The following is a 57,671-nucleotide window of genomic DNA, read 5'->3' as shown; positions in this document are numbered from 1 at the left end:
GCAATGGTTTCGCTCGTGGCACAGTCGGCGGTGCTTGGCGCCGCTGGACGTGAGCAGCGATTGGCAACTCTGCGCTTGATTGGTCTCTCCAACGGGGCAGTTACACGCATGGTAGTTATCGAAACCCTCGTCTTGGCAGCTGTTGGGCTTGTGGTGGGCACGTTGTTGTCGGTTGCCACCGCGCCATTCTGGGCGATGATCAAGTTCGACAATGACTACCTGGATACCTGGGACATGTTGCTGCCCTGGTGGGGCTATCCGCTGGTCTGGGTTGCCGTGGTGCTCCTCGCGCTCTATGCGGCTGTGGTTGGTTTGCGAAGGGTGATGATTTCACCACTCGGCGTTAGCCGCAAGGAAGTGCCCAAGTCGATGAAGGCATGGCGCATGATTGTGGCCGTTGTTATCGGTGCGATCGTCCTGTACGTGATTGCCAACTCCAATATCGCGGGTGGAACCGTCACTGCCACGCTTGGTGTCGCAGCGATGATGTACCTGATGGTCTGGGCAATTGGCCTGGTGGCGCCTTTCTTTATCCAGCTTGTTGCCCGCATCTCCAGCTTCTTCGGTACTTCAAGTGATTTTGTGGCGACGCGACGAGTCGCGACTAACGCTAAGGAATCGTGGCGTCGAGTAAGTTCCATGGCCTTCCTGTCCCTGCTGCTTGGCTACACAATGATGGTGCCTGGCGAAGACAAGATTGAAGAGGTTGCAGATGTCACATTCGCGCACGATATTGCAACCGGTGTGACTATCACTTTCGTAATCGGTTTCATTCTGCTGCTGGTGTCAACGCTTCTGACTCAGGCCTCAGCCGTCTATGAAGAGGCATCGCTGACAAAGGCGCTGGACTTCATCGGGACGCCAATCAACTTCCACCGCACGGTCACTTTCAAGCAGACATTCTTTCCCATGCTTGCGACCAGTATCTTCGGCTTTGTCATGGGTGCGCTGTTGGGAGCCACCATGTTCGGACCGATTGCGAACGAAATCACGTTTGGTCAACGCTCCCTTGTAGTTGCGCTGGCGTACCTCGTGGGAGTTGTATCAGTTGGCGCTGTGACCTTGGCGGTTGATCCGCTTCGCCACAAGTTGCTGGGTCGACAGATTCGCCATAACGACTAGTTGCCATTGCAATGACTAGTTGCCATTACTGAAGACAGTAGAGAGGCCGGGCAGCGGTGCTCGGTGCTCGGCCACTTCCTTAGGGTTCAACTTGAGGATTAGAGCCTGTAACCAACTGTGGTTCATCTGATAACCAAGCATTCATCTCACAACCACGTAATTTCTACCTCTGACTTTTAGCCTGAGGGCATGCGTACCTACGTGCTTGATACCTCGGTCCTGCTGTCCGATCCCCACGCCACCAAGAAGTTCGATGAGCACCAAGTTGTGCTTCCGCTGGTCGTGGTGAGTGAGTTGGAGGCCAAGCGCCACCACCCAGAGCTGGGGTGGTTCGCCCGAGAAGCGCTCCGTTTCCTCGAAGAGCTGCGTTACCGCTACGGCCACCTGGACCGGCCTGTGCCCGCCAATGATCTTGGCGGGTTTATGCATATTGAGCTCAACCACTCCGATCCCTCCATCCTTCCCGCAGGCTTCCGCACCGCCGAAAACGATCACCGTATTCTCGCTTGCGCCCTTAATCTTCAGCACGATGGACATGATGTCGTGCTGGTCACCAAGGACATTCCGCTTCGCGTCAAGGCTGGTGCGGTCGGCTTGCCTGCCGACGATTACCGCGCCCAGGACGTCGTTCTGACTGGGTACTCGGGAATGGTGGAAGTAGACGTCGACCCGGAGGAAATTGATCGTCTCTTCGCCAATGGGTTCCTTGAGCTCGAGCAGATCCAGGATCAGCCGCTGCACTGCGGCGTGCAGCTCAGCGCTGGTAGCCAGTCTGCGCTGGCACGGGTGAGCGCCCCGGGCGTCGTCAAGCTTGTGCGGGGCGATACGGAGGCGTTTGGCCTGAAGGGGCGGTCGGCGGAGCAGCGTGTGGCGCTTGACCTGCTGTTGGATGACTCGGTGGGGATTGTGTCCCTCGGCGGCCGAGCCGGTACGGGTAAGTCGGCGCTTGCGCTGTGCGCGGGACTGGAGTCGGTGCTGGAGCGCGGACTGCATCGCCGGATTGTGGTGTTCCGTCCGCTCTACGCGGTAGGTGGTCAGAACCTTGGCTACCTGCCAGGTAGTGAGGACGAAAAGATGAACCCGTGGGCGCAGGCTGTTTACGACACCCTGGAGGGATTGGTTTCAGACAACGTGATGGATGAGATTGCCTCGCGCGACATGCTGGAGGTACTGCCACTGACACACATTCGCGGTCGTAGCCTGCATGACAGCTTCGTGATTGTCGATGAGGCACAGTCGCTGGAGCGCAACGTACTGCTGACGGTGCTGTCGCGTCTTGGTAGCAATTCCCGAGTCATCCTTACGCACGATGTGGCGCAGCGTGACAACCTGCGCGTCGGCCGCCATGACGGCGTGCAGGCGGTGATTGAAAAACTCAAGGGCAACGAGCTTTTTGCACACATCACGCTGAAGCGCTCGGAGCGCTCGAAGATTGCGGAGCTCGTTACGGGACTACTCGATTAAGAGTAAGCTTGTGAGGCAGATACGTAGGAGCTGTTCCTGCGGTTACTTTCACTCGGATCGTTCGGCACGTACCTGCCGATGAAAGGTTTGTATTCACATGGCTACTGTGACTTTTGCTGATGCCACTCGCATTTACCCTGGTGCGACGAAGCCTTCTGTGGACAAGTTCAACTTGGAAATTGCCGATGGCGAGTTCCTGGTTCTGGTGGGCCCCTCCGGTTGTGGTAAGTCCACAACACTGCGCATGCTTGCCGGTCTGGAAGAGGTCAATGAGGGCAAGATTTTCATTGGAGATCGTGATGTGACCAATGTCTCGCCCAAGGATCGCGATATTGCGATGGTCTTCCAGAACTACGCCCTGTACCCGCATATGACGGTGCGCGAGAACATGGGCTTCGCGCTCAAGATTGCTGGTGTGGACAAGGACGAGATTGACCGTCGTGTCGAAGAAGCTGCGAAGACCCTGGATCTAACTCAGTTCCTGGATCGTAAGCCTAAGGCTCTATCCGGTGGTCAGCGTCAGCGTGTGGCAATGGGGCGTGCGATTGTGCGCAAGCCGCAGGTGTTCCTGATGGACGAGCCGTTGTCGAACCTGGACGCGAAGCTGCGTGTTCAAACCCGTACTCAGATTGCGGCCATGCAGCGTCGGATGGGTGTGACCACCATGTATGTCACCCACGACCAGACTGAGGCGCTGACCATGGGCGACCGCATCGCGGTCATTAACTTCGGTGTTCTGCAGCAGGTCGGTACCCCGCGGGAACTCTACGAAACCCCGGCAAACGAATTCGTCGCGGGCTTCATTGGCTCGCCTGCGATGAACCTGGGCACGTTCAACGTCTCTAATGGTTACGCCACGTTGGGTGAGGCCAAGATTAAGCTGCCGGAAGCCACACTTGCTGCAATCGTGCCGGAGGATCAGAACCAGATTATCGTGGGCTTCCGTCCGGAGGCATTCGACCTGGTCGAGGGGCCGGGCGATGACGTCATTCCGGTGCAGGTTAACTTGGTCGAGGAATTGGGCTCCGATGCATTCATGTATGGCGATCTCGTCGGTGGCGGAGCATTGAGCTCCGGATCTTCCTCTAACCCGGACGAAGAGGAACACGGTCAGGTGGTTATTCGTACCGCCCCGCGCACCGCGCCGCAGTTGGGCTCGGTAGTTTACGGCAAGATTCGTCCGGGCATGCTGCACCTGTTCTCGAAGTCGACTGGTATGCGCCTTCCGGCCTAAACTCTTTCGTTTAGATGAAATGAGTAGCTGGTAGGGCAGTGGGACAGTAAGACAGTTTTAGGAGCCACCGTGTCGGAAACTATGAAAATAGCCGCGACAACGGTGGCTTCAAAGCTTTTGCGCCTTCCTTGGCATATACCTCTGGAACAGTGGCCAGACGATTTGTTGGCCGCCCTACCTCAGGGAATTTCGCGGCACATTGTTCGATTCGTCAACTTGGATGACCGCGTCATTGCAGTGAAAGAAATTGGTGAGTTCACTGCTCATCATGAGTATCGAATGCTGCGTGACCTGGTCAGGCTCGGTGCTCCATCGGTTCGCCCGCTCGCGGTCATTACTGGCCGCAAGGATCCAGATGGCGAACCGTTAACTGCGGCACTCGTCACAGAACATCTCGAGTATTCGCTGCCGTATCGTGCAGTTTTTTCTCAACAGGTCACCCGCGAAACTGTGGTCCGCCTGATTGACTCGCTGGTAGTCCTGCTAGTTCGGTTACATCTCCTTGGTTTTTACTGGGGCGACGTGTCGCTGTCGAACACGTTGTTTCGTCGTGACGCAGACGCTTTCTCCGCCTACCTTGTCGACGCGGAAACGGGAGATTTGCAAGGCACACTCTCAGATTCCCGCAGGCTTTACGACGTTGACGTTGCCCATACCAACATCATCGGAGAGCTCATGGATCTGCAGGCCGGCGGATTCCTCGATCCTGAGTTGGACGTAATTGCGGTGGGTAGGCGCATTATTGAGCGTTATGAGGACCTGTGGCAAGAGCTGACGGGGGAAGAATCTATTGGTGTTGAGGAGCCTTGGCTTGTCGATGAGCGGATTCGCAGGCTCAACGACCTCGGTTTCGATGTTGGCGAGCTGAAAGTCACCAGTGATGGTGGCCGCGTTGTGTTCCGACCACGAGTGGTTGACGCAGGGCATCACCATAGGCAGTTAATGCGACTGACGGGGTTGGATGTTCAAGAACGGCAAGCGAGGCGGATGCTCAATAGTATGCAGACCTTTCGGTTGGCGGAAGGTCTTGAAGGGGTTCCGCTAGAGCAGGTTGCGCACCGATGGCTGCGTGAAGTTTTCGAGGCCACAATCCTGGCTGTGCCCGAGGGGCTGCGTGGAAGGCTGCAGGATGCGCAGGTTTTCCACGAGGTCTTGGAGCATCGCTGGTACATGGCAGAAAAACGCCGTGCGGATGTGCCGCTTCAAGAAGCGGTGCAGAGCTACGTAGACCGAGTGTTGCCCGGGCATCGCGACGAGTCCGTATATCTTCCGGCGAGCGATGAGGTCGAGTAGCTCTCTAGAAGCAGACTGTCGAGCGTACGATTATTTCAAAAGTGACAAGTAAACGACTCGCCAGGATATTATAAAAATATACATTCACGCCAAACAGGGGTGCTTTTGGTGGTCGGGTGGTTGTCGGGTCTGCGTGTGATTGTCGCGGCCAGGTGCTTACTTTGGTGCCGGTAGGCGGCTCTGTTCAGCGAAAACAGCTCGAAAACAGCTCAAATTCTAGGTGTGCTTTCGAGAGCTTTTGCTATTTTTCTCCTTTGCATTTGTTCACAGCTGGCTGAAGGCCAACCTAAATTGGTTTTGGTCAAGTAAGATTTTGGTGAGACCGAATACCCGCGTGGGTGGCGTCGAAGTTCGCATGAAAGGCTACTTCTAGCCGCAGGGCGGGATAATCCAATTAGGCCACGGCTGCTGGCAAATATTCGTCCGAATTGCTCGGAGGATGCCATTGAAGTGGCCTTTCTTCTCAAGGGAGAAAATATAGTGAAGAACTTCAAGCGCCTTTCAGCTCTGTGTGCAGCAGGCCTGATGGCAACCGCTGGTTTGGTTGCGTGCTCGAGTGATGATGCGGTTGCAGATGGTGGTGTCTACTTCCTTAACTTCAAGCCGGAGCAGGATGCCGCATATCAGAAGATTGCGAAGGCATACACTGACAAGACTGGTGTCCAGGTCAAGGTCGTTACTGCTGCTTCGAATTCCTATGAGCAAACTCTGAAGGCCGAGATTGGTAAAAAGGACGCGCCAACACTGTTCCAAGTCAATGGTCCGGCGGGCCTGCGTACTTGGCAGGAATACATGGCAGACATGTCTGACACTGAGATCGCACAAAACCTCAACGAGGGCATCGAGCCGCTGAAGGGCGAGGACGGCAAGGTATACGGCGTCCCGTTTGCAGTCGAGGGGTTTGGCCTGATCTATAACGAAGAGATCATGGACAAGTACTTCGCGCTGCCCGATGCCAAGGCCAAGAGCATCGACGAGATTAAGGCCTTCGGAAAGCTGAAGGAAGTTGCTGAGGACATGCAGGCCAAGAAGGACAAGCTGGGGATTTCCGGCACCTTCGCTTCCACCTCGCTTGCATCCGGTGAGGATTGGCGCTGGCAGACACACTTGGCCAACGGACCGGTTCATTATGAATTCGAGGACCTTGGCACCAAGGAAACCGCTGATGTGAAGTTCAAGTACAACAAGGAGTTCAAGAACCTCTTTGATCTGTACCTGAATAACTCCACTGTCGAAAAGACTCTGGCCCCGTCGAAGGCTGTGTCCGACTCGATGGCGGAATTCGCCCAGGGCAAGGCCGCTATGGTTCAGAATGGCAACTGGGCATGGTCCCAGATCAACGATGTCTCCGGCAACGTGGTCAAGCAGGACAAGATTAAGTTCATGCCTATGTACATGGGCCTGAAGGACGAGGATAAGACCGGCATCTCGGTTGGTACTGAGAACTACCTGACGGTCAACTCCAAGGCTTCGGAGGCTTCCCAAAAGGCAACGAAGGACTTCGTCAATTGGCTGTTCAACACCGATGAGGGCAAGAAGTACGTCGTCGAGGATCTCGGATTCATCGCTCCGTTCCAGAACTTCACTGAAGCCGACACTCCGAATGACCCGCTGGCCAAGGAAGTGGCCGCAGCAATTGAGAACGAGGACCTGACCACCATCCCGTGGGACTTCCAGTACTTCCCGTCGCAGCAGTTCAAGGATGATTTTGGCGCAGCGCTGGCGCAGTACGCTTCCGGAAAGATGCCGTGGGACAAGGTTGTCGAGACTTTCGCCGACAGCTGGAATGCGGAATCTCCGAACAATTAAATACCAGCAAATCAATGGTGATCCATTCCATCGGTGAGTGTGAAGCGAAAGCTTCTCGCGCATGAACAACCGACGGAATGAGTTCATCCAATGGCAAGGCGGAGCTCGGGGCTCGGTGACCTGTTAAACCGGTCTCGAGGCACCGGGCTCCGCCTTTAGCTTTAGGAGCGGTGTTGTAGATGCAAGCAACATTGAAAAAGTATTTCCCAATTTTCGTGCTACCCACGCTGATTGCCTTTGCAATCGCGTTCCTGGTGCCGTTCGTTATCGGTTTCTTCCTATCATTTACTGACTTCACAACCATCACTAATGCGCAGTGGGTTGGTATCGAGAACTACCAGAAGGCCTTTAGTGAGCGCGAGGGCTTCGTCGCCTCCTTCGGATTCACTCTCATGGTGGTTGTTGTTTCCATCATTACTGTGAACTTGTTCGCGTTCTGGATCGCATGGATTCTGACGCGCAAGCTGAAGGGCACGAACTTCTTCCGCACAGTCTTCTTCATGCCGAACCTCATCGGTGGCATCGTGCTCGGTTACACCTGGCAGTCGATGATTAACGCAGTGCTGGCATCGTACGGTACGACAATCGTGTCCGACTGGAAGTTCGGTTACGCCGGTCTGATCATCCTCATCAACTGGCAGCTGGTCGGTTACATGATGATTATCTATATTGCCGGTTTGCAGAATGTCCCGCCGGAGCTCATCGAAGCTGCGGAGATTGATGGCGCTGGACGCTGGGAGATCCTGCGGCACGTTACTATCCCGATGGTCATGCCATCGATTACCATTTGCCTCTTCTTGACCCTGTCGAACACTTTCAAACTCTTCGACCAAAACTTGGCCCTGACCAATGGTGCGCCGGGTTCAGAGACAGAAATGGTTGCTCTGAACATCGTCAACACCATGTTTAACCGAATTGGTGTGGAGGGCGTTGGTCAAGCCAAGGCAGTAATTTTCGTCGTCGTGGTCGTAGCGATCGCGATGCTGCAGCTGCGTGCTACTCGCAGCAAGGAAGTGGAGGCATAAATGTCTGTCGACGCTGCAATGACCACTGAAACGGCCACCAAGCTCCCAAAGACCAAGCCCGCTAAGCAGGACGAGGCCAAGGTGGGAGGCGTATCTAAGGTCATCATCTACGCGATTCTGGTGTTTTTGACCGTCGTGTTCTTGGGGCCAATCGCGTTCATTATCTTCAACTCGTTCAAGTCCAAGTTCGCAATTTCAGATAACCCCTTCCAGCTGCCACTAGGTGACATGTGGGTCGGGTTCGAAAACTACGCCGTCGGCCTGATGAAGGAGGGCTTCGGCTGGGCGATCGTGTGGTCCTTTGTAATCACGATCCTCTCGGTTATTGCGATTGTGTTCTTCTCTGCGATGACGGCTTACTACATCACGCGAGTGAAGACGTGGTGGACCTCGCTGCTGTATTACCTGTTTGTGTTCTCGATGGTCATCCCGTTCCAGATGGTGATGTTCCCGACCGTCAAGATCGCCGACATGCTGCATTTGAACAACCCAATCGGCATCGTGGTTCTCTACTTGGGCTTTGGCTCCGGCTTGTCGGTCTTCATGTTTGCAGGCTTCATCAAGTCCATCCCGATTGACATCGAGGAAGCCGCGATGATTGATGGCGCATCTCCGATGCAGAACTACTTCCGCATCGTTTTGCCCATGCTCAAGCCGACTGCAGTGACAGTCGCCATTCTGAACGCAATGTGGGTATGGAACGACTACCTGCTGCCGTACCTGGTCATCGGCCTGTCCACTAAGTACAAGACCATCCCGGTTGTCGTGCAGAGCTTCGTTGGCTCCAACGGTAACCGTGACCTTGGCGCGATGATGGCAATGCTGGTGCTCGCAATCATTCCGATTGTGATCTTCTACGTCGCCACCCAGAAGCACATTATCGAGGGTGTTGCTGCGGGTGCCGTTAAGGGATAGCTGCCTAAGCGTTAGCGCATAGGGCACCAAGCACCGCGTTTTACGAAAGCGAAAGCCTCAACCGCGTAGGTTGAGGCTTTCGTCTGTTAATCAGCCTTTATTAGGATATGAACCCGTGGATAGATTTTTCAGCACCGATACAAAGTTCTACGCAGCCTGGTCGCTGTTAGCAGACCTTGTAATCATCAACCTGCTGATGATCGTCGCATCCATCCCGATAGTCACTGCAGGCGCCGCAACTCGCGCTGGGGTAGTGGTCGCTCGCGACATGGTCCGTGACGAAGGCTCAAGGCCCGTACGGCGCTTCTTGCGCGCACTGTTGGACAATTGGCGCACACCAACCGTGTGGTGGCTATTCACCTTGGTTCTCGCCAGTGGCATTGGCTATGAGTTTTACGTTATCTCCCGCGCGGACCTCGGCACTGTCGGCCTGATCTTCGCCGCAGGAGTTACCTCCGGGGCGCTAATCCTGCTGGGAATTACCGCGTGGGTCTACTCGCTGTGCTCGCTTTCCGACGGTCAGTCGTCGCTACGCCGAACCCTGGCAACGGCCACCAGCATGACCGTCAAAAACCTGCCGCGGACTGCGCTCGCAGTTTTGGCGCTTCTCATCGTGCCCGCGGCCATATTCTTTTTCCCGGCGAAAATCTACGCGATTGCTACCTATGTCTTCCTCATCGGGTACGCGTTGAGTTGGTACTTGGTGATGCTGGCGCTTGAGCCCGTTCTGCCAGACAATGCTGGGTAGGTTCTCCCGCTGGCCCCACTGGCCCGGCTGGCACTGACTTAATCGGTGCCAGCTCGCACACCAGGCTGTTGACAATTCTTAGCCCGCGTACTCTTTCACAGAGGGAAAATCCTCCGCCTCGACCATCTCCAGCAGTTTTTCGCGACGTGCAAAAGCGGAGCATGCGCCGACCGCCTGTACAGCTGCTGCGCCTGCTGCGGTGGCCAGGGGTACGGCGTCGTAAAGCGAGGTGCCCTTAGCCAGTTCCGCGGTGAGCGTGCCGACGAACGCATCACCGGAGCCAGTGCCGTCGACAATCTTCTCCTCTGGCAGCTTGAGCGCGGGGTGCTCGTAGATTGTCGGCTCGTCGTCGAGACCGTCGGAGTGCTGTGCGAAGAGACAGCCGTGGTCGCCGCGGAGCATGACGACGCTGGGGCAGTACTGCAGAAGCGCCTCGAGCTGTGCGCGGTAGTCGGTAGCGCGGATGCCCTCGGCGATGTCCAGGCGACGGATTGTTTCCCAGGCGCCCTTCATGTTGACGATCAGCGGATCTGCATGGTCAATCAGGGCAGGTGTAACGGTTACGACCGGATTGAGGTTCAGCACCAGTCGCGCGCTGTACATGGATGCGACGGACGCGATGGCCTCAGTTGCTTCCGGGAGGAGCTCGCCCTGCGCGAGCACGACATCCGCTGATGCGAACTCGTCGACGAAATCGGTGGGGTCCGTCAGTGCGTCGGCACCACGCTGGACAAAAATCACCGGGCGACCCTTGCGGTTCGTTGCGACGAAAGCGCTGCCGGTCGGCAAATCCCAGGAAGTCTGAATGGAGTGGACATCTACGCCGTGTGCGTTGAGTTCCTCGACCACGAAATCCGCTGCGCGATCCTCACCAACCGTACCGGCCATAATCGCACGGACACCGTTATAAGCGATAGCAACGGCCTGGTTGGCGCCCTTGCCGCCCAGCATATTAGTGCCGTCATCAACGATGAGCGTGCCACCTTCTGCGGGTACGCTATCGACCTGTACCAGGGTATCTAGGTGGATAGATCCACATACAACAACTGTTGGATTCTCATTCAGGTCAGGAATCGGCTGCATAAAAATATAGGATAGTCGGGAATTCAAATCCGTGTTGGCGGCCCGAGTTTACAGCCGTCAGAGCCCGCGAATCGATGCCCTACAATCGATGGCTATGGCAAAACTGTACTTCCGCTACGGAACCATGAACAGCGGAAAATCCATCGAGGTCCTCCGCGTCGCCCACAACTACCGCGAGCGCGATATGCGGCCGTTGATCGCCAAGCCGGCCGTGGATACTTTGGCTGACGGCGACGTGCACTCTCGCATCGGCATCGCGGAACGCGCACACCTCATCCACGATGGCGATGACCTCTCCTCGCTTGCCGACGGCTACGATTGTCTAATCATCGATGAGGCACAGTTTCTTACCCCTGACCAGGTCGATCAGTTGCTGGGAATTACCCTTCGCGGTACTCCGGTGCTCTGCTACGGTCTGCGTACCGACTTTCGCACGCATGCCTTCCCAGGCTCCCAGCGCTTGCTCGAAGTTGCCCACACCATTGAGGAAATCAAGACAATTTGCACCTGTGGGCAGAAGGCCATCTTTACTGCACGGTTGAATCCGGACGGCAGCATTATCCTCGACGGCGAAACCGTGGAAATTGAGGCACTCGAAGCGCCGAAGTACATCTCCCTATGCGCCAGCTGCTACAACCGGATGTCGGGTAAATGGGCGTGAGTAGAGCCCAGAGTTTTTAGTGCCCCCACCAGGGCTCGAACCTGGGACAAAAGGATTATGAGTCCTCTGCTCTAACCGACTGAGCTATAGGGGCAAGGATTGGGCATTGTGAAGTGACAATTAAGCACTATGAACCAGTGCCCAAAACCTCATAGCATCATAGCAATCTGCCACCGTGCGGTGATAAAAGCCCTATACCCAGCGGGTTCGGCTGCCATTGCGTGGGTTCAATGAAGCTAAGTGTTTCCGTGTCGACGAAGGTAATCCCCGTTCTCAACGAAGCTGATCTTTCCGCAAAGTTACGACTTTCGGTTGATGAATCAGCCCTAGGACACTTCTAGCATTAATCCTATGAGTACAAAACCTTCCTTGAGCAGCGCCGACGTCTCAGTCGACGCACAAACCGGTGCCACAGCGAAAGCGAAGGGCACCCCCGTCATGGCAATCGCCAACGAGGATCAGATTGCTGAGTTCGGGGCCTCGCCACAGCGGTGGTGGGGGTTGCTCGTGCTCGCGGTTGGCCTCGGCATGATTGTCCTGGACGGCACCATCGTTGGTGTTTCATTGCCGACCATCATTTCGGAGCTGGGCCTTGACATCGTGGGCGCGCAGTGGATTACCACGATCTACTCGGTCGTTTTCGCCGCACTACTCCTGACCTCTGGCCGCGCTGGCGACCGCTTCGGCCGTCGAACGCTTTTTCTCGTCGGTCTGGTCATCTTCACGGTCGGCTCCGTCGTGGCCGCACTTTCCACAGCCTTGGCGCCACTGGTCATTGCCCGCGTCATCCAAGGCATTGGTGGCGCGTGCATTCTGCCATCAACACTGTCCAGCGTGAACGCACTATTCCGTGATAAAGATCGTGCCACCGCATTCGGCATCTGGGGTGCGGTCATGTCTGGTGCTGCAGCAGTCGGCCCACTCCTGGGTGGCGTGCTTACGCAGTTTGCTGGTTGGGAAGCTATCTTCTGGGTCAACGTGCCCATCGCCGTCGTGCTTTTCGTCCTTGCGCTGCGCTGGGTGCCGAACACCGCAGGCGATACCAATGGCGCGGGTCGCTTCGATGTCCTTGGCCTGGTGTTGTCTGGAATTGGCTTTGGTGCCGTGGTCTTCGGCATCATTCAAGGCGCCAAGATAGGGTTTGCTTTTCCCTCCGCACCCGTCGTCACGCTCTTAGTTGGTGCGGTGGTGCTTGTCGCTTTCGTGCTGTGGGAAAACAGTCGTCGGAAGAACGCGGATCCTGCGCTGTTGGACGTGTCGATGTTCTCCTACGCCACGTTCAGCTGGGGGAATACCACGGCGATGCTTGTCGCGGTGGGTGAGTTCGCGCTGGTCTTCGTGCTGCCGCTCTACCTGGTGTCGGCGATTGGCTTATCGACGATCGCAACCGGCCTGGTCCTGGCAGCAATGGCTCTCGGTGCGTTCTTCGCAGGTGCCATGGCGCGTCATCTGGCAGCTCGGATTACCCCGGCCGGTGTGGTGATTGTGGGCCTTGGTCTCGAGGTCTTTGGTTCGCTGCAGTTGGCGGCCGAAGAGCGCGTTGACCTGCCGCTGTGGCTGGTTGTGTTTGCATTGATTGTCTACGGTCTGGGTCTTGGTCTGGCATCGGCGCAGCTGACCTCGTTGGTGCTTGGTGATATTCCGGTGCGGCTGTCGGGGCAGGCATCGGCAACGCAGTCGACGATTCGGCAGATTGGTTCGGCGCTCGGTGCTGCGCTCGGTGGTATGGCGCTGACGATTGGGCTGGATCGTGAGATCGCGAAGCTGTCGCCGGGCCTGGAGCAGATGGGGCAGGGGCTGAAGGATTCCGCTGGCTCGATGCTGATTGGTCTGCGTGCGCAGGGTGCTCCCGACGGTGTGTTGGTGCCGCTGACAAATGCGTTTGCACATGCCACGCAGTTTGCGCTGTATTCCGCTGTCGGCGCGTTGACTATTGGCTTCCTCTGCTCGCTGAAGGTACTGCAGTTGCGCAGGCAGGCTGAGAAATCGAATTAGCGATGTGGAATATTCGGGTGAGGGGCCGTGTTGGAAATTGGTGTCACAACATCAATCGTGGCAGTCTTATCGTTTGTCTCTTAACCGGACTTGCTAGATAGAAATGACCAACATGAAAATGCTCACAAAGCGGCGTTGGCTCGATTACGGCCGAATCTCCACTTCCTCCTGTCGCTAAACACTTCGGAGCTTCCGCCTCGCTGCGCCTGTCTCTTCGAGGCTGAGCTCAGCGGCCTCGGATCCCGTCGCGCGCATTTGTCAGACGGCATAAGGCGCGGCACAAGTGTTTTCAGAGAAAGAAATATCCAGGAGGAAAAGTGAATAAATTTAAATGGGCGACCGGCTTCGGTGCCCAAGTTGTCTATGGCCTGATTATTGGTCTCATTTTGGGCTTCATGGCCCGCAGTACTGGCGATGACTCCTCGTTGCGCACAGCGCTCGACGAGGTCGGCAGTACCTACGTCACGCTGTTGAAGCTGCTCATCCCACCGCTGGTGGTCACCGCAGTCGTAGTGTCGATTGCCAACCTGCGTCAGGTCGCAGGTGCAGCCAAGCTGGCTGTTTCGACGCTGATTTGGTTTGCCATTACATCCTTTGTATCGGTGGTTATCGCCATCGTGCTGGGCTTGGTCATCAAGCCAGGCGTTAACTCTGGCGTGGATGCCTCGGCAGCTCAGGAGCCGAGTTCCGTGGGCTCCTGGTGGGGATTCCTGCAGAGCATCGTCCCGCAGAACTTCCTCGGCCTTGGCGTGAAGATCAGCGAATCTGACGGTGCTGTATCCGGCTCGCTGAACTTCAACGTCCTGCAGCTGCTGGTCATCGCGATTGTCTTCGGTGTCGCCGCAGTGAAGGTTGGCCCGAAGGCTGAGCCATTCATCGAGTTTTCCGGCTCTCTTTTGACCATCGTGCAGAAGGTCCTGTGGTGGGTCATCCGTCTGGCACCAATTGGTACCGCAGCCCTCATCGGCCACGCCGTCGCTGAGTATGGCTGGGAAGCGCTCGGCAGCCTGGGCAAGTTCGCCATTGCCATCTACATTGGTCTGTTCCTGGTCATCGCAGTTGTGTACCCAGTTGTGCTGAAGATTCATGGCATTAGCCCAATCGACTTCTTCCGTCGCGTCTGGCCAGTGACCTCGCTCGGCTTCTTCACCCGTTCGTCTATGGGCGTCATGCCGGTCACTGAGCGCGTTGTCTCCCGTCGTCTGGCAGTACCGGATGAGTACGCCTCCTTCGCCGTACCGCTGGGCGCCACCACGAAGATGGATGGTTGCGCCGCCATTTACCCGGCTATCGCGGCTATCTTCGTCTCGCAGTTCTACGGTGTGTCGTTGGACTTCACGGACTACCTGCTCATCATCTTCGTCTCCGTCATCGGTTCGGCTGCAACTGCTGGCACCACCGGCGCTACTGTCATGCTGACCCTGACTCTGTCGACCCTTGGCCTGCCACTCGCCGGTGTCGGCCTCCTGCTGGCTGTCGAGCCGATCGTGGATATGGGCCGCACTGCGGTGAACGTTACCGGTCAGGCCGTGGTCCCGTTGGTCGTCGCAAAGCGTGCGGGAATCTGGGATAAGGACGAGTGGGACGCCAGCGCCAACGCCGACCTGTCGCCAGCCGACGAGTCGGACGACGAGTCTGCAGACGCGCCTGCTGAGAAGTCCGATTCCGCCGAAAAGTCCGAGTCCGCCACGCTTGCGTAGTCTTGAGGACATGACTTCTTGGAAGCCCTCTGTTCTAGCGCAAGTTGACCAGTGGCCAGTCGACGCGACCGCAGCTGCCGTGCGTGCCGACGATGGCAGTTGGCACACCCACGGTGATAGTGGCCGAGTTTTTGAACTGGCCAGTGTGACCAAGCTGTTGGCGGCCGTGGGAATGCTTGTGGCCGTCGAAGAGGGTGCGCTGGAGCTCAATCAAGAGCTCACGCCACCCGGTCGTGGTGCGACTGTGCGTCACCTACTGGCGCACGCCGGCGGGGTGGGGTTTGCCAGCCGTGAGCTGGAAAAAGAGCCAGGGGAGCGGCGTATTTACTCCTCCGCGGGTTTTGACATCATCGCCGATGTAATCGCCGCGGAGGCAGACATGCCGTTTAGTGAATACCTGCGCCAGGCTGTGTTTGAGCCGCTAGGGATGGCGGATTCCGTGCTGGATGGATCGGCAGGGCATGGCGCGCGTAGCAGCGTCGCTAATCTCATGGCCTTCGTCGATGAGATTCTCGCCCCGACTCTTCTGCATCCCGATACCGTGACCGAAGCGTTGACGGTGCAGTTCCCGGGCCTGAATGGTGTTGTGCCTGGCTATGGTATGCAACGTCCGGCCGATTGGGGCCTGGGCTTTGAAATCTTCGGGCACCCCGATTCCAAGCAGGGGCTGTGGTTTGGTGCCTCGATGCCCAAGGATGTCGCAGGCCATTTTGGGCAAGCGGGCACATTCCTGTGGCTGCATCGTCCAACCGGACGGGCGGCAATCGCGCTGACCGACCGAGATTTCGGCGAGTGGGCAAAGCCTCTATGGGCCGACTTCAACGACGAACTCTGGAGTGAGCTGGAAGAACACGCTGAGGATTAAGGGGATGTGGAGTAAGCCGGCGTCGCTTGCGGCGCCGATTTTTCGTCTCAGCGTTAAATCACATCTGGGGGATTAAGGACAACTTGAGGGTTGCCAGCAGCCGTCTCGGAAATAACAATCATAAACACGTGCAACGTAAACCTCAGAAGTGTTGTTTTACCGCAGTGCTTTTTCTGCAGTGTGGCAAGTGTCGTTGGATGAGTTCGTAGGGGAAGACGAATCTCGTCTTACACCAATTGACCGCAACTTTTCCGAGGACCTTCGTCTATGCGCACCCAACTTTCAGGCGTTCTGTGGATTCACAGCATGCCAGGGCCGCTGCAACCACACATCACGTGGGCGCTGGCCCGACTCAGCATGCCCGATGGCACTAAGCCAGGCCGGGATATTTGGCGTGCGACCGACCAGGATGCCACTTTGTGCGCCGAGGTGCCTTTCACTGCAAGTGCTGACACCATCGCCACACTGGTGGACAACCTGGCTAGGTGGCCGCGCCTCTATTTCGAGCTGGCGCAAGACCCAGCCGTGGATGATGACGGCTACGCCATCGACGGTATGCGCTACTGCCATACCCCGCAGCTGGGGACTTTCGCCGGACAGACCGATGCCGCCGGAAACATCGTGGTCAACGAAGACGCACTGCGTTCCATCATGGCGCGCGGCGGCGATATCAAAGGTGCCCTCGACGCGGCCATCGGTGGGCCGTGGGACCGCGTGTTAGAGCCGATGCGCATGATGACGGCAGGCTACGCCCCCGAAGACTGCTTTACGACGTCCACCCCTGCCGGGACCGACAGTGCCAGCGGCAACTCGACCGCCGGCAATGCAGACCTCGGTTGGGTAGAGGCAGCTAACGTGCTGCAGCTCTACCCGCGCCGGGCGGCGATGTAGTCAACTACATCGCCAAGGGTCTTAAACGAGGGAATGTCCTCGTCCTCAATGCGAACTCCCAGCTCTTCCTCGCAGCGGACGGCCAACTCTACGACGCTCAAGCGGTCAAAGCCGTAGTCGGTCAGCGAAGTGGAGAGCTCCAGGGACTCCACCTCGTCGTTAGCCATCTTTTTGACGATTGCCGCGACCTCGCCGTGAAGACCTGCGGGCAGGTCAGCGTCGGCGGAACCCTTCTTCGAGCCCGCGTTCGCTGCATTGGGCGAGGCATCGTCAGCGTCACCGGCGCCGGTGACCTGTGTGCCCAGTAGGGCGCTAAGCTGATCTCCAAGGCTAGAGGTCATTATTCAGCGTCCTGAGTGGTTGCGGTTGGGTCGGTAATCTGCAGCTCTTCGGCTGCTTCCTGGGCGACACTCTTGTCGAGCTTGCCAGCGCGTGCCAGTGCGGCCAGGGCCGCAACAGCGACTGACTCGCCGTCGGAGTTGAAGTAGCGGCGAGCGGCCGGACGGGTATCCGAGAAGCCGTAGCCGTCGGTGCCGAGGACGGTGTAGTCCCCCGGAACCCACTTGCGAATCTGCTCCGGGACCGCACGCTGGAAGTCAGTCACTGCGATGAATGGCCCATCGGTGTCGGACAGCTGGCGGGTTACGAAGGCGTCTTCGACCTCTTCAGCCGGGTTGTGCAGACGCTCAGTGTCACGCTCGTGTCCATCGCGAGCCAGCTCATTCCACGACGTCACCGAGTAAATCGAGGAAGCCACGCCGTAGTCTTCCAGGATGTCTGCGGCACGCAGCGCCTCCTGCATGCCAATGCCGGAAGCCAGCAGGTTGACATGCTTGTCGCCCTCGGCCTTGCGGAAGCGGTAGATACCGCCAAGCAGCCCCTCGACATCGAGATCTTCTGGGACAGCCGGCTGCGAAGTCGGCTCATTGTAGATAGTCAGGTAGTAAATGACATCTTCGCCGCGCTCCGGGCCGTACATGCGGTCGATGCCATCGCAGACGATGTAAGCAATCTCGTAGCCGAATGCTGGGTCGTAGGAGACCACGGACGGGTTCGTAGCTGCCAGCAGCTGGGAGTGACCGTCCATGTGCTGCAGGCCTTCACCTGTCAGCGTCGTGCGGCCAGCTGTCGCCCCGAGCAGGAAGCCGCGGGACATTTGGTCACCAGCGGCCCAAATGGAGTCAGCCGTGCGCTGGAAACCGAACATCGAGTAGAAGATGTAGAGCGGAATCATGGCCACGCCATGGGTGGCGTACGCCGAGCCGACAGCGGTAAACGACCCCACAGAGCCCGCCTCGGAAATGCCCTCGTGCAGAATCTGACCGTCCTTCGCTTCCTTGTAGGACAGCATCAGTTCATGGTCGACCGGAGTGTAGTTCTGGCCGTGCGGGTTGTAGATCTTCAGCGTCGGGAACCAGGAGTCCATGCCGAAGGTGCGGGCCTCATCAGGGATGATAGGCACGAAGCGGTCCTTGAGATCCTTATCGCGCATCAGGTCCCTGAAAACACGCACCGTCGCCATAGTGGTGGCAACCTTTTGCTTACCTGATCCCTTGAGGAGGTTTTTCAGGGTTTCCGGCTTTGGCGTTGTCAGTGGTTCGTAGCTAGTGCGACGCTCCGGCACGAAACCGCCGAGTTCCTTGCGGCGCTCCAGCATGTACTGCACTTCCTCGGACTCTGGGCCCGGGTTGTAGTACGGCGGCAGGTAAGGATCCTTCTCCAGCTCCTCGTCGGAGATCGGAATGCGCTGGTTATCGCGGAAAAGCTTCAGATCATCGAGCGTCAGCTTCTTCATCTGGTGGGTCGCGTTGCGGCCCTCGAAGTTATGGCCGAGGCCATAGCCCTTAACCGTGTGCGCCAGAATGACGGTCGGCTGATCCTTGGTCTCCAAGGCCTTCTTGTAGGCAGCGTAAATCTTGCGGTAGTCGTGGCCACCGCGACGGAGGTTCCAAATCTCCTCGTCGGTCATGTCCTCGACCAGCTTGGCAGTGCGCGGGTCACGGCCGAAGAAGTGCTCGCGCACCCAAGCACCGTCGTTAGCCTTCAGTGTCTGGTAATCGCCATCGCAGAACTTATTCATCAGGTCGACTAGTGCGCCGTCCTTGTCCTTAGCGAAGAGCTCGTCCCACTCGCGGCCCCAAACGACCTTGATGACATTCCAACCAGCGCCGCGGAAGAACGACTCCAGCTCCTGGATGATGCTGGTGTTGCCGCGCACCGGACCGTCGAGGCGTTGCAGGTTACAGTTAATGACGAATGTCAGGTTATCCAGGTTGTTCAGCGCCGCATGCTGAATGGCGCCACGAGATTCCGGCTCGTCCATTTCGCCGTCACCGAGGAAGGCCCAAACGTGCTGCTGGGAGGTGTCCTTGATGCCGCGGTCATGCAGGTAGCGGTTGAAGCGTGCCTGGTAGATGGCGTTGAGCGGACCAAGGCCCATGGACACCGTCGGGAACTCCCAGAATTCTGGCATGCCATGCGGGTGCGGGTAGGAGGGAAGGCCATTGCCCTCGCCGAGGGAGACTTCCTGACGGAAACCGTCGAGGTCCTCTTCGGTCAGACGCCCCTCTAGGAATGCGCGGGCGTACATACCCGGCGAAGCGTGGCCCTGGAAGAAGACGTGGTCACCGCCGCCTGGGTGGTCTTTGCCGCGGAAGAAGTGGTTAAAGCCGACCTCGTAAAGCGGGGCGGCGCCCGCATAGGTGGAGATATGTCCGCCCACGCCGATACCCGGACGCTGTGCGCGATGGACCATAATTGCCGCATTCCAACGGATCCACTTGCGGTAGCGGCGCTCAATGTCCTCATCGCCAGGGAATTCCGGCTCCATCTCAGTCGGGATGGTGTTGACGAGGTCTGTCGAAGTCAGTGGCGGTAGAGCTACGCGCTTTGCCGTGGCACGTTCCAGCAGCCGCAACATGAGGAAGCGTGCGCGCTCCGGACCTGCCTCTTCTAACAGGCCGTCGAGAGACTCAAGCCACTCCTTGGTCTCTTCAGGATCTGCATCCGTGAGATAGGAGGCGACCCCATCGCGAATAAGGGCAAAGTTTGACTCATCAGAGTGGGCTTGTGGCGTACCCGACGAGGTATCGGACATTGTGAGCTCCTTTCAGTCCCTGAAGGAAAGGCAAAGGTTATTTTTCTCCACTCTACGTCTGAATCGTTTGTTGTGCCCCTAGCCGTTTCTTGCACACGCTTTCACCGAACAATCCGCTCCGCTTTACGACGAACATTGCGAAGAACACTGCGAAAACTGCACCTTTTTGGGGAAATTCTTATTTTGCAGCTGTGAAAAATGTATTTGAGCGGTAAAATTTCTCCACATAGCTCGAAAAATCGAGCTGAATATTTTTTTCTAGAGGAGGAAAAGGGAAGTGGTCAACGCCACAGGCGCTGCTCATGAATATGCGAGCAGGCTCGGCATCAAGGAAGGTCAGCTAGTCCAGGAGGTTGGCTGGGATACAGACTGTGACTCAGCAATCAGTGAGTCGGTCGAGAATTTCCTGGATGCAGACCTGCTCGACGAAGACACGGATGAAGTTGTCGACGTCGTATTGCTGTGGTGGCGTGAAGAAGACGGCGACTTGGTCGATGGTCTTGTGGATGCTTCCCGCCCTTTGGAGGATGAAGGTCGCGTTTGGCTACTCACGCCGGGCGCTGGTCAGCCGGGTGCCATTGATCCTGGCGTGATTGACGAGTCCGCACAGCTGGCAGGTTTCTCCAACACCTCGGCGCTCCGGCTGGGGGATTGGCAGGGCAATTGCCTGGTGCAGCGCTCTAGTTAGCCGGCTTTAGCTGTCTCGTTTGAATCGGCTACTAGCTGAGCTGTTGAAACAATCTACATAAACGCTGTTTGTAGTGCGCAATTGGCAATCTATGTTTGCCGTGTGTTAGAGTTTCGCAGCAGCGCGGCGATAGCTCAGCGGTAGAGCTCTGGTTTTACACACCAGCGGTCGGGGGTTCGAAACCCTCTCGCCGCACAGACATAATCCGCCCGGATTCTTGTAATGGAGAATCCGGGCGGATTTTGTTTGTGCTAAACTTCCGGTCTGTGCGTTTTACAAAATCGCTTGCCACCATTGTTTTTGTCGGATCTCTGCTCGCGGGCGCTCCCGCCTACGCAATCGGCGGGGATGGTAAACCGATAATCGATTCGGCCACCTGTAAAGCAATGGTCAAGGCTGCAGATGCGGGAGAGCCGGTGGATAATCCGTCGATTCTCCATCTCTCGGATCAGATGCCTTCCTACATTGCCGACGGCACTTTGGATTACGTTGTTGCCCCGGATTTTCCGTACCGCGCACAGCTAGATGCTGCTACTCAAGAGTGGAATGAAAAGCTCGGTGGCAAGGTAGTGCTTCGGGAAGTGACCAAGGACAAGGCTGATTCGGATACTGTGAACGTTCGCTATGTGCCAAGGCCGGACTCGCGAGTCTTAGCTTCTGCATCGGAAATTAGTAAGGAGATGACGGTTTTCGTTACTTCCACTCTCTATCCCGATGCAATTCGCAGCACTCTTGCCCACGAGTTTGGGCACTTGCTCGGTATCCGGCACACTTGTGATTACACCTTGATGGCTGCATCGCAGCACCGCCATCCGGCAGCGCATGTCACTCCGCTCGATGTCGCAGCCGTTCTGCAGGGACAGTTTGATTAGATTGCGTACACATGCCAGAAGTCGACACCTCTGGCGGCGTGGTGCGGCTATCGCAGTGGGGTATGCACTTGACCGCATTTTCGCAGACCCCACCAATCACCATCCGGTGGCCCTCTACGGGCAGGCCGTCAGCAAACTTGAGCGCCGAATCTACGCCGACTCCAAAGCGCGCGGAGTGGCGTTCACCGCAATCGCCGTGGCCACACCGGTAGCGCTTACCGCCGCAGTCAGCACAGTCGCACCGAGTCTCACGCTGGCTGCCGCCACGTGGGCTTCGCTCGGCGGCACCACTCTCCGCCGTACTGGCGAGCGCATGACTGACCGACTCACCTCCGGCGACATCGATGCCGCCCGCGAACTTGTGCCGTGGTTGTGTTCGCGTGATCCGGAAGCTCTCGACGCTGATGGCATCGCCCGAGCGACCGTCGAATCGCTCGCTGAAAATACCTCCGACGCAGTCACCGGCACTCTCATGTGGGGTGCCATTGCAGGCGCTCCTGGTGTGGTCGCTCATCGAGCGGCTAATACCCTCGACGCGATGGTGGGGTACCGCAACGCTCGCTATCGACAGTTCGGGTGGGCCAGTGCACGGCTTGACGACGTCGCCGGGTTCTTCCCCGCGAGACTTACAGCTGTCGCAACTGTGGTTGCAGGTCCGGACCGTCGTCAAGCATTGGTAGCGTGGCGACGAGACGCCGGCAACCACCCAAGTCCAAACGCGGGCGTCGTGGAGGCAAGCGCTGCAGGCGCGCTGGGGCTGCAGCTGGGCGGCGCGACGGTGTATCCCAGCGGAGTGGAGATGCGCCCGGTGCTTGGCAGTGGTCGGAGGCCTGCGGTGGCCGATGTGCGGCGTGCCGCAGGGCTGAGCAAGCGAGTGCAAAACATTGTTGCGCTCAGCTGCGCCGGAGCAGCAGTAATTGCCGGATGTATCCGACGCGTGAAAGCGCGAGCTGAGAGTTAGAAACGCTCGTCGTATCGGTTATCGCGATAACCTGCGGCGCGGTGGCCAGTGTTGCCGTAGCGTTGCGCCATGCGCTGACGGTGCAGCTCGGCGGCGCGATCCTCGTCGGACTTAGCCGGCGGAGGCGTCGGAGTGGCGTCGTCGTCCGATTCGGGTGTTGCGGCCTCGGTGGCATCAGCGTCATCTACTGGTTCCGCGGCGTCGCGGAGGTTCTTGGCCATCTCCTCCTGCTCCGCGCGGTCTCGTCTGCGCTCGACGATTTCAGCGCGAATGAACCAGACGACGGCAAGCGGCACGAGAGCGCCGAAGAAAATCCATTGAATGCCGTAGGAGAGGTAGGGGCCGGACTCCAGAGTGGGCAGCGGAATGGCCTCGATGACGGCATCGGATTTGTCCGAGAGCTGAAGCCAATCGGGGTTGAGTTCGGTGTCGACTAGCTCGGACACTTCCTTGGTATTGATTCCGTAGACCTGCGGCGGGGTGCCGGCGATTGGAGCGGTCTCGGCGGGAATCTCGTTTCGGCGGGTAAAGGCCGAGATAGTCAAGGTGCCCTTCGGGGCTGGCTCAACATTGGGGGTGCTGGAGTCTGTAGGGCGTACAAAGCCACGGTTGACCAGGTAGTTTTCGCCATTGTTAGCGACGAAGACATCGAGTACCTGGACAGCGGGTGCGCCATTTACTGGGCGGTTACGCAATAGTACGCGGGTATCCGGCAGGAAGGACCCGGTGGCGGTAACGCGACGCCATTCGTTGCCCTCGACGAAGCCTTTGCCCTTGGGCATTAGCTCATTGACATCTACGGGGTCGAGCTCGAATGAGTGCTCAAGCTGCTGATTGCGATGCTGCGTCGCGGTGTTCTTACCCAACTGCCACGGAGCCAGAACAGTAAATGCGAGATAGGAAAACGCAATGGCGACAATCGCAGTGAGAACCCATCCAGGGGTCAGAAACTGGCGCACATTCTTAAACACATTCATTGAGCTTACCCGGTGCTGTGGCTGGCACTAGAGCGGATGGCACTGTTGCGGCGGGTGGGCAGTGGCACCTGTTTTAAAAGTGCATACCAAATGAGCACAGTGCTGATGAGGCGATGAGGGGGAGGAAAAGGCTGATTGCCGTGAGGGAAATCTCGCTTTCACAACGATTCACCTGCGCGGAGATTGAGTGAACTTCGGGTAAAGTTGTTTGAGCGTATTTGACGGGGAATCTACCCGGGATAGATGGAAAGAGAGGTGTCGTGGTGGGCACGCAAACAGCGAAATCTTCGCCTTCACGCCGCTTCAGCACAGTCTCGCGCCAGTTCATCAAGTTCGGTCTGGTCGGCGGCACAGGTGTGGTTGTCAACCTGATTGTCGTGATTATTGCCCGCAAGTTGGGTCTCAGTCTGGGCACCAATGAGCACGACGTGTTTATGAACTTGTTCGGAACGCGGTGGAATATCCGTTACTCCCACGTCTATGCAACTCTGGCGTTTGTCGTGGCTAACATCTGGAACTTCCAGCTCAACCGGTCCTGGACTTTCCGAACTGACAATCGCCCGAACTGGTTTAGACAGTTCTTCCCGTTTTTATTTGCAGGTATCTCAGCGCTGATTGTGAACCTGGTTGTTATCACGCTGCTGACTAACCCCACCTCGCCGCTGGCACTGCCGGTGGATATTTTCGACGACTCCACCGGCTTTAGAAACCGCCTCTACTGGGCAAACCTTATCGGCGTTATTTTGGGCACGCCCGCTAACTTCGTCTTGAATAAGATTTGGGCGTTTCGAAACCGGGGCAATGCCAGCAAAACAAAAGAAAAGGTTGTTTTGAAACCTTAGCGCTCAGAGGCCAGCACCAGAGTCTCACGCAACCATGCGATGATTCCCGGCGTCGCGGCCTCAATTTCGTTTCGAGTGCGGACGAATCCCTCCGGGCCGCCGTAGTAAGGATCGGCCACGACGGCCCCCTTCGGGGATGCCGGGTCGAAGGAACGCATCAGGCGAATCTTCTCTTTTGGCACGCCAGCGTGGAGTAGACCATTGATGTGCGATTCATCCATGGCGATGAAAAGCGTTGCATCCATGTGCTCATCGCCCAGCTGTGCCGCGGTGTGGTTCGGATCGTAGCCAGCATGTTCCAGCTCGGCTTGTGCCCGCTCGTCGGCGGGTTCGCCGACATGCCAGCCGCCGATTCCGCAGGAGGCGAGCAGGACATCGTCGGCAAGCGCATTGGCTTCAACTGCGTCACGGACGATGATTTCAGCCATGGGGGAGCGGCAGATATTTCCGGAGCAGACAAACACGACGTACACGGACTCAGTACGATGCGACGAGTTCATAAGCATAATAGGCAAAACCAAACTTCTCGGAAAATAAAAATAGGATTGTCACTAATCGTTGACGAGTCTTAAAGATACAACATTTCCCGCACAACACGATTCAGGTCCCCAGGCGACGACGCCACCGCCGCTGCCGATGCCCACTCAGATTCCGAGCCGTAGCCCCATTTAACAGCGATGGCGGGGATGCCGAACTGTGCGGCGCCCTCAAAATCATGGATGCGATCGCCAACCATTACGACCGAACCGTGCGGACGCACTGCTTCATCGGTTTCAATGCCCAACTCCTTGAGCGTGTACTCAATGACCTCGGTCTTTGTCTGTCGTGAGCCGTCGTCGCTGGCGGCGCCGATGAAGTCAAAGGCGTCGAGAAGCCCGAAATTGTCCAAGGTTTTACGGGCGAAGTAGTCGCCCTTGGACGTCGCAGTGGCTAGTTGGACACCAGCTGCCCGCCAATCGCGCAGGAGCTCCGGCCAGCCGGGGAACATCTCGGCACGCTGCCAAGCACCGGCGTGTTGATGCTCCATGTACACAGCGAAGGCTCGGTCGACTTGTTCGTCGGAAAGCCCGAGGGATGCGAGTGTCTCCACCATTGGCGGGCCTGGGATCGTGTTGATAAAGCTCTCGGGCGGAAGTGGGTGGTCAATTGCCTCCAACGCAAGGCGGAATCCATGTGCGATTGCGGGGAGAGAATCGGCGATGGTGCCGTCGACATCAATAAGGACAGTGGGACGATGGCCAGTGGACATATTGTTCATCCTAAAAGGTCATTAGGCTGGATGGCATGTTAGACGACCCGCTGCGCTATCACGGCGATCAGGCCGCCCATGGCGCTGACCTGGACTTTGCCGTCAATGTTCACGGCACCACACCGCAGTGGCTGCAGGACTCGCTTGCCACGTCCCTTGGAGAACTTGCCGCGTATCCGTCTGCGCAGCTCGATGCCGACGTCCGCGCCGCCATCGCCGCCAATCACAATCGCAGCGCCGACGAGGTTCTGCTTCTTCACGGCGTCGCCGAGGGCTTTTCGCTCTTGCCGCACCTGGGCTTGCCCGCCACCATCGTCCAGCCGCAGTTCACCGAACCTGAAGCCGCGTTCCGCGCCGCGGGAGTCGGGGTGGATTCGCTGGTACTACCGTCGCCGTACACGCTCACGCCTACGCTTGCCGACGTCCACGAGAACGCCTCCTCCCCGCATTCCCAGCAGCTTGACGGTCGGATGGTCATCATCGGCAATCCGACTAACCCCACCGGTGTTGCTCATTCAGCGGATGACCTGCGGGGGCTCGCCAGCCGTTGTGGGATCTTGGTCGTGGATGAGGCATTTATGGACGTCGCCGATGGTGAGATTATTCGGCGGTGCTCGTTAGCCGATTGCAGGCCGGGGGAAGCGAACAGCATCCCCGATAATGTCATCGTTTTCCGCAGCATGACTAAGACCTGGGCAATCGCAGGCCTGCGCTGTGGTTACGCACTGGGAACCCCTGAGCTCCTGGCGAAGTTGGGGCGACTGCGTCCGCACTGGCCACTGGGCACGCTGCAACTTACCGCTATGGCGGCAATCGCGCGTCGCGAGGCAGAGCTGTTGCCACAAATCCGCGCTGAGATTGGTCAGCAGCGCGAGGCTATGACACAGCTGTTAGTAGCCGCCGGCTGGCAGGTGTTGGATTCCAAGGCTCCCTTTGTGCTGGCACGCCCGGGGGTTGCCCTGAGCACGCATGATGGTCCGGGCGCTGCGGAGGTTGACGTCGTCAAGCACGAGCGTCTGAGACAGCGGCTCGCTGCGCGTGGAGTAGCCGTGCGGCGTTGCGACACCTTCGCCGGTTTGGACGGTTCGTGGTGGCGGCTGGCTGTGCGAGACGAGACAAGTGTGCGGCGGCTCATTGCGGAAGTAGCGGATTTGCTGTCGCAGAACTGATGGGTCGGGGCAGAGTTCACTACGCTGGAAGAGAAGCTGGAGAGAAATGCATGTTGAAGGGATGGATGTATGACGGACTCTGCGCAGACCCGTGCCGAGGGCAATAACACGGTGGTGACCGTTGCCGACGTGCGTGCGGCGATGGACGCGGCCTACCCGCCGGCACTGGCGGAGAGCTGGGATAAAGTTGGCCTGATCTGCGGTGACCCGCAGGATGAGGTGCGTCGCATCGCGTTGGCGCTGGACTGCACTGACGAGGTTGCAGATCGCGCGATTGCCTCCGGTGCTCAGATGCTCGTTGTGCACCATCCGCTGCTTCTGCGTGGTGTGAATTCCGTGGCGGCGGATACACCGAAGGGTCGGATTATTCATAAGCTGATTCGGGCAGGTGTGGCTCTCTTTGCAGCGCACACCAACGCTGACAGCGCCCGACCGGGTGTCAACGACCAGTTGGCCACGGTTCTCGGAGTTGAACCGGGTGCGCCGCTAGCTCCGCAGCCGGCTCCCGGCTTGGATACCTGGACAGTGAAGGTTCCGGCAGATCACGTCGATAAGGTCGCGCAAGCCATGTTTGAGGCGGGCGCGGGCACTATCGGCGACTACGACAGCTGTGCGTTTCGCATTAACGGCTGCGGCCAGTTCCGCCCGCTGAGCGGGGCGAATCCCTTCATCGGTGCCGAGGGGCAGATTGAGTATGTCGAGGAAGTACGCCTGGAGATGGTCGCGCCACGGTCCGTGCGCGCGGCGATTGTCAAGGCTCTCGTTGCAGCGCATCCGTATGAGGAGCCTGCCTTCGACATCGTGGACAATCAGGCCACCGGCTTGGATCCGCAGCAGGCTGTGGGCATTGGGCGAGTGGGCACGCTGGATACGCCGATGCCATTTAAGGAATTCGTCGCCCGTGTGGCTGAGCGCCTGCCTGCAACGGCATGGGGCGTGCGAGGCGCAGGCGATCCGGAGCGGATGATTCGCACGGTTGCCGTCGCATCTGGTTCAGGTGACTCTTTCCTGGACACTGTGGCAAAGATGGGCGTCGATGCGTTCGTTACCTCTGACCTGCGGCATCATCCTGTCGATGAGACACTGCGAACCGCGGACTTCTGCGTGGTGGACACGGCTCACTGGGCCAGCGAGTTCCCCTGGTGCTACCAGGCCGCAGAGATCCTGGCCGAGAGGCTCGGGGTCGCGACCGAGGTCCTTGAGGTGCGCACCGATCCCTGGACAGTGGCAGAATCGTCGACACAGGCAAGGAAGTGAAGACCATGAGGCTTAGTCCACAAATCCAAGTTGCGATGTTGGAAAAGGCGGAAAACCAAACTCTGTTGGATGGGCTCACCGCCCGCCAGAACGTTCTGCCCGAGCGTGCCGAGTTGCAGGAGCTGCGCAAAAAGCACAGCCGTCAGGCCAGTGAGGCAGCGCGCTCCAAGCTCAGCGCCTCCGATATCGGCCGCGATATTGCCAAGCTGGAATCGGACATCAACAAGCTGAAAGCCCGCGAAAAGGCTGATCGTCTGTCGCTCGGTGCCGCAGAAGACGCATCCACGCGCCGTGACCTCGAGCACGACCTGCGCTCCACCAAGCGCCGCCGCGAACGCGCTGAACAGGAACTCCAGCAGTACGAGCGCATGCAGGAGGCCTATCAGGTCGACGCTGAGCACGAATACGACGCCGACGAGGCGCACGATGACATCGTCGCCGCCAAGCAAAGGCTTAACGACGCCGAGGTTGACCTCATTGCGCGCATTTCCATCGCTGAGACCCGAATCGAGGAGGCTGACAAGCTTATTGATGGTTCGGCAGCCAAGCTTTACCGTCGTCTAGCGCTTGCTAACGGCATCCCCGTTGCACGCCTGAACGGACGCACCTGCGGATCCTGCTTCATGGAGCTCGATGTAGGAACCGTGCATGAATTCACCACGCTTGCGCCGGAAGAAGTGACGTTCTGTCCTGAATGTGGCGCGATGATTGTGCGTGCGGAAACGCTGGGAGCGGTGAAAGGCAAGTAGATGAGCCAGGCTGCAGACAAGCGCGATAGCGCGCCGGGCTGGACGGGTGCGACTACGGATCCCACGCGGTTGGTGCTGCTGCGCCATGGGCAGTCGCCAATGTCGATTCGCCGGGAGTACTCGGGAAGCCGTTCGAACCCCGACCTGACAGAGGTGGGCAGACAGCAAGCGAAAGCGGCAGCACGTCACCTGGCGGCGCTGGTCGATAGCGGCAACATGAGTTTCTCGGCGATTGTGGCCTCTCCACAGCGTCGTGCACAGCAGACCGCAGAGGCGGCTGCCAAAGCGCTCGGGCTGGACATCCACGTTGAAGAGGATTTGCGCGAGACCGACTTTGGGCAGTGGGAGGGCATGACTTTCTCCGAGGCTCACAACGCCACCCCTGAGCTGCACAGTTCCTGGCTTGCGGATCCGGCCGTGGCGCCACCGGAGGGGGAGGATTTCCGCGCGGTCGATAGCCGAGTGAGCGCCGCGCGTGAGCGCATCGCTCAACAATTCGGTGCCTCGGATGTGCTGGTAGTCAGCCATGTCACGCCAATCAAGTCGCTGCTGCGCCAGGGGCTCGGCTGCGGCTTTGAAATCTTCACTCGCCTGCACTTGGACCTGGCCAGCCTCTCCATCGCGGAGTTCTACGCAGATGGGCCGACATCAGTGCGGCTGATTAACGACACCAGCTACCTGCGTGGTTAGCAGCCGAGCACGGCGGGTTATTTGAATTGCGGTTGTGGCGGGTACACTAACCATTCGAGCGAGCCGGCCGGGTGATCGCGGCAGTTAACGGAACCGGACGCCTCTTTTACAGAGTGTGTCCAGGCCGCTGTCGAGGAAAGTCCGGACTCCACTGGGCATGGTGGTTGCTAACAGCAACCCAGGGTGACCTGCGGGAATAGTGCCACAGAAAATAGACCGCCGGGCGCACAGCCGATGTCTTTGACGTAAAGCTGTGGAGATCCGGTGAGGGTGAAAAGGTGCGGTAAGAGCGCACCAGCGGGGCAAGTGATTGCACCGGCTAGGTAAACCCCACCAGGAGCAAGGCAAAATCGCGCATGCTTCGTCGTGCGCGTGCGCGAGTGTTTGAGGGCTGCCCGTCCGATACTCGCGGGTGTGCTGCTTCAGGCTGTCAGCAATGGCAGACCGAGATGGATGATCGCCACCCGGCGCTTTCCGAAAGGAGCGCCGAGGGACAGAATCCGGCTCATAGGCCGACTCGTTCACACAAGCTTTATTACTCGACCACCGCGCCGGCCGCAGTGTTCTCCACACGGATGGTCTCGGAACCGCCGTCGTTAAGCGCGGAGGCAATCCGATCGGCGTCGTCGACGTGGGACCACATCACCAGCGACGCACCCGGGCATGGCGCACAACGGGCAATCTTCTCGCAGTCAATGGTGTCGGTCAGCTCGGCAATCTGCCCCAGCACAGAGCTTGCCGACGGCGCGGAGCCACGCTCACTGACATCGCGCGAAACCCCTGCGATGGCTGCTTGAATATCGCTGTGACGGATGTGGCCGATGACTGCGCGGGCACGGTCGGAGGATGCGTCGGCTTCGTCAAGCCACTGAATGGCACGGCCGATGGTCGGGATGTCTTCGTCGTCCGGGTGCACCTCGTGACGAGCACGCACCCAGTCCGCGACCCGCTCCTGTGAGTCGGGGAGGCTAGCGAGAGTCGGCACGCCAAAAGCGGCGCAGGCTTGCTGGAAGAACTCGTAGCGCTCCTCGTCGGGCGAACCGCCGGTGACATCGGGGGAGTAAGCGACAGTCAGCGCCAACGACTGCGGGAACGCCGTCTGCGTGACTGCCTCATCGGAGTGGTTGATGCACAGTAGGCTGTCCGGGCGGCTGCGCAGCGCCGTGGTGTAGGGGTACAGCGGCCACGACTGTCCCTTAATCTGCACCATGGTCTCGTGGATAGCGGTGGCAATACGCGTGCGGGTGGGCACATCATCGCGGTCGCCAAAACGCGCATTGAGAGCCAGCGCGAGAGCACACTGAATTGCCGGAATCTCTCCAAAACCGCGACCTGGCGCGATGGTGGAGGCAATGGTGACCTTCAGGCCGTTGCTGTTGCGCGGAACGAGATGCAGCGAGTGTTGCAATGCGACAATGGCAGCCGCGACAGCGGTCGGCACCTGAGAAAAAGCGGCGGGGACGCTATCCGGGAAATCCATCTTGGTAGTTTCGCGCTTGTACACGACAATGAGCTGCTGCTCGTCGATTTCCTCGATACCGACCGCAGCATAGGCCGGAATGGCGGTGGCTAGGAGCATGCCGCCGGAGGACGCGCAGTCCTCACCCAACAGGTTGATGGAACCCGGGGCGTATGCAACTGAAGCATTGGAACCGACGGCATCGAAGACGTCGTTTACGACAGCGGGTGCGGCGGGCATGGGTGAAACCTCTCCAGAGATCGGACTCATAGTGCTGGTGTGCAGTGTTCGCGTTCAACGCTTGTGTTCTAAGGTGAACAATTCCGTCGATAATACCCGGGTCGGGGGACAGTGACAAACCTATATACTGGGGTTTTATGTCGCCGCAGCGCACATGGCAGGCAAATGGTTGCCTCTCTGCAAGTTTGCTTATGTGTGGAGTTGGCGGTGGCAGAACCGCTTGATAACTCGACATGTTCTCGATGTGGAAGAGGAGAAAAATCGTGAGCGACAACAGCAGTAAGTGGTACTACCAGCCGTCGACGGGCACGGTGTTTCAGGGGAAGAAAACCGGTTGGGACGACCGAATGGGCCCCTACGATTCCGAAGAGGAAGCCCGCGCTGCCATGGAAAAAGTCGCCGAGCGCAACAAGGCGGCCGACGACTGGGATGAAGAAGATGACGACTGGGGCGTAGCTGAGAAATAAGGCTTTGCCTTTAGGCCTTCTTGCCCTTCTTAATCTTCTTTTCCATCTTGCGGAAGGCCTTGAAAACCTTTGCCACGGCATCGTCGTACTCAGTCAGGGCCTTCAGACCGTCGTAGTACTCCATCTGGTAAAGCACGCCGTAGCCGAAGGTGTCCCTGCCCGCACGGGAGGCACGCTTAGCGCGAGCCAGCACGAAGTCGCGCGCAGTACAGGTGTCCTGGAAGTCACCGAGAACTGACTGCAGGTTCTTGCAGGCAGCGTAGAGCTTCTCGGTCGGCAGGTCCGCGTTCTGAGCAGCTTCCGCGCTGTAGCGGAGCTTCTTCGCAGCCTTGCGGACATCGTGGTAACGCTCGTCCAGATCTGCCTCTGGCAGGTCAGCATCCTCGCGGCCATCGAGTACCAGGTTGTGGCGACGACGGAACTTCGAAAACGCGCTGCGCAGGTGATCGAGCAGCACCGCAGTGGTGTCGAGTTCCTTCGGTGCCGCTACCTTCTCCGGTGCGGCCTTGTCTGAGGTCGTGGAAGCTGCTGCATCGGCGGCTGCAGTATCAGCCTCAGCCGCGACCTCGGAGTCGGCTGCCGAAGAATCCTCTGCGGCTGCGTTCTCCGCGCCGTCGACAAGCGAATCATCCTTCTTCTTAGACTTCTTTTCCCCAGCCTCGGCCTCGTCCGCATTTGCGGCAATTGGCGGATTGGCGAGGAACTCATCGAGATCGTCGAGAAGTTGCAGGTACTCGCTTGAATTAAGTGCGAAAATGACGCGCTGATGAGCGCGGTCGTAGTCCTTCTGGACATCTTCGACGAGATTCGCACGCAGCTCCTCGCCCAAAGCGGCGCTTTCGCGATTGGCCAGCAACTCCTCCCAGCGCATAGCGACGACCTCAGCGTCACGAGCCACGCCGAGAACACCCGCCAGCTGCTTGAGGTTGCTCTCCAACTCAGCGACCTTATCGCCCACAACAATGCCGTGGAAGGTCTGCATGTGACTGCGTAGCTCGCGAGTGGCGACGCGCATCTGATGCACCGAGTCGAACTCATCGCGGCGTACCTTCGGGTCGTACTCGACCATCTTGGCCACGTTAGCGGCCAGCGCATCGACCACAGTGCGCCCCGGAGTGCCCTTCGGCAGCTTCGCTGGAACCGGCGGCAGGGGAGCGGAGTCGATGGAGTCACCCAACGCCGTCGCCAACTTCGATGGGCTTTCCGACGGCACGGCGCCAGCCACCTCAGCGACCTTGGACATCGCTGCCATTACGGCCTTACCGTCCGGGTGATTTGCCCAATCCCCGAGCAGCTCAATCTCCCACTCACGCCAGGTAGTGGTTTCGCCGCCATCGAGGAAGGAAGTCGCCGTGACGTGATCATCCGCAAACTCCGCCATGGGCGTGCCATCGAGGGCAAACACCGTGGTGACGTGGCGCTCATTGTCTACCTGCGCGATTGGTTGCAGCGGGTGATTGCGCACAATTGCGCGCACGGGAGCAAGCAACTCGGTAGGCACGATGTAGTCAGCATCGCGGCCTTCACCGTTAACAGAGCCCTCTTCCAGGCCGACGCCATATTCGAGGCGACCGCCGGTACCCGGCGCCTTCAGATGCCACCCCTCATCGGGGCCGCCCGTTCGGCGACGCAGAGTGTGCTTGGACCGGGTCAGACGCAGGTCCGCCGTGTCCAGGTAAATCGCGGAGAGATTTCGCACCTCAGTGGTGGTGGAGCCAACCTGTGGAACGAAATCGAACGATGGGGCTACCACTTCTGGGGTAGCTGAGAACTTAGATTCCACCTCCAACGCCGCAGTTGGAGTTTTGGACTTAGAACCAGACTTAGATGCCATAACCACTAATTCTACCCCCGAATCGAAGAGCTAACCCGAAAAGTTCTGCGCCTCAGTAGGGAACTCGCGGGAGTGCACCTGGTCGACATACTGCTTCGCTCCCTTGGTCAGCATCTCGCCGACCTCTTCGAACACCGAACTAAACGACGGCCTGCGGCCATCGGCCGGAACTGCAAAGGCATCCTGCCAGACGAGAACCTGGCCATCGCACTGGTTACCAGCGCCAATGCCACAGGTTGGGATGGATAGCTCGCGGGTAATCTCGGTGGCCAGATCCGCAGGCACCATCTCAAGGACCACGGCCGCGGCACCAGCATCGGCTACCGCATGGGCGTCGGCACGCAGCTGGTCCGCCCCCGCACCGCGCCCCTGGACCTTGAAACCGGACAGCGCGTTGACGGACTGCGGGGTGAAACCGATGTGCGCCATGACCGGAATGCCGGCGTTGACCAGCGCACGGATGCGCGGGGCGATACGCACGCCACCTTCAATCTTGATCATGTGTGCGCCAGTTTCGCGCATCATCTTCGCGGCGGACAGCACGGCCTGCTCATCGGAGGCCTCGTAAGTGCCGAAGGGTAAATCGGCAACCACAAGTGCGTTGCCAGCGCCCCGGACGACACCGCGAGCAAGCGGGATCATTTCTTCCAGCGAGATCTCGGTGGTGGTGTCGTAGCCGTAGACAACGTTTGCTGCAGAGTCGCCGACCAACAGCAGCTCGACACCGGCGGCGGAAAAAGCGCGCGCGGTGGAGTAGTCGTAGCAAGTCAGCATTGCCCAGGGGCGAGACTCAGCCTTCCATTCGGCCAGATTATTCAGACGAATCTTTTTTCCGCTCATGTCAATAGAGCATGCCATAGTCACCCGCAATTCGAGGCCACGAGGGCAGCGGTTATGACACGGGCGCGGCAGTTGGCTAGCCACGCCGGATGGTCAAAATGTGTACCGCGAATCCGGGCACCTGGGTAACGTTGGAAAGTATGAACAGTCAGCAGGAATTCGTCCTCCGCGCAATCGAAGAGCAAGATATCCGTTATATCCGCCTCTGGTTTACCGACATTTTGGGGTATCTGAAGTCCGTTGCCGTCGCACCGGCTGAGCTCGAGGGCTCCTTTGAAGAGGGCATCGGTTTCGACGGCTCCGCGGTAGAGGGCTTTTCCCGTGTCTCCGAGGCTGACACTATTGCGCAACCGGATCCCTCGACGTTCCAGGTCATGCCGCGCCTACATAAAGAAGACACAATCACGTCCGCGCGCATGTTCTGCGACATTGTCATGCCCGACGGGCAGCCGTCGTGGGCAGATCCACGCCAGGTGCTGCGCCGCCAAATTAAGGCGCTTGCCGACGAGGGCTTCCACGCGTTCATCCACCCGGAGATTGAGTTTTTCCTCGTAGAGAGTCTGGCTACTGATGGAAAGCCGCCGGTGCCAACGGACAATGGCGGTTACTTTGACCAGGCGGTCTACGACCGCGCACCGCGCTTTCGCCAAGAATCGATCACGGTGTTGGAAGACATGGGAATCCCTGTGGAGTTCTCCCATCACGAAAACGCGCCGGGCCAGCAGGAAATCGATCTGCGCTACGCTGACCCGCTGACTATGGCGGATAACGTGATGTCTTTCCGCTACATCATTAAGCAGATCGCAATGAAAAACGGTGTGCAGGCGACATTCATGCCGAAACCTTTCCAGGATTTGCCGGGCAATGGCATGCACACTCATATTTCCCTCTTTGAAGGGGACACTAATGCATTCCACGACCCGGATGATGAAAACCAGCTCTCCGACACCGCAAAGGGTTTCATTGCCGGCATTCTGACTCACGCCAGCGAAATTTCCGCTGTGACCAATCAGTGGGTCAACTCCTACAAGCGCACGGCATTTGGCGATGAGGCTCCGACGTCCGCGACATGGGGCATGGCCAACCGCTCGGCTCTCGTGCGTGTGCCCATGTACTCACCGGGTAAGGCACATTCGCGCCGGGTGGAAATTCGTTCCTTGGACTCGGCCTGTAACCCGTATCTTGCTTACTCGGTGATTTTGGCCGCCGGTTTGAAGGGAATTAAGGAGGGCTACCAGCTTCCGGAGCAGGCAGAGGACAACATCTCCGAGTTGACCAAGCGGGAACGACGTGCGATGGGCTACCGCGATTTGCCGACATCCCTGGAGGTGGCGCTGCAGGAGATGGAACGCTCCGATCTGGTGGCCGATGCTCTCGGTGACCATGTCTACGAGTTCTTCCTGCTCAATAAGTGGCGCGAGTGGCGCGAGTTCCAGCGTCAGGTGACGCAGTGGGAGCTGCGCACAACTCTGGATTACTAGTTTCCCCGTACCGCCCCCTTCCTTTTTCGTCTTTAATTTGTTTTTTGGGTGACCAGTTTCAATGGTGATGAATCGACCTCGCACATCTCGCCAATCAGTGCCGCGGCCCGCAGCGCTGGGCTTGCGTAACGACGATCGGACGCGGGCTGACCTGGAAGATTTGGGGTGGTACAACGAGGAGTCCCTACATCTGTTGTGGGGTCTTGCCGGAGCCAGCGACCCCAAGCTGGCGCTTATGGCGCTAGTGCGGCTGAAAGGCGCTCTCGACGAGCTGGAGCAGCAGGGAAAGCTGGAGAACTGGGCCACCTGGTCCGGTCTCGATGAAGCCATGCGCGAGCAGGTGCCGCTACGTACGCGTATGTTTGCGCTGCTCGGCGGCTCGAGTGCACTGGGCGATCACCTGGTTGCACACCCAGAAAAGTGGGTTCTGCTCCAAGCTGAGTTTCCAACTGAGGCAGACATGTTCCGCGAGATGCTCTCCAGCGTCGGGGCTGTGCCCGAGGTCATCGAACTCACTGATGAGGCCAGTCTGGAAAAGCAGGAGGATCCCGAGTATCGCAACCCCGTCGTTGCGCCCGCCACGCTTGAAGGCCCCGGTTTGTACCGTGCGAAGCTAACCGGCCGTGAGGCCGAAGTTGCGATGCAGTGCGCCTACCGCGACTTGATTATGCGTATTGCGTGCTACGACTTGGCTGGCACGTACCCACGGGGCCCTCGCCGTCCGGGACAGCCACAAGTCCCATTCCGTCAGGTCTCGGAGGCACTCAGTGATCTGGCTGATGCGGCGTTGACGGCTGCACTCTCTGTCGCGGTGCAACAGGTCTTTCCTTCGTCGCCGGTCTCAACACGCCTGGCCGTAATCGCCATGGGCAAGTGCGGTGCGGAAGAGCTGAACTACATCTCCGATGTGGATGTCATTTTCGTCGCAGAGCCGGCGGATGCCCGAGCCACCCGTTTGGCCAGCGAATTTATCCGGATTTCTTGCCACTGCTTCTTTGAGGTCGACGCGAATCTCCGACCGGAGGGTAAGTCGGGTGCACTCGTACGCACCGTGGATTCCCACGTCGCCTACTACAAGCGGTGGGCTGAAACCTGGGAGTTCCAGGCGTTACTGAAGGCGCGGCCGATGACAGGCGATATCGAGCTGGGCCGCGAATACATCGATGCTCTAGCTCCGATGGTGTGGACCGCCTCTCAGCGGGAATCCTTCGTCGATGATGTTCAACGCATGCGCGCCCGTGTGGTCCAAAACGTCCCCGAAGAGCTTCGCTACCGAGAGCTCAAGCTCGGTCGCGGTGGTCTGCGTGATGTCGAGTTCGCGGTGCAGCTGCTGCAGCTGGTCCATGGTCGCTATGACGATAGCCTCCGCGTGCTGCCAACTGTGATGGCACTCGACGCACTTGTCGAGGCTGGCTATATCGGTCGCGAAGACGGTGCCGCGCTGATTAACGCCTACGAGTTCGTCCGTCTGCTGGAGCACCGCCTGCAGCTGCAAAAGATGCGGCGGACGCATTTGTTGCCTGCCGACGACGACACCGAAGCTCTTCAGTGGCTCGGTCGCGCCTCTGGCATCGTCGGTGAGGGCGGCACCGATGCCAGCAAACCGCTGGCCAAGCAGGTTCGACTGGCCAGCTCACAGATCCGCTCCCTGCACAACAAGCTTTTCTACCGTCCACTGCTGAACTCCGTGGTGGAGCAGGACATTGGAACCCTGCAGCTATCGGCCGATGCGGCAAAGCGCCAGCTAGCCGCGCTGGGCTATCAGTACCCGGATCGCGCCTACGAGCATCTTTCTGCGCTGGCGGCGGGCACCTCGCGCAAGTCGCGTATTCAGGCGATGCTGCTACCGACGCTGATGGAGTGGCTATCGTCGACGCCAGACCCCGACGCGGGTCTGCTCAATTATCGCAAGCTCTCTGAGAAGCTCCACGACGAAACGTGGTTCCTGCGTACGCTGCGCGATGAGGGCGTCGTCGGCCAACGGCTGATGCGTGTGCTCGGTTCTTCGCCGTACGCGTCTGATCTGATTATGAGTGCGCCGGACGTGATTAAACGGTTCGGCGACGGTGCATCCGGGCCGAAGCTTCTGAATACCGACTCCGATGCAGTCGGGCGTGCGCTGGTCGCAGCGGCTGCCCGACACAACAGTCCAGCTAAGGCCATTGGTGTGGCACGTGCGTTGCGCCGTGCAGAGCTCGCGCGCATTGCCTCCGCAGATCTCTTCGGACTGATGGATGTGCAAGAGGTCTGTCACTCTCTGTCGATGGTGTGGGACAACGTGCTCGAAGCTGCCCTCGCCGCCGAAATCCGTGCGTGGTCGCTGGAGCATCCTGACTCGGAGGTCCCGGGCGTTATCTCCGTGATTGGTATGGGGCGACTCGGCGGTGCTGAACTGGGCTACGGCTCTGATGCCGACGTGATGTTCATCTGTGAACCCCGCAAGGACGCCGATGGAGCGCCGCTTGTCGACGATTCCGAGGCGGTCAAGTGGGCAACCAGGATTTGTGACTCGTTGCGTCGTCGGCTGGCAAAGCCAAGCCAGGACCCGCCATTGGAGGTCGACGTGGACCTGCGCCCAGAAGGACGCTCGGGCCCGATTGTCAGGACCCTGGATTCCTATGTGACCTACTACGAGCGCTGGGGTGAAACCTGGGAGATTCAGGCACTGCTACGTGCTACCTGGATTGCCGGCGATAAAGACCTGGGCACCCGCTTCCTTAAGGCCATCGATCCGCTGAGGTACCCACAGGGCGGAGCTGATGCCAAGATGGTCCGCGATGTCCGTCGTATGAAGGCGCGTGTTGATTCCGAGCGGCTGCCTCGCGGAGCTGATCGGCGTACCCACACCAAACTCGGTTCCGGTGCACTGACCGATATTGAATGGACTGTGCAGCTGCTAACCATGCTGCATGCCCACGAGGTGCCGGAGTTGCACAACACTTCGACGTTGGAGTGTCTGGAAGTGCTGAAAGACCGCGGAATTCTAGATGCGGAGGATACCGACGCACTTCGGGATGCCTGGCTGATGGCGACGAATGCTCGTAACGCGCTGGTGCTCACCCGTGGTAAGCGCACGGATCAGCTGCCCCAGCCGGGGCGTCAGCTGACTCAGGTCGCCGGTGCGGCGGGGTGGGAGGCATCGGATTCCAACGGTTTTATTGAGCACTATTTGCGTCTAACTCGTCACTCCAGCCGTGTCGTCAATCGTGTGTTTTGGGGTGAGGAGAACCCCGACCACGAGTAGACCGGGCAGAGGTCTGCCGAACCTCGCTGCGAGGCTGATTATGTGGCAGTGGGGTGCAGCCTTTGTCTTAGCACGGCGACCGGGCATAATGGTGGGCTATGGAACGCAACGTCGATTACTCGGTACGCCCTAGGTATGAGGATTTCATTCTCAACCTCGATGGCACCGACCTGCGTTTTTTATTGAGCCGCACGTGCCCAGCCGCTGATACCTCAGCTGCTGGGCAAGAGGCGGTGGAATTGCTGATGTCACAGGATTCAGCGCATACAGCGCTGTCTTTTTGTGATCCCGATGTTCTCGATGTGGCCCACTTAGTTCATATTCTGGAGGATTCCGCATCGCTGGATACCCTCACAGAAGTGGCTTATTGGGCATCGGATGCGGACGTGATGGCGCACGATACGCCGAAGGGTGTTGACCGCAAGCGTCGTCGCGTCGGCAAGCAGCAGCTTGAGCATGTGCTACGCCGTGGCCAGCGCCAGGGGCTCGTGTGGGAGGAACCGGCGGGCGTGTGGCATGTGCCGCCACATGTTTCGGAGGTGTTCCCGGCGGAACCGAGCCTCAGCTTCCGCGTCGCCGACTTGGTGGCGAATATGCCAGCGGATGTGCTGAGTCGCCGTATGGAGCGCATGGGGCTGGAGCCGGATAACGCGCCGGGAGAGGGCACATCGCGAGCTCTGAACGCCAGCGATTTAACGGTGCGGAATGTGCAGGCTCGCCAGGTGGAGCACATTGCAGGCTTCCTCTGCGATCCGGTGAAGGTGCGGGCTCTGGTGATGACAGCTCCGGTGGATATTCGCAATGAGCTGCGCTGGATGGCAACCGACGAGAAGTACTTGCCCTCCTATATGTGGTCTGAACTACGTGCTGACGCGGTGCGCTGGGCCGAAGAGCGTCTGCTGCTGACTGTGCTAGAAGAACCGGCGATGCCGACATTCGAGCAAGAATCGGAAGCACGCAACGAATCGACAGTGGTTGCCCGCCTGGTGGGTGCAGTCGCGCTGGCGCTCAAGGGCGACATGTGGTCGATTCGTAAGCCGCATCCGACGGAGTCTTTCCCGGCAACGCTGGAGTCAAAGGAATTGACCGAAGCTTCGGTGGCTGCGGTGGCGTTTGCTTCGGCGTTTATGGATGCTGCGGGCAGCGGCGACGGGCGCCTGAAGGACCCGTTGCACATGTATGAGGAATCGAGCCTGCTGTGGATTCAGGACTTCGCAGCGTCAATAGGGGCGAGCGCTTTCGCGGCGCCCTGGATTGTGGAGATGCTGGTCAACGCGGGATTGATTCACGCTGACAGCGGGCATCCGACGCCGCGCGCACTGCAGTACTGGTACAACGCTGATGCCTCGACCCGATGGGCGTATCTCGCGGCGGGCTTCCTCGTTGGTCGCGGTCCGTGGCACGGCGAGTTTCCGTGGGTGACTATGGGTGTCGATGATTTGTCGCATGCCACCCTTGCCTACGGCTACCCGTATGCCGCGCGTGAAGTAGTGTCACTGGCCGCGCAGCTGGAGGAAGACCAGAAGTTCTATGGCTGCTGCGTCGAAGGGCATATGGCTTGGAATGTCGACAACCTCTGCGCTCGCAATGGCGCCGATGGGGAAGCGATGGTCGGTTGGCTGCTGGAGCAGGCCGGCATTTTGGGCATTCTCTACCATGGGCACGCCTCCTGGCAGGCCATGGCTATCATGTATGCCTTGCACGACATTTGGCTGACTGATCAGCACGTCGGTGCTCAGCGCATGGCCGAACTCATCGCTGAGTATGCCGCTGGTCAGGTGCCGACGGCGGAGGCAGTCCAGATTGCCCGCCTGTTCAAGGATGCCGCACCTAACGAGCGCCTGGCTGCCACACTGGATGGCGTCGCCAGCAACCAGGTTGCCCTCGCGTTGGACTTCATCGGTGACCGCGAAACCTGCGCGGAAACCTCCCGCTGGATTATTTCCGAGGAGAGCCTGCGTCGCGCATGCCTCGCGGTTGACGGTGATGTCGATGTCCTGTTTTCCCAGCTGGGGCCACTGGTCAATAGTTCTATGAAGCTGGTCATCTACGCCGAGCTAGTTCGTATTACCAAGACCGAGAAGCTGCAGGAAATGTATGAGCGTGAGGCCGTAGCAGCAACGCCTTCGCTTGACGACGTCCCGGAGAACGCAGCCTCCGAAACTGACACCGGTGAGCGCGTTTCCCATGGTGCTCAGACTGATGGCAGCGAACGCACGGAGGATAGCGGCCACGCAGACTCCTCCGAGCAAGCGGAGGACTCGGAGGACTCGGATGACTCGGAGGGACTGGAAGGACCAGAGCAGCTTTCGCTGTTCTAGCCGCTCCGTCTCTCGACTTCCTGTAGTTCCTACTCCGTAGGTTCCAGCTCAAAACGGCTCTGCTGGGCGACAAAGCGTGCCGCCGCACGCTTTGCAACCAGCAGGCCAACGAAACCAATCACCCACACACCGACGACAGCCAACCAGCCAATGCGGAAGGTCTCCCAGGTGTAATTTCCATCGGGAGCTGCAATATCCAGCAGGAAGCCGACACCTTGTGCAGCGAGCATGGTGGCCACAAAACCGCCCATATTCGCCAACCCAGTGCCGGTGGCGAGTACCTTGCGATCGACCTCTTCGCGCACTGAGTCAAAGCCGAAGTTGGACATTGCACCAAGACCGGCCATTAGGATGTTGACTACGATAATTGCCCAGTACGCTGGTGGGTTGCTCGGTGCCAGGAACACAATCCAGACGGCCATGTTGATAAACGCGATTGCGACAACAACCTTGATACGGTCGCGGCCGGTGCGTGCCGAGACCATGCCCATCAACGGCCCGGCGATAATTACTGACAGCGTGTTAACGACCAGCACCACACTGGCCTCGGAGGGCTTAAGACCCATACCTAGCATCATCAGAGGCATGCCCCACAGCAATGTGAAGATGCACTGATGCATCAAACCAGTCCAGTGAGTGAAGAAACCCTGCCAGCACACCGGGTGAGTGGTCACAATCTTCAGAGTCTGGCCGATAGTTAGTTTCTCATCGGCTGCGGCAGAGGCTCCGCCATCGGCAGCCGTTTTCGCGGCCTTCTTGGCGGCGCGGCGTTTACGAAGTGACATCTTGGCTGTGGAGGAGTTTTCCGGGACGTCGGCAAGCGCGATCATGCCTACGATAGCGATGAGAAGACCCGCGGTGCTCAGCGACAAGAACGCGGGCACCCACCCCGCGGCGTGCAGAATCGCGAGGAACGGGACCGCAGAGATGAACTGGCCGAGCTGGCCAAGACCAGCCGTGAGCTGCGTGAACAGCGGAGTGACGCGCAGTGGGAACCACGCGGGAAGCAGCCGCATAGCACCGAGGAATGCGGTGGCATCGCCGGCGCCGATGAATACACGAGCGATGACAGCCAGTGGATACGATGTCGTAAACGCGATGATGACCTGGCCCAGCGCCATAATCAGTGCGCCCACGACCATGGTTTTCTTGGCGCCGACGCGGTCAATGATGATGCCCGTCGGAATTTGTGCCAGAGCGTAGACGCCAACCTGCACGGCGGTGAACAGCGCGAGTTGGGAGGCGTTGATATGGAAGCGATCGAGCGCCTCGACGCCAGCGACACCCATGGAGGTGCGGCCGACGATGGCAACGATGTAGGTAATCAGCGCCGCCAGCCAGACGGCAATCGCGCGGCCAGTGACGTGCTCGCGCGGGTCCTTTGCCACCGCTGTGGCGGGCTGATCTGTTGATGAAATTTGATCTTTACCGTTACGCTGCTTTACCACTCGCCACATTGTAGACCCCATCAACCAACCGGCCTGAAGTTGGGTCGCACCGGGGGTTCTAGGCAGCCCGATTATGCCTGCGGCAATCTACCTTTGTGCCTTAGCCAGAACTTCCTTCACGAAGTCCGCAACCACCAGCCGTGAGACCTTGAAATCAATTACGGCAACGGAGGCCTCATCGGAGTTGGAAACGTCATGGAAATAGGCGTCGAGCTGGGCAAAGTCCTCAGGTGTGCCGACACTGAAACCGTGAGCGCCATAGGCACGTCCGACTGCGGCGAAGTCGTAGTCGGCAATCTCCATGGACGAGGTGTCCAACCCGACATCGCCAAACTGGTGCAGCTCCGCGCCGTAGGCAGCATCGTTAATGAACACCACGCAACCGCCACGACCACGTCGCAGCTGCTCAATCGCCGCAGGTAAATCCGCAATACCCATCGTGCCGCCACCGTCACCGGCGACTAGCACGCAATAGTCCTCGGGCCGCGCTGCCGCGAGGCCGACAAGCGACCCCATCCCCAAACCAATTGACTGAATCGCCGTGCCCACAATCACTTGCTGCTGCGGACCAGGCACATCGAGATACTTCGGTACCCACCCCAGGAAATGGCCACCGTCAGTACACACAGCGCGCTGATTGGGCAGGATACGATTCAGATACTGCAGGCACGCCCGCGGATCCAACCGGCCATCCGCGCACGTCAGCGACTCGACCTCCGCTGTCGTCGGCAGTGTCTTCAACTCCGCACGCCATGTGCTTGACGACGCCCGGGGCTTCTCCAGCTGCTCTGCCAGTACGGGCAGAAGTTCCTCCAACTTAGCCAATAGCGGTGTCACGGACGGCTGAGCGGCGGGATGGGGTTCGTCGACAACCTGGATAATCTTCGCGTCCGGTGCAAACATGTTGCCGCCACGGTTTTGGAAAGCGTTGAAGCTTGCTCCCAGGAACAGCACCACATCGGCCTGTCGAGCTAGCTCCACCTGCCACGCGTGCGCAAAACCGCCCACGGTGCCAATCTGCCACGGACTGGAAAGCACATGACGAGCCATCGCTGAGTGCATAAACAGTGCCCCCGCACCGTCCCCGATGCGGCGAACTAGATCTGCGGTACCAGAGAGCAACACACCTCTACCAGCAATAATGAGTGGGCGACGGGCAGTTTGCAGTTCCTCGGCCAGCGACGCGACAGTTGACTCCAACCATTCTGGTCGGCCGGTGTGCAGATGCTCCTGATTAGTCGACTGTGTTTCAGACGCAGATGCCGTAATCGGTGCTTCTTGGATGTCATAGGGGAGCAGCAGCACGACAGGCTGCCGAGAACTCAGTGCGTGCTGGACCGCAAAGTTTGCGTCGTCAAGCGCGGACTCGGGAGTAACGGTGCGATGACAGACGTCGAGGGCGTCGAGGAGCGCCGCCTGATTAAGGTCAAAGGGACGTGGGCGTTCCGGGTGCGTGCCGACGACAAAAATTAGCGGAATACGGGCTACTCGAGCCTCGGCCAGAGTGGTTAGCGCATTGGTAAATCCTGCGCCGCAAGTGGCGGTCGCGATGGCAAGCCCTCCACCTGCACGGTGGAATGCATCGGCGGCCCCGACAGCAGCCGATTCGTGTCGGACGGAGGAGTAGCCGAATCCCGATTCAGTAAGGGCTGACGTGAAGTGGGAGTTCGCGTTGCCGATGAGACCGAAGCAGTGGTCGCAGTGCTGGGCCAGTGTGTCGGCCAGCGCCCGCGAGACCGTGGTTGTCTTTTGGGAACCTTCCTGCGGGGAAGATGCGGGCGCGTGGGGCATAGGACGGCTATTAACTCGAGTGAAACTCATGTGAACAATTGTGAGGTAATCACGGGGGTAATAACAGCCCTATAGCCCAAGATAATGCCGTTTGCCCTTAAAAAAGAGGGCACTATTCCACATCGCTGCTGCGCGGATGGGGGGGGAGGTTGGGCTATGCCCGGTTTTAAGCCACGTTGTCGTCGATGAACTTCTTCACCACATCGACATCATTCGGCAGCTCAGTAACGCGGCGCGGGGCATTCATGATGTCCGCGAAACGCTCCGGGCAGTCCGGCTCGCGTCCGGTGGCCTCCAGGATGGTCTCGGAGAACTTTACCGGCAGAGCGGTCTCCAGGCAGACAATTGGGGTGGATACCTGGTCTACCAGGCCGCGGGCGACGTGGATGCCGTCAGCGGTGTGCGGATCGACCATGACCTCTAGGCGCTCCCAGCAGTCCTTGATGGTCTCGACGCGGTCAGCGTGAGTCGAGCGACCGGAGAGGAAACCGTACTGGGCAGAAGCCTCCGGGAAGATCGGATCAGCAGTAAGAGAGAAGCCGCCCTCCTTGACCTTGACACCAAAGAGGTCTGCAGTGCGCTCAGCATCGCGCCCCAGCAGATCGAAGATGAAACGCTCGAAGTTAGACGCGCGGGAGATATCCATCGATGGGGAAGAGGTAGCCTGAGTCTCCGCAGCGCTGCGCACGCGGTAGGCACCCGTGCGGAAGAACTCATCCAAGACATCGTTTTCATTGGTAGCCACAATCAGGCGGTCAATTGGCACACCCATCTGGCGCGCAATATGGCCGGCGCAAATATCACCGAAGTTGCCGGTCGGCACACTGAAGCTGACCTTCTGCGCGTTGTTCGCCTCAGCACCGTTGCCGCCAGTGACACGAATCCACGAGGAGACGTAGTACACGATCTGAGCCATCAGGCGAGCCCAGTTGATGGAGTTGACTGCGCCAATGTGGCGGCTGGCCTTGTACTCCAAGTCACCGGAGACCGCCTTAACGATGTCCTGGCAATCGTCGAAGACACCGTCGAGGGCGACGTTGTGAATGTTGGCATCCTGCAGACCAAACATCTGAGCCTGCTGGAACGCGGTCATTCGACCAGCCGGAGTTAGCATGAACACGCTGATTCCCTCACGGCCGCGCATTGCATACTCGGCCGAGGAACCCGTGTCACCAGAGGTGGCGCCGAGGATGTTCAGGGTCTCGCCACGACGAGCCAGTTCATACTCGAAGAACTCACCGAGCAGCTGCATCGCCATATCCTTGAATGCCGCTGTGGGGCCCATGGACAAGTGACCGATGTAGAGCTGATCTTCCAGCTTCGTCACCGGCACAATATCCGGATCGGAGAACTTCGGGTAGGTGTACGCCCGTGCACAGATACCGCGCAAATCCTCCAGTGGAATGTCGTCCACAAAAAGGCTGACGACCTCTGCAGCCAAGGCTGCGTAACCGTCGTCGACAAGCACGGAGCGCCAACGCGTCAAAGTGGCATCGTCAACCTGTGGGTACTCGACCGGCAGGTAGAGGCCACCGTCGTTAGCGAGACCTCCCAGGAGAATGTCTGAGAACTTGTGCGGCGTGCGCTCTGGGTCGCGAGTCGAAATGAAGTCCAAGGCGGGCCCCTTACATGTATGCCAACACCCGCCGCATCGGCCCATAAGAAGGCCTTTTGAAAGATTGCGACGGGGTTGACCGGTGGATGTTTTCTTTAATTTTTACATATGCACCGAAGCCAGTTAGGCCTCGGTTGTGGAAGATGCGGAATTGGCCTCTTCAGCGTCGAAGCTGAGCTCTTCGGAACGGTCGATGACATCATCCTTGGCAAAGCGGTTAACAATCATGGCAATTGCACCGTCACCAGTGACATTACATGCGGTACCGAAGGAGTCGATGGCGACGTAGGCGGCAATCATCAAAGCGACCTGCTCCTGATCGAAGCCCAGCATGGACTGCAGCACACCGACCGCGGCCATAATTGCGCCACCCGGAACGCCCGGAGCCGCAATCATGGTGATACCCAAAGTGAGAATGAAGCCGATGGCCATGCCCGGCGAAAGCGGCTTGTCCGCCATGAACATCACCGCAAACGCGAACAGCGTGATCTTCATCATCGAACCGGCCAGGTGGATGGTTGCGCACAGCGGCACGGTAAAGCCAGCGACCTTCTCCGAGACACCATTCTTCAGCGCGGCCTTGTACGTCACCGGAATGGTAGCGGCCGAGGAGGAGGTGCCGAGTGCGGTGACGTAAGCCGGCAGCATGTTCTTCAGGGACGTCCACGGGCTACGGCCAGCGATGGCGCCAGCGATGGAGAACTGGATTGCCAACAGGAGCACGGTGCCGATGACTGCCAGAAGCAGCACCTTGAAGAACATCGACAGCGTCGTGGTCAGGTTGCCGTTCATGCCCATAGACAGGAACATGCCAAAGATGTAAATCGGCAGCAGCGGGATGATAAACGCCGAGATGATCTTCATAATCACGTCGCGCAGCTGCGTCGCACCGCGGTAGAGCGAGTCCGACTTCACGGTGGTCATCGCCACACCGACCGTGAAAGCCAGCAACAGGGCGGTCATGACGTCAAACGGCGGTGGCATCTCCACATTGAAGAAGCTCTCCAGCGCGCCCTCATCAATATCCACCGATGCGCCGGCTTGGTCAGCGCCGAGCAGCCAAGGGTAGAGCCCCTGGGTGGCGGCGTAGGCCAGCAAGCCTGAAAACACCGTCGAGCCGTAGGCGATAGCAGTGGTAATACCCAGCCACTTTCCGGCGCCGCGGCCCAGGCTGGCAATCGCCGGCGTGATGAGGGCAAAAATCAGCACCGGGATAAAGAAGCCCAGGAAGTTACCAAAGAGGCCATTGAAAGTGACAAAAATTCGAGCCAGCCATTCCGGGAAGAAAAAGCTGCAGACAATGCCCAGAATAATCGCGACAATAACGCGGAATAGGAGCGTTTGCGTAAAACGCATTCGGGTACTCATAGTCAATCCTTGTTCGGATGGAATTTACTTCTCTAGCGTGCGGTATTTACGTTATGCAACGCAAATAACCGGGTGTGGTTTTACGCCTTTTCGGCTACCTCTTCTGCAACGGTCTCGTCGGCAAGCACACTCGCCGGGCGATTTGCGCGCTGCTTTCGCGTGACGACGTCAATTGCGTAACCAATTACCGTCGCTGCCAGAGTTGGCAGGAACCATCCGAACTCGATGGTCTGACCAGGTACGAGACTGAGGAAGTCCGCCAAAGCAGAACCACCGACACCCAAACCGGAGAGCACCGAGATACCCGACCAGATGGTGGCAACCCAGACGCCCAGGCGGTAGGTGTAATGCAGCTTGAAGGAGTAGGAAATGACCGGGTCGAGAAGAGTCAGTGCAATCAGCGTGATAGCCGGCGGGTAAATAAAGGTGATGATTGGCGCGGCAATCGCCAGTACCTGAGACAGCCCCTGTGTTGCCATTACGAAGGACATGACCGTGAAGATAATCGCCCATGCCTTGTAACTGATGCCCGGAAGTAGCAGGTTGAAGAACTCGCTGGTGGCGGCAATCAGGCCGACAGCCGTGGTCATACATGCGAGCAGAACGATGAGGCCGAAGACGATTTGTCCGACCTGGCCCATGGCCAGCTTGGAAGCCTCTGCGAGAATGCCCGAGCCGTTATCGAAGGAGGCGGCATTCGGCAGCACCTGGCCGACATAGCCCAGACCCAAGTAGATGATGGCCAGCAAAATGCCGGCGAACAGGCCTGAGATCATTGTGCCGCGAACCATACGCTTGCCCTCTGGGACACCGCTGACGCGGAGGGCAGAAATGACAATGATGCCGAATGCCAGGCCGGCGATGGAGTCCATTGTGAGGTAGCCCTCGACCAGGCCGGAGGCAAATGGGGTAGAGGAGTACTTCTCAATTGGCGCAGCCGGAGCGGCATCGAATTTGAATGCCGACATTCCAACCAATACAACCAAGAGAATTAGCAGAGCCGGGGTGAGGATCTTGCCCAGTTTGGACACAATTTCATTCGGATTCCACGCAAGTGCTAAGGCGATACCGAAGAAAACAAAGTAGAAGGCCGCAGCGACGGCCAGTGAATCACTGCCGAAAATCGGCTGGACACCGGTTTCGTACGACACGGCACCGGTACGCGGCAGAGCGTAGAAAGCACCGATGGAAAGGTATGCGATTACCGGGAAGCCTAAGGAAAAGATGCGGCCCGCGCGAAACGCTAGGTCACGCAGGTTGTTGCCTGAAATGGCGATGGCGATGATGGCCAGAACTGGCAACGCCACACCGGTGAGCAGGAAGCCGGTGATTGAGGGGCCAAAATTGGTACCGGAATCCACTCCGAGCTTCGGCGGGAAGATGAGGTTGCCCGCGCCGAAGAACATCGAAAACAGCATGAGAGCTGTAACAACGATAATGGAAGCGAAAGACTTCGGGGACTCCACTCCGCTCGACTTGGTCATGAGAATTGTGTTCTTTCTAAATTAGTGTCGCCCGTAAGGTCAAGGGCGATGCTGCAAGCTGCTGTGGCGACGCCGTTGTTGCCTGTGCTGCGGTGGCGCAAACGCCCGTTACAACAGCGCAATTGCAGTTCGTGTGCCCATGTAGATGAAAGGCCACGATGTCGAAAACTGACACTCTTAATGTGAAATTGTGAATTTTCACGGGCTGGGTGGAGCCTGATGCGTGAATTAAGTTGCGGCTTGTATGAGCCGTCTTTATTGGAATTATTAAGGGGCTTCGACGGCGTTGGTGGTGCCGACGAAGGCACTCTATTTATCCTAATGGGGCGTTCGAGAGAGAGAAAATCAAGAAATTTCCCAGAAAATTTGCTGCCTGTGATGGGGCAGCGAACATAAGAGAAAGAGCCTGGCGCACACGTTTACGCTGACAGCGTGTGTACGCCAGGCTTAGTGCTAATTCCGTCGCTCTACAGCAGATCCTTCACCTTCGGATCCACCAGCGCGGTCACTGCGGCCTTCGCATCGGCCGCAGTTTCGGCATCGACAGCGTATGCTGCCATCTGCTGGCAGGTAGCGCGGTCGTGGAGGCGGAGAGCGGCGCGGACGGCCGGCACCTTCTTGGAAGCCATGGACAGCGAGCTCACGCCGAGGCCCACCAGGACCAGTGCCAGCAGCGGGTCACCGCCGGCTTCACCGCAGACACTAATGGGCTTGCCGGTAGCATTGCCGCCCTTGCATGCGGACTTAATCATTTGCAGCACAGCCGGCTGCCATGGCGATAGGAGATCCGCCAGAGCCCCCTGCATACGGTCGGCCGCCATAGTGTACTGCGACAAGTCGTTAGTACCAATGGAGGCAAAGTCCACAATGGACAGCAGCTGCTTCGCGCGAATTGCTGCTGCGGGGACCTCAATCATGATGCCGACCTTCGGCAGGCCACGCTCCCGTGCCTTGTCTGCAAACCACTTTGTTTCTTCGACCGTTGCGATCATCGGAGCCATAACCCGCAGGTCAGCCTTACGGCCGGTGGCGTCAAACGCAGCGGCGAGTGCATCCAGCTGCGTATCCAGCAAATCTTCCCGAACCTGCGACAGGCGCAGTCCGCGGCGACCCAGCGCCGGGTTTTCTTCCTCGCCTAGGTCGGCAAAGCTCAGCGGCTTATCCGCACCCGCATCCAGCGTGCGCACAACCACGCGTCGCTCACCGAATGCCTTCAGCACACGAGTGTAGGTTTCCGTTTGTTCCTCCAAACTCGGAGCCTTGTCGCGGTCGAGGAAAAGGAACTCAGTACGGAACAGGCCGGTGCCCTCATTATCTTGCGCTGCTGCAGACTCACCATCTTCCGCCGTACCAATGTTGGCCAGCAGATTCACGGGGTACCCATCAGCGGTCTTGCCTGCGCCCACAGACTGTGCCAGGGCTGCTTCCCGGCGTCGAGCGCGCTCTTCTAACGCGGCGACCTCATCGGCGGTCGGATTCGCAATTACCTCACCGGCGCCGCCGTCAATGGCGACGAAGGTACCGGCCTCGAGTTCCATGACGCCCTTCGCCTTAACGACGGCTGGAATGCCCAGCTGTGCTGCGAGGATAGCCGTGTGACTGGTCGGCCCGCCACCGGCGGTGGCAATGCCTACGACAAACTCGGGGTCAAGACCCACGGTTTCGGCGGGCGCGAGATCGTCGGCAAGCAGAATAGTGGGGGTGGAAACATCCGGGACGCCCGGTTTTGGCAGGCCACGCAGCTCGCAAATTGTGCGGTCGCGAACATCGTAGAGGTCGGTGACACGTTCAGCCATGTAGCCACCGAGACTGGTTAGGAGCTGCGCGTAGTCTTCAACGGCATCGTGAACGGCCTGGGTGATGCCGGAGCCTGCCTTGAGTTTCTTCACCACGGCCTTGGCGAGCGCCCTATCGGAAGCCAGTTGCGCAGTGGCCTCCAGAATCGGGCGTGCCTGCGGGCTGGAGTGCTCAGCCTGCTTCTTCAGCGACTCTGCGACGTTGGCCATCGCCGCGCGGACGCGCTCACCATCGGCGACGGGATCGGTCGACGACGGCTCTTGAGTATCAACTCCCGGGGCGGGGAGTACCTTTACTACTTCAGCGCTGGCCGTACCGGTCGAGACACCGATGCCATAGATGACAGTGTGCTGCTCGTTCATTGCTTCCGATCTCCTTTTCGGGACCTCTGCGGGGATACTCGTCGGTCGTGGTGTGCCGTGGTGTTATCCAGGAGCGTTCTAGCTGGGCTTACTCGGCATCAAGGTCGCGCTCGAGCATGGCTGCAAGCTCGTCCAGAGCTGCAGCTGCGGAGTCGTCCTCGCAGCTCAGCGTGACTTCGTCGCCGTGCTTAGCGCCGAGGGTCATGACCTCCAGGATCGAGGCGGCATCGGCCTCTTCGTCGTCAAGGGAAATGACAATGTCGTAGTCGTACTCAGCAGCAGCCTGAGTGAACAGGGAAGCCGGGCGAGCGTGCAGGCCTACGGAGGAACCGATGGTAGCGGTACGAGTAATCATGGTTGAATCCTTTCGGGTCGAATATGTGAAATTTTCTGACTCAGGCACAGTGCCTGTACACCCCACCGCTGGTGCTTGCTTAGCATCAACGTCGCGCACGCTCCGGGAAACCCTGGAGGCGGTGGGAGATACAGCCGCTGCCTGCACAATGCGTGCAATGTGCAGGGTGAGGTAGGAAACTTCGTCTTCCGTCAGCCCCGACCCCAGACGCAGTTCAATGACTGCGGAGATACGCTGTGCGCAGCGAAACGCCTCTGGGGCGGAGTCACGGATGGCCTGGCCAATAGCGGAGGAGTTATCTTTCAACTGCTCATGCTTGGCAATCCGGACGAACAAGTAGCGCAGGTGCGTGATGAAGCGCCCTACATTGACAGTCTCTGGCTCCAGCGTGATACCAAAATCACTTTCAATGATTGTGAGCAGCTGCTGCAGCACGCCCGTCATGGTGTAGGTGAAGCTCAAATCACCCGTGGCAAACCCGGCGTTGACCAGGTGCAACGTAATAGCCACTGCTTCGGAACGGGGCAATGGTGCTATACGACGGTCATTGAGAGCGTGATTGATATGCGACAAAATCGCCTGCGCCTGCGCGTATTCTTCACTATAAAGTTGGCTGACTTCCGCGAGCAGCGGGTAATCTGCTCGCTGCCCGTTAGCTGCCCTCATGATGGCGAAACCAATGTGATCGGCTAACGCCACAAGGAGGGAAGCGTTCTTCGTCATCGATTCCGGCAGGCCGGCTGCGGTTACCGCATCGGTCACAAGAGTCATGTGAGCCAGCGGAATTTCTGTGAGCATCGTGGCAATATGGTCCGGATCACGGCCTTCCGCTGGGACAAAGATGCGAACAACTTTGCTCGAATCAACCGGCTGCCCCGGGCGGGCCTTGAAGCCAATGCCGCGGCCGGTGATGATTTTCTCGCCGGTCGCGTCCTTGGCCAGGACCACGTTGTTATTGAATACTCTCAGGATTTCCATGTCGGTAACCGTGAACTCCTCCATAAGTTGAGGGATTTCAGGCCGGTATGCCTTCTAGAAATCAATTATGGCTGAACTTCGATGACCGTGTCGCCGGCTTGGACGGAGATGCCGGTGACCGGGGAAACCTCGGTCAGCTTCTTGGTATTGGTGATGGTCATCAGTGTCGTGGTTGGGTAACCAGCTTCCTTGACCTTGTCGAAATCGACCTCGGCAAGTACATCGCCGGCCTCGACGTGCTGCTTCTTGGAAACCTGGACATCGAAGCCTTCACCGGCCATCTTGACTGTGTCGATACCGACGTGGACGAGTACCTCTACACCGTCATCGGTCTTAATACCGAAGGCGTGACCGGTCTTTGCCACAGTCATCAACGTGCCCGATACGGGTGCGACCACGGTAGAACTGGTTGGCTTGATACCGACACCGTCACCGAGAGCACCGGAGGCAAAGACCGCGTCGCCGGCCTCGGCAAGGCTGACAACCTCACCGGCAACCGGGGCCTGCACCTGTACAGGCTTGGTATCAACGGCAGTTGCGACACCACCGGCGCCAGCTGCCGCAGCAGCCGGTGCGGCAGCCTCGGCGTTGGTACCAGCGTCACCGGAAGCCTCAGCTGGAGCCGAATCGGAGCCACTGGTGGCAGCGTGTGGGGTGGCGTCGCTGGGTTCGTCGTCAAGCTCTGCGGCGCGTGCGGCCTCGGCCTCAGCCTTCTCTTCCGGCGTGCGGTAGTCGGTGAGAATGATGGCGAACATGGCGACGAAGAATGCCACGGCGACGGAAATCAGGTAGACCCACATCGGTTTGAACACGACAGTGGTGATGAGGGAGGTGAAGACGAAGGCGTTGGTTGTCACACCACTGAACGGAGCCGACAGGATGGCGATAGTCAGACCGCCGGCAAAACAACCGAGCAGCATGCGTGGGTAGATCCGCTTGAAGCGCAGGTGAATACCGTAGAGGGACGGCTCGGAGATACCACCGAAGAGACCGGCAGCGAGTGCACCCGTTGCAGTTTGGCGCATCTGAGTGTCGTGGTCGCGCATGGAAAGAACCAGCACACCGGCAGTTGCTCCGAAGCAGGCGAAGTTCCAGGCACCCATCGGGCCTTGGATGAAGTCGTAGCCGAGAGTCTGGATATTGACCAGCATCAGCGCATTCAGTGGCCAGTGCAGACCCAGTGGCACCAGGAACGGGTAGAGCATCGGGATGAGAATTGCGAACACAAACGGTGCGTTCGAGTTCATCCATGCCAGGCCGGAGCCGATGCCGTTACCCAGCCAGATTCCCAGTGGGCCGATGAGGAAAGCGGTCAGCGGAATCATAATCAACATGGAGATAAACGGCACGAAGACCATCTGCACATTCTCCGGGAAGATCTTCTTCAAACCGTGGTAGACCACTGCCAGGATGGCGACCATGATCAGCGGTACAAAGACCTGTCCGCCGTAGTCATTGAGCTGCATTGGCAGGCCGAAGATGTTGGCGGTGAAAGTTTCGGTACCGAGTTCCTCGTTGACTGTCTTGATGGTGTCCGAGAAGCGATCGGTATCCTGCAGACTCATAAACTCCGGCGTCATTAGGGCAGCCATGATGGCTGCGCCCAGCCATGGATCTACCCGCAGCTTCTTCGCTGCGTTGTAGGCGACCATGATTGGCAGGAAGTAGAAGACGCTGCGCCACATGGCGTCAACAAAGATCCAAGTAGCGGACTTATCCTCAGCGCGGAAGTCGACGATGTTCAGACCGTCGAGAACCGCGGCAATAGCGATAATCAGCGATGCGCCCAACAGCACGCCCAGGATTGGGCGGAACGAATCGGAGAGGTACTCGAAGAAGTTGTCCAACCAGGAGTACTTGCCGCGTGCCTTCGAGCGAGCTTCTGCCTTAACGTCTGCGTCGGACTTAGTGGCGACTGCGCCGGCGCCCTTCATTTCCGGTAGATGCTTAATTGCCGTGTACATCGATTCGACGCCACCGCCACAGATGACCTGGTAGCGGTTATCGCCCTGGTGAACGACACCGAGTACGCCCGGCACCTTGTCAATCTTGTCCTCGTTGATCTTGGAGACATCACCGAGTTCAAAACGCAGACGCGTCGCACAGTGCGTCATGCTTGTGATGTTTCCGGGTCCACCGAGGTTTTCAACTATTGCCCTCGCGCTGGAATCTTTTGACGACCCCATCGTGACCTTCCTTCACAGTAAGCAGGGCCGTTAAACGCAAAAAGACCCGAGGCGCCACAAACTGTGGGCCTCAGGTCTTGCCTCAAAAGAGTAACAACCCTGGGTTGATATCTATTAACTTCGACCCTACTCCGCTTTACATAGTTTTGACAAGGTAGTAATTCAAGCTCAAATTTCACATTTGGGGATAGCCTGGATTGTCTGTGGACAACCGCATGCAACCTATTTCGCGCTCAGTGCGGAAGTCGTAAGGTGGCAGCTATGAGGATTGGAGTTTTAGGTGTAGGAGCTGTCGGCGGCTGGTTTGGCGGTCGCCTCGTGCAAGCGGGTTATGATGTCGTCTTTCTCGCCCGCGGCGAGACCCTGACACGTCTTCGTGAGGTGGGGCTCACGCTTATCGACGAGCACGGGGAACGCAGCATTATCCCCGTCAAAGCAGCCGACAATTGGGGTGAACTCACTGCCGATGGCGTCGACGTCGATGTTGTGATTGCGGCAACCAAGGCGCTGCCGGGCAACGATCCTTTCCCGCAAGTTCCGGCTGGTGCAGCAGTGGTGACCACCCATAACTCGGTGGAAATCCCTTATTTGGCAGCGGGGCGGTTCGGTGAAGACAAGGTGTTCCCGGGTGTTATCCGCGGTTTCTTTATCCACACTGGCCCGGCAGAAGTCACCTTCCGACCAGGACCGATGAGCCTGAACATCGGCACATTCGATGACTCCACTAATGACCTGGTCGGGGCAGTTATCGAGGCATTGCACATGGCTGGGCTCGGTGGCGAACAGCTCCCGGATATCTGGGTCGATATCTGGGCAAAAGCGATGTTCGTGGCTAACCTCGGTGCCCTAGGTGCCCTGGCTGATAGTCCGATTGGTTACTTGCGTTCGGAAATGCGCGACAGCTTGACGCGGATGTTTGAAGAAACCGAGGCAGTCGGTCGAGCCTGCGGCGTTGCGCTGCCAGAGGACATCGTGTCGCGGACCTTGGCCTTTACTGATGATCAAGGGTACGACAACACCTCGTCGATGCAGCGCGACTACACCGCGGGACTTACCAATGAGCTCGATGCCCAGATTGGCGCAATCCGCCGGATGGGGCAGAAGGCGAAAGTGGAAACGCCGACGCTGGATCTGGTGTATGGCGCTCTGGTTGGGCGTCAACACAAGCATAAGAATTAAGAGCTGCGGTGCTCAGCTAAGTCAAACCGGAATTGGGGGATTGGAAAGACTGATGAAAATTGGATCGGACTACACGGAAAACAATGGGCTCATCATCGGTGAGGATGGATTGGCTCGACCGGCATGGGCTGCTCACAGTGAGCTGCTGAGAGAGTACTACGACACCGAGTGGGGGATGCCGGTGCGCGATGAGCAAGGACTATTCGAACGGCTCAGCCTGGAGGTATTTCAGGCGGGGTTGTCGTGGGAGACAGTGCTGAAGAAGCGGCCCGCGTTTCAGGAAGCCTTCGCGAACTTCGACCCCGATGCGGTTGCTGATTTCGATGACGAAGATGTCGAAAGATTGATGAATGATGAACGAATCATTCGGAATCACAGGAAGATTACCGCGGTAATCAATAACGCCGCGGCGACGATTGCTCTGCGTGAAAACGGCGGCTTAGCCGAGTTGATGTGGTCGTTTAAACCGGAGAAGTCTCCCGAGCCACGTTCAATCGAAGAGGTGCCCAGCTACTCCGAGGAGTCCAAGGCGCTTGCCAAGGCATTGAAGAAAGCTGGTTTTAAGTTCGTAGGCCCCACCACGGTCTTTGCATCAATGGCTGCCGTGGGGATTGTCGATATCAACATTGTTGGCGCACATCGGCGCGGTGCCTCTGGCGTTTTTGGCTAGGGGAAAGGGGGATTTAACTAGCTAGGGGGAAAGAAAAGAGCGTGCCACCCGGCACGCTCAAAATCTTTCGGTTCGTGTAGAACTACTTGTTCTCGTAGGAGTCGGAGTAGTTCTGGCCGTCCTCAGAGGTCCACTTCATGGTGTCCTTAGTGAACGGCTGCTCCCAGCCGTTTTCAATCTCGGACTCCGGAGCGGTCGGCAGACCAATCTCGTTTTCCAGTGCGCCGTTGGCAACCCAGGTCTCGCGAATCTTACCAATCAGCGGCTGTGCACCGTTGGTCTCCGGGGACTCAACGAAGGTGACGTTCTCGTATTCAGCGGCAACTGCGTCGCCGACCTTCTTAGCGGACTTGAACTCGCCAGCCTCAGAATCGTACGGGGAGGTGAAGGAAGAAGCTGCCTCGGTGATGGACTCAGGCAGGTCAGCCTCTGCCACATCCTCGCCAGCAGCGTCGCCCAGACCCAGACCGTTCATAGCCTCGCCGGCCTTGTCCTTAGCGCCATCAGCAGCCTCGCCGGCCTTGTCCTTAGCGCCGTCCATAGCGTCGCCAGCCTTATCAGTGGCGTCGGTTGCTACCTGGCCAGCCTGATCCTTGGCGTTGTTAGCAGCATCCTGTGCATCATCGGAAGAACATGCAGCCAGGCCGCCGAGTAGGGCGGCGGAGCCGACGATTGCGGTAGCGATACGGGTCATCTTCTTGTTCTGCATTTCAAAACCACTTTCTTGAGAGCTAACTAAGTTACCTATTCAATTATTGGCATCTTCCACTATTCGCCAGAATTAAATTCAAAGAGAAATTGACAATTCTTTTGAATATCAGGCATTGGAAGAGGGCGTGGCTTTAAAGCCGTACAGAAGGAACACTAGGTAATTCTGAGGCTTGCGCAAGTCAAATAGCGTGAATCTGTGCACTCTATGCACTATTTGTTACCGAATTTGCGTGATTGCGAAATTGGAATAGTGCTGGTGAGGGCGTTGCGAGTAACGGAAAGGTATCAATCTTATTAAGCTTGACGTTTATTGCTTATTTTCTTTCCCTGCGGGGTTGGAGCCGCGAGCATCGTCGTCAAGCGTGTACTCGCCATCTGGCAGGACGAACCAGGCCAAGAGGTAAAGAGCTAGGGCGTGTCTCTTATATGCGTAACCAGACCAGAATCGCCGCAAGCACCACTCCCGCGCGATACGTGACCGCGAG

Annotated in this window: 44 protein-coding genes, 2 tRNA genes, 1 other RNA gene and 2 pseudogenes (1 of these 49 running past the window's edge); 29 read left to right on the top strand and 20 right to left on the bottom strand. The window is 58.5% G+C overall.

Translation table 11 applies throughout. The annotated features are described in order from the left end of the window. The 8 genes from QP978_RS05285 to QP978_RS05250 form a co-directional block, all read left to right on the top strand. Nucleotides 1-1,122, top strand: the 3' portion of a protein-coding gene (locus tag QP978_RS05285; protein WP_284856922.1) for an FtsX-like permease family protein. Its footprint begins 315 nt before the window's first position; 1,122 of the gene's 1,437 nt are visible here — the last part of the coding sequence; the start codon falls outside the window, past its left edge; its stop codon occupies nt 1,120-1,122. A 189-nt stretch (nt 1,123-1,311) separates the two neighbouring features. Beyond that, nucleotides 1,312-2,586 (top strand): RNA 5'-3' helicase PhoH2, encoded by a 1,275-nt coding sequence (phoH2, locus tag QP978_RS05280; RefSeq protein WP_042388806.1) that lies wholly within the window; start codon nt 1,312-1,314, stop codon nt 2,584-2,586. Nucleotides 2,587-2,683: 97 nt separating this feature from the next. After that, nucleotides 2,684-3,820: an ABC transporter ATP-binding protein gene (locus QP978_RS05275; RefSeq protein WP_069359226.1), complete on the top strand. Its 1,137-nt coding sequence runs from the start codon at nt 2,684-2,686 to the stop codon at nt 3,818-3,820. An 81-nt stretch (nt 3,821-3,901) separates the two neighbouring features. Continuing rightward, nucleotides 3,902-5,113 carry a DUF4032 domain-containing protein gene (locus QP978_RS05270; RefSeq protein ID WP_172620277.1) on the top strand — a complete coding sequence of 404 codons (1,212 nt, stop codon included), beginning with the start codon at nt 3,902-3,904 and terminating at the stop codon, nt 5,111-5,113. A 525-nt stretch (nt 5,114-5,638) separates the two neighbouring features. Then, nucleotides 5,639-6,922: an ABC transporter substrate-binding protein gene (locus QP978_RS05265; RefSeq protein ID WP_088611979.1), complete on the top strand. Its 1,284-nt coding sequence runs from the start codon at nt 5,639-5,641 to the stop codon at nt 6,920-6,922. A 179-nt stretch (nt 6,923-7,101) separates the two neighbouring features. After that, a complete protein-coding gene (locus QP978_RS05260) occupies nt 7,102-7,947 on the top strand; it encodes a carbohydrate ABC transporter permease (RefSeq protein ID WP_016423090.1) in 846 nt (281 codons plus the stop codon). A gap of 18 nt (nt 7,948-7,965) precedes the next feature. Next, nucleotides 7,966-8,862, top strand: a complete 897-nt coding sequence (locus tag QP978_RS05255) for a carbohydrate ABC transporter permease (protein WP_070862949.1) — start codon at nt 7,966-7,968, stop codon at nt 8,860-8,862. Between the two features lie 115 nt (nt 8,863-8,977). Next, the gene (locus tag QP978_RS05250; RefSeq protein WP_049189607.1) at nt 8,978-9,610 is read left to right on the top strand and encodes a MusI family membrane protein; all 633 of its coding nucleotides are present in this window, start codon (nt 8,978-8,980) and stop codon (nt 9,608-9,610) included. 78 nt (nt 9,611-9,688) lie between these two features. Here the strand turns inward: QP978_RS05250 and QP978_RS05245 are convergent, their stop codons facing one another. After that, nucleotides 9,689-10,693, bottom strand: coding sequence for a PfkB family carbohydrate kinase (locus QP978_RS05245; protein ID WP_070429154.1), 1,005 nt, complete (start codon nt 10,691-10,693; stop codon nt 9,689-9,691). Between the two features lie 94 nt (nt 10,694-10,787). On the opposite strand from QP978_RS05245, the gene QP978_RS05240 reads away from it, so the two are divergent. Further along, on the top strand, nt 10,788-11,354 hold the full coding sequence (locus tag QP978_RS05240) for a thymidine kinase (RefSeq protein WP_048732776.1): 567 nt from the start codon (nt 10,788-10,790) through the stop codon (nt 11,352-11,354). 20 nt (nt 11,355-11,374) lie between these two features. Here the strand turns inward: QP978_RS05240 and QP978_RS05235 are convergent. Next, nucleotides 11,375-11,448, bottom strand: a tRNA-Ile gene (locus QP978_RS05235). Between the two features lie 257 nt (nt 11,449-11,705). Between QP978_RS05235 and QP978_RS05230 the strand changes: the two genes are divergently transcribed. The 4 genes from QP978_RS05230 (at nt 11,706) to QP978_RS05215 (ending at nt 16,805) form a co-directional block, all read left to right on the top strand. Beyond that, nucleotides 11,706-13,349 (top strand): DHA2 family efflux MFS transporter permease subunit, encoded by a 1,644-nt coding sequence (locus tag QP978_RS05230; protein ID WP_083295715.1) that lies wholly within the window; start codon nt 11,706-11,708, stop codon nt 13,347-13,349. A gap of 317 nt (nt 13,350-13,666) precedes the next feature. Then, nucleotides 13,667-15,049, top strand: coding sequence for a dicarboxylate/amino acid:cation symporter (locus QP978_RS05225; RefSeq protein ID WP_284856921.1), 1,383 nt, complete (start codon nt 13,667-13,669; stop codon nt 15,047-15,049). A 10-nt stretch (nt 15,050-15,059) separates the two neighbouring features. Beyond that, nucleotides 15,060-15,914, top strand: a complete 855-nt coding sequence (locus QP978_RS05220; RefSeq protein WP_049170149.1) for a serine hydrolase domain-containing protein — start codon at nt 15,060-15,062, stop codon at nt 15,912-15,914. Nucleotides 15,915-16,181: 267 nt separating this feature from the next. After that, on the top strand, nt 16,182-16,805 hold the full coding sequence (locus QP978_RS05215; protein ID WP_284856920.1) for a DUF3145 family protein: 624 nt from the start codon (nt 16,182-16,184) through the stop codon (nt 16,803-16,805). On the opposite strand, the gene QP978_RS05210 is transcribed toward QP978_RS05215, so the two are convergent. After that, complete coding sequence (locus tag QP978_RS05210; RefSeq protein WP_284856918.1) at nt 16,781-17,146, bottom strand: acyl carrier protein; 366 nt, start codon at nt 17,144-17,146, stop codon at nt 16,781-16,783. The genes QP978_RS05215 and QP978_RS05210 overlap by 25 nt on opposite strands. Further along, complete coding sequence (aceE, locus tag QP978_RS05205; RefSeq protein ID WP_284856917.1) at nt 17,146-19,902, bottom strand: pyruvate dehydrogenase (acetyl-transferring), homodimeric type; 2,757 nt, start codon at nt 19,900-19,902, stop codon at nt 17,146-17,148. The genes QP978_RS05210 and aceE overlap by 1 nt, the downstream gene beginning before the upstream one ends. 277 nt (nt 19,903-20,179) lie before the next feature. On the opposite strand from aceE, the gene QP978_RS05200 reads away from it, so the two are divergent. The 4 genes from QP978_RS05200 (at nt 20,180) to QP978_RS05185 (ending at nt 22,423) form a co-directional block, all read left to right on the top strand. Beyond that, the gene (locus tag QP978_RS05200) at nt 20,180-20,590 is read left to right on the top strand and encodes a DUF3052 domain-containing protein (RefSeq protein ID WP_005511050.1); all 411 of its coding nucleotides are present in this window, start codon (nt 20,180-20,182) and stop codon (nt 20,588-20,590) included. 123 nt (nt 20,591-20,713) lie between these two features. Next, nucleotides 20,714-20,785, top strand: a tRNA-Val gene (locus QP978_RS05195). A 71-nt stretch (nt 20,786-20,856) separates the two neighbouring features. Beyond that, the gene (locus QP978_RS05190) at nt 20,857-21,462 is read left to right on the top strand and encodes a zinc metalloprotease (protein WP_126108112.1); all 606 of its coding nucleotides are present in this window, start codon (nt 20,857-20,859) and stop codon (nt 21,460-21,462) included. Continuing rightward, entirely contained in the window at nt 21,428-22,423 is a 996-nt protein-coding gene (locus QP978_RS05185) for a cobalamin biosynthesis protein (RefSeq protein ID WP_370449428.1), read from the top strand. Before QP978_RS05190 ends, QP978_RS05185 begins: the two co-directional genes overlap by 35 nt. Here QP978_RS05185 and QP978_RS05180 read toward each other — a convergent pair. Then, a complete protein-coding gene (locus tag QP978_RS05180; protein WP_284856916.1) occupies nt 22,420-23,400 on the bottom strand; it encodes an SURF1 family cytochrome oxidase biogenesis protein in 981 nt (326 codons plus the stop codon). The two genes, QP978_RS05185 and QP978_RS05180, sit on opposite strands and share 4 nt — an antisense overlap. Nucleotides 23,401-23,663: 263 nt before the next feature. Between QP978_RS05180 and QP978_RS05175 the strand changes: the two genes are divergently transcribed. Next, a complete protein-coding gene (locus QP978_RS05175) occupies nt 23,664-24,242 on the top strand; it encodes a GtrA family protein (protein ID WP_241482055.1) in 579 nt (192 codons plus the stop codon). Here QP978_RS05175 and QP978_RS05170 read toward each other — a convergent pair. Then, a complete protein-coding gene (locus QP978_RS05170; RefSeq protein WP_502870675.1) occupies nt 24,239-24,742 on the bottom strand; it encodes a low molecular weight protein-tyrosine-phosphatase in 504 nt (167 codons plus the stop codon). The genes QP978_RS05175 and QP978_RS05170 overlap by 4 nt on opposite strands. Before the next feature lie 68 nt (nt 24,743-24,810). Further along, nucleotides 24,811-25,491, bottom strand: coding sequence for an HAD hydrolase-like protein (locus tag QP978_RS05165; protein WP_049192884.1), 681 nt, complete (start codon nt 25,489-25,491; stop codon nt 24,811-24,813). 35 nt (nt 25,492-25,526) lie between these two features. On the opposite strand from QP978_RS05165, the gene QP978_RS05160 reads away from it, so the two are divergent. The 5 genes and pseudogenes from QP978_RS05160 (at nt 25,527) to rnpB (ending at nt 29,880) form a co-directional block, all read left to right on the top strand. Further along, nucleotides 25,527-26,660, top strand: coding sequence for an aminotransferase class I/II-fold pyridoxal phosphate-dependent enzyme (locus QP978_RS05160; RefSeq protein ID WP_284856914.1), 1,134 nt, complete (start codon nt 25,527-25,529; stop codon nt 26,658-26,660). Between the two features lie 69 nt (nt 26,661-26,729). After that, nucleotides 26,730-27,917, top strand: a complete 1,188-nt coding sequence (locus QP978_RS05155; protein ID WP_284856912.1) for a Nif3-like dinuclear metal center hexameric protein — start codon at nt 26,730-26,732, stop codon at nt 27,915-27,917. A 5-nt stretch (nt 27,918-27,922) separates the two neighbouring features. Next, nucleotides 27,923-28,666, top strand: a complete 744-nt coding sequence (locus QP978_RS05150; protein WP_049189597.1) for a zinc ribbon domain-containing protein — start codon at nt 27,923-27,925, stop codon at nt 28,664-28,666. Between the two features lie 24 nt (nt 28,667-28,690). Beyond that, nucleotides 28,691-29,356, top strand: a pseudogene (locus QP978_RS05145) (histidine phosphatase family protein); the annotation flags it as partial. A 59-nt stretch (nt 29,357-29,415) separates the two neighbouring features. Beyond that, nucleotides 29,416-29,880, top strand: an RNA gene (gene rnpB / locus QP978_RS05140) — RNase P RNA component class A. 11 nt (nt 29,881-29,891) lie between these two features. Here rnpB and QP978_RS05135 read toward each other — a convergent pair. Continuing rightward, entirely contained in the window at nt 29,892-31,055 is a 1,164-nt protein-coding gene (locus QP978_RS05135; RefSeq protein ID WP_048732617.1) for a galactokinase family protein, read from the bottom strand. A 263-nt stretch (nt 31,056-31,318) separates the two neighbouring features. On the opposite strand from QP978_RS05135, the gene QP978_RS05130 reads away from it, so the two are divergent. Next, on the top strand, nt 31,319-31,522 hold the full coding sequence (locus tag QP978_RS05130; protein ID WP_016423068.1) for an SPOR domain-containing protein: 204 nt from the start codon (nt 31,319-31,321) through the stop codon (nt 31,520-31,522). A 10-nt stretch (nt 31,523-31,532) separates the two neighbouring features. Here QP978_RS05130 and QP978_RS05125 read toward each other — a convergent pair whose 3' ends face one another. Together QP978_RS05125 and panB are read right to left on the bottom strand one after the other, a co-directional pair. Continuing rightward, nucleotides 31,533-33,356, bottom strand: coding sequence for a CYTH and CHAD domain-containing protein (locus tag QP978_RS05125; RefSeq protein ID WP_069359216.1), 1,824 nt, complete (start codon nt 33,354-33,356; stop codon nt 31,533-31,535). A gap of 30 nt (nt 33,357-33,386) precedes the next feature. Further along, the gene (gene panB, locus QP978_RS05120) at nt 33,387-34,196 is read right to left on the bottom strand and encodes a 3-methyl-2-oxobutanoate hydroxymethyltransferase (protein ID WP_224783789.1); all 810 of its coding nucleotides are present in this window, start codon (nt 34,194-34,196) and stop codon (nt 33,387-33,389) included. Between the two features lie 140 nt (nt 34,197-34,336). Between panB and QP978_RS05115 the strand changes: the two genes are divergently transcribed. The 3 genes from QP978_RS05115 to QP978_RS05105 all read left to right on the top strand — a co-directional run bounded on the left by QP978_RS05115 (nt 34,337) and on the right by QP978_RS05105 (nt 41,242). Next, nucleotides 34,337-35,677, top strand: a complete 1,341-nt coding sequence (locus tag QP978_RS05115; protein WP_069359215.1) for a glutamine synthetase family protein — start codon at nt 34,337-34,339, stop codon at nt 35,675-35,677. Nucleotides 35,678-35,738: 61 nt separating this feature from the next. Further along, a complete protein-coding gene (locus tag QP978_RS05110; protein ID WP_049170177.1) occupies nt 35,739-38,921 on the top strand; it encodes a bifunctional [glutamine synthetase] adenylyltransferase/[glutamine synthetase]-adenylyl-L-tyrosine phosphorylase in 3,183 nt (1,060 codons plus the stop codon). A 98-nt stretch (nt 38,922-39,019) separates the two neighbouring features. Beyond that, nucleotides 39,020-41,242: a hypothetical protein gene (locus QP978_RS05105; RefSeq protein ID WP_239271814.1), complete on the top strand. Its 2,223-nt coding sequence runs from the start codon at nt 39,020-39,022 to the stop codon at nt 41,240-41,242. 29 nt (nt 41,243-41,271) lie between these two features. Here QP978_RS05105 and QP978_RS05100 read toward each other — a convergent pair whose 3' ends face one another. The 9 genes and pseudogenes from QP978_RS05100 to QP978_RS05060 all read right to left on the bottom strand — a co-directional run bounded on the left by QP978_RS05100 (nt 41,272) and on the right by QP978_RS05060 (nt 54,626). After that, nucleotides 41,272-42,699 carry an MFS transporter gene (locus tag QP978_RS05100; protein ID WP_070429146.1) on the bottom strand — a complete coding sequence of 476 codons (1,428 nt, stop codon included), beginning with the start codon at nt 42,697-42,699 and terminating at the stop codon, nt 41,272-41,274. Nucleotides 42,700-42,777: 78 nt separating this feature from the next. Beyond that, nucleotides 42,778-44,511 (bottom strand): thiamine pyrophosphate-binding protein, encoded by a 1,734-nt coding sequence (locus tag QP978_RS05095; RefSeq protein ID WP_246819339.1) that lies wholly within the window; start codon nt 44,509-44,511, stop codon nt 42,778-42,780. Nucleotides 44,512-44,647: 136 nt separating this feature from the next. Beyond that, on the bottom strand, nt 44,648-46,096 hold the full coding sequence (gene thrC, locus QP978_RS05090) for a threonine synthase (RefSeq protein WP_049189589.1): 1,449 nt from the start codon (nt 46,094-46,096) through the stop codon (nt 44,648-44,650). 123 nt (nt 46,097-46,219) lie between these two features. Next, entirely contained in the window at nt 46,220-47,464 is a 1,245-nt protein-coding gene (locus QP978_RS05085; protein WP_180950654.1) for a dicarboxylate/amino acid:cation symporter, read from the bottom strand. 80 nt (nt 47,465-47,544) lie between these two features. Beyond that, nucleotides 47,545-48,948, bottom strand: a complete 1,404-nt coding sequence (gene brnQ / locus QP978_RS05080) for a branched-chain amino acid transport system II carrier protein (RefSeq protein ID WP_070549801.1) — start codon at nt 48,946-48,948, stop codon at nt 47,545-47,547. Between the two features lie 467 nt (nt 48,949-49,415). Beyond that, nucleotides 49,416-51,107: a phosphoenolpyruvate--protein phosphotransferase gene (ptsP, locus tag QP978_RS05075; protein ID WP_070862918.1), complete on the bottom strand. Its 1,692-nt coding sequence runs from the start codon at nt 51,105-51,107 to the stop codon at nt 49,416-49,418. Nucleotides 51,108-51,195: 88 nt separating this feature from the next. After that, a complete protein-coding gene (locus tag QP978_RS05070; RefSeq protein WP_224433282.1) occupies nt 51,196-51,462 on the bottom strand; it encodes an HPr family phosphocarrier protein in 267 nt (88 codons plus the stop codon). Nucleotides 51,463-51,624: 162 nt separating this feature from the next. Then, a pseudogene (locus QP978_RS05065) lies at nt 51,625-52,440 on the bottom strand (PRD domain-containing protein); the annotation flags it as partial. 65 nt (nt 52,441-52,505) lie between these two features. Beyond that, on the bottom strand, nt 52,506-54,626 hold the full coding sequence (locus QP978_RS05060; protein ID WP_284856911.1) for a glucose PTS transporter subunit IIA: 2,121 nt from the start codon (nt 54,624-54,626) through the stop codon (nt 52,506-52,508). A gap of 261 nt (nt 54,627-54,887) precedes the next feature. On the opposite strand from QP978_RS05060, the gene QP978_RS05055 reads away from it, so the two are divergent. Together QP978_RS05055 and QP978_RS05050 are read left to right on the top strand one after the other, a co-directional pair. Next, nucleotides 54,888-55,805: a 2-dehydropantoate 2-reductase gene (locus tag QP978_RS05055; protein ID WP_048732590.1), complete on the top strand. Its 918-nt coding sequence runs from the start codon at nt 54,888-54,890 to the stop codon at nt 55,803-55,805. A gap of 52 nt (nt 55,806-55,857) precedes the next feature. Then, nucleotides 55,858-56,475, top strand: a complete 618-nt coding sequence (locus QP978_RS05050) for a DNA-3-methyladenine glycosylase I (protein ID WP_049189582.1) — start codon at nt 55,858-55,860, stop codon at nt 56,473-56,475. 82 nt (nt 56,476-56,557) lie between these two features. Here QP978_RS05050 and QP978_RS05045 read toward each other — a convergent pair whose 3' ends face one another. Then, entirely contained in the window at nt 56,558-57,184 is a 627-nt protein-coding gene (locus QP978_RS05045) for a hypothetical protein (RefSeq protein ID WP_049170198.1), read from the bottom strand. Nucleotides 57,185-57,671: the final 487 nt, after the last annotated feature.

It is taken from the genome of Corynebacterium sp. MSK035 (assembly GCF_030232615.1).
GTDB classification, from domain to species: domain Bacteria; phylum Actinomycetota; class Actinomycetes; order Mycobacteriales; family Mycobacteriaceae; genus Corynebacterium; species Corynebacterium jeikeium_D.
The sequence above is the reverse complement of the archived record's forward strand: the minus strand, read 5'-3'. Positions and strand labels throughout refer to the sequence as shown.

Bases quoted from the DNA above. Each gene is read 5' to 3' on its own strand.
- phoH2 (WP_042388806.1), top strand. From the start codon at position 1,312: ATGCGTACCTACGTGCTTGATACCTCGGTCCTGCTGTCCGATCCCCAC.
- QP978_RS05275 (WP_069359226.1), top strand. From the start codon at position 2,684: ATGGCTACTGTGACTTTTGCTGATGCCACTCGCATTTACCCTGGTGCG.
- QP978_RS05270 (WP_172620277.1), top strand. From the start codon at position 3,902: ATGAAAATAGCCGCGACAACGGTGGCTTCAAAGCTTTTGCGCCTTCCT.
- QP978_RS05265 (WP_088611979.1), top strand. From the start codon at position 5,639: ATGGCAACCGCTGGTTTGGTTGCGTGCTCGAGTGATGATGCGGTTGCA.
- QP978_RS05260 (WP_016423090.1), top strand. From the start codon at position 7,102: ATGCAAGCAACATTGAAAAAGTATTTCCCAATTTTCGTGCTACCCACG.
- QP978_RS05255 (WP_070862949.1), top strand. From the start codon at position 7,966: ATGACCACTGAAACGGCCACCAAGCTCCCAAAGACCAAGCCCGCTAAG.
- QP978_RS05245 (WP_070429154.1), bottom strand. From the start codon at position 10,693: ATGCAGCCGATTCCTGACCTGAATGAGAATCCAACAGTTGTTGTATGT.
- QP978_RS05240 (WP_048732776.1), top strand. From the start codon at position 10,788: ATGGCAAAACTGTACTTCCGCTACGGAACCATGAACAGCGGAAAATCC.
- QP978_RS05230 (WP_083295715.1), top strand. From the start codon at position 11,706: ATGAGTACAAAACCTTCCTTGAGCAGCGCCGACGTCTCAGTCGACGCA.
- QP978_RS05220 (WP_049170149.1), top strand. From the start codon at position 15,060: ATGACTTCTTGGAAGCCCTCTGTTCTAGCGCAAGTTGACCAGTGGCCA.
- QP978_RS05215 (WP_284856920.1), top strand. From the start codon at position 16,182: ATGCGCACCCAACTTTCAGGCGTTCTGTGGATTCACAGCATGCCAGGG.
- QP978_RS05210 (WP_284856918.1), bottom strand. From the start codon at position 17,146: ATGACCTCTAGCCTTGGAGATCAGCTTAGCGCCCTACTGGGCACACAG.
- aceE (WP_284856917.1), bottom strand. From the start codon at position 19,902: ATGTCCGATACCTCGTCGGGTACGCCACAAGCCCACTCTGATGAGTCA.
- QP978_RS05185 (WP_370449428.1), top strand. From the start codon at position 21,428: ATGTCGCAGCCGTTCTGCAGGGACAGTTTGATTAGATTGCGTACACAT.
- QP978_RS05180 (WP_284856916.1), bottom strand. From the start codon at position 23,400: ATGAATGTGTTTAAGAATGTGCGCCAGTTTCTGACCCCTGGATGGGTT.
- QP978_RS05170 (WP_502870675.1), bottom strand. From the start codon at position 24,742: ATGAACTCGTCGCATCGTACTGAGTCCGTGTACGTCGTGTTTGTCTGC.
- QP978_RS05165 (WP_049192884.1), bottom strand. From the start codon at position 25,491: ATGTCCACTGGCCATCGTCCCACTGTCCTTATTGATGTCGACGGCACC.
- QP978_RS05160 (WP_284856914.1), top strand. From the start codon at position 25,527: ATGTTAGACGACCCGCTGCGCTATCACGGCGATCAGGCCGCCCATGGC.
- QP978_RS05155 (WP_284856912.1), top strand. From the start codon at position 26,730: ATGACGGACTCTGCGCAGACCCGTGCCGAGGGCAATAACACGGTGGTG.
- QP978_RS05150 (WP_049189597.1), top strand. From the start codon at position 27,923: ATGAGGCTTAGTCCACAAATCCAAGTTGCGATGTTGGAAAAGGCGGAA.
- QP978_RS05135 (WP_048732617.1), bottom strand. From the start codon at position 31,055: ATGCCCGCCGCACCCGCTGTCGTAAACGACGTCTTCGATGCCGTCGGT.
- QP978_RS05125 (WP_069359216.1), bottom strand. From the start codon at position 33,356: ATGGCATCTAAGTCTGGTTCTAAGTCCAAAACTCCAACTGCGGCGTTG.
- panB (WP_224783789.1), bottom strand. From the start codon at position 34,196: ATGAGCGGAAAAAAGATTCGTCTGAATAATCTGGCCGAATGGAAGGCT.
- QP978_RS05115 (WP_069359215.1), top strand. From the start codon at position 34,337: ATGAACAGTCAGCAGGAATTCGTCCTCCGCGCAATCGAAGAGCAAGAT.
- QP978_RS05110 (WP_049170177.1), top strand. From the start codon at position 35,739: ATGGTGATGAATCGACCTCGCACATCTCGCCAATCAGTGCCGCGGCCC.
- QP978_RS05105 (WP_239271814.1), top strand. From the start codon at position 39,020: ATGGAACGCAACGTCGATTACTCGGTACGCCCTAGGTATGAGGATTTC.
- QP978_RS05100 (WP_070429146.1), bottom strand. From the start codon at position 42,699: ATGTGGCGAGTGGTAAAGCAGCGTAACGGTAAAGATCAAATTTCATCA.
- QP978_RS05095 (WP_246819339.1), bottom strand. From the start codon at position 44,511: ATGAGTTTCACTCGAGTTAATAGCCGTCCTATGCCCCACGCGCCCGCA.
- QP978_RS05085 (WP_180950654.1), bottom strand. From the start codon at position 47,464: ATGAGTACCCGAATGCGTTTTACGCAAACGCTCCTATTCCGCGTTATT.
- brnQ (WP_070549801.1), bottom strand. From the start codon at position 48,948: ATGACCAAGTCGAGCGGAGTGGAGTCCCCGAAGTCTTTCGCTTCCATT.
- ptsP (WP_070862918.1), bottom strand. From the start codon at position 51,107: ATGAACGAGCAGCACACTGTCATCTATGGCATCGGTGTCTCGACCGGT.
- QP978_RS05070 (WP_224433282.1), bottom strand. From the start codon at position 51,462: ATGATTACTCGTACCGCTACCATCGGTTCCTCCGTAGGCCTGCACGCT.
- QP978_RS05060 (WP_284856911.1), bottom strand. From the start codon at position 54,626: ATGGGGTCGTCAAAAGATTCCAGCGCGAGGGCAATAGTTGAAAACCTC.
- QP978_RS05055 (WP_048732590.1), top strand. From the start codon at position 54,888: ATGAGGATTGGAGTTTTAGGTGTAGGAGCTGTCGGCGGCTGGTTTGGC.
- QP978_RS05050 (WP_049189582.1), top strand. From the start codon at position 55,858: ATGAAAATTGGATCGGACTACACGGAAAACAATGGGCTCATCATCGGT.
- QP978_RS05045 (WP_049170198.1), bottom strand. From the start codon at position 57,184: ATGCAGAACAAGAAGATGACCCGTATCGCTACCGCAATCGTCGGCTCC.